Source organism: Aliidiomarina sanyensis (assembly GCF_003987175.1).
GTDB lineage: Bacteria > Pseudomonadota > Gammaproteobacteria > Enterobacterales > Alteromonadaceae > Aliidiomarina > Aliidiomarina sanyensis.
Genome location: NZ_PIPM01000015.1, coordinates 1 through 46,401, shown reverse-complemented (window position 1 = coordinate 46,401; position 46,401 = coordinate 1). Strand labels below are relative to the sequence as shown.

44 protein-coding genes are annotated in these 46,401 nt (G+C 48.8%); 8 read left to right on the top strand and 36 right to left on the bottom strand.

Annotated features, from left to right (window positions below; all coding sequences use genetic code 11):
• Window positions 1-338 precede the first annotated feature (338 nt).
• The 10 genes from CWE11_RS10680 to CWE11_RS10630 all read right to left on the bottom strand — a co-directional run bounded on the left by CWE11_RS10680 (window position 339) and on the right by CWE11_RS10630 (window position 12,653).
• Window positions 339-1,184 carry a hypothetical protein gene (locus CWE11_RS10680; RefSeq protein ID WP_126777616.1) on the bottom strand — a complete coding sequence of 282 codons (846 nt, stop codon included), beginning with the start codon at window positions 1,182-1,184 and terminating at the stop codon, window positions 339-341.
• The gene (locus CWE11_RS10675; RefSeq protein WP_126777615.1) at window positions 1,177-1,911 is read right to left on the bottom strand and encodes a M48 family metallopeptidase; all 735 of its coding nucleotides are present in this window, start codon (window positions 1,909-1,911) and stop codon (window positions 1,177-1,179) included. Before CWE11_RS10675 ends, CWE11_RS10680 begins: the two co-directional genes overlap by 8 nt.
• Window positions 1,911-5,192, bottom strand: a complete 3,282-nt coding sequence (locus CWE11_RS10670; protein ID WP_126777614.1) for a type I restriction endonuclease subunit R — start codon at window positions 5,190-5,192, stop codon at window positions 1,911-1,913. The genes CWE11_RS10675 and CWE11_RS10670 overlap by 1 nt, the downstream gene beginning before the upstream one ends.
• 72 nt (window positions 5,193-5,264) lie before the next feature.
• Window positions 5,265-6,212 (bottom strand): Abi family protein, encoded by a 948-nt coding sequence (locus tag CWE11_RS10665; RefSeq protein ID WP_126777613.1) that lies wholly within the window; start codon window positions 6,210-6,212, stop codon window positions 5,265-5,267.
• A 285-nt stretch (window positions 6,213-6,497) separates the two neighbouring features.
• Entirely contained in the window at window positions 6,498-7,199 is a 702-nt protein-coding gene (locus CWE11_RS10660; protein ID WP_241971782.1) for a UPF0149 family protein, read from the bottom strand.
• A 352-nt stretch (window positions 7,200-7,551) separates the two neighbouring features.
• The gene (locus tag CWE11_RS10650; protein WP_126777610.1) at window positions 7,552-8,919 is read right to left on the bottom strand and encodes a KAP family P-loop NTPase fold protein; all 1,368 of its coding nucleotides are present in this window, start codon (window positions 8,917-8,919) and stop codon (window positions 7,552-7,554) included.
• Window positions 8,916-10,172 (bottom strand): restriction endonuclease subunit S, encoded by a 1,257-nt coding sequence (locus tag CWE11_RS10645; protein WP_126777609.1) that lies wholly within the window; start codon window positions 10,170-10,172, stop codon window positions 8,916-8,918. Before CWE11_RS10645 ends, CWE11_RS10650 begins: the two co-directional genes overlap by 4 nt.
• Window positions 10,162-11,700, bottom strand: a complete 1,539-nt coding sequence (locus CWE11_RS10640; RefSeq protein WP_126777608.1) for a type I restriction-modification system subunit M — start codon at window positions 11,698-11,700, stop codon at window positions 10,162-10,164. Before CWE11_RS10640 ends, CWE11_RS10645 begins: the two co-directional genes overlap by 11 nt.
• A 1-nt stretch (window position 11,701) precedes the next feature.
• The gene (locus CWE11_RS10635; protein ID WP_126777607.1) at window positions 11,702-12,331 is read right to left on the bottom strand and encodes a restriction endonuclease subunit S; all 630 of its coding nucleotides are present in this window, start codon (window positions 12,329-12,331) and stop codon (window positions 11,702-11,704) included.
• A 37-nt stretch (window positions 12,332-12,368) separates the two neighbouring features.
• Entirely contained in the window at window positions 12,369-12,653 is a 285-nt protein-coding gene (locus CWE11_RS10630; protein WP_126777606.1) for a DUF3884 family protein, read from the bottom strand.
• Window positions 12,654-12,993: 340 nt separating this feature from the next.
• Between CWE11_RS10630 and CWE11_RS10625 the strand changes: the two genes are divergently transcribed.
• Window positions 12,994-13,695, top strand: a complete 702-nt coding sequence (locus CWE11_RS10625; protein ID WP_126777605.1) for an NYN domain-containing protein — start codon at window positions 12,994-12,996, stop codon at window positions 13,693-13,695.
• A 69-nt stretch (window positions 13,696-13,764) separates the two neighbouring features.
• On the opposite strand, the gene glmS is transcribed toward CWE11_RS10625, so the two are convergent.
• Window positions 13,765-15,594: a glutamine--fructose-6-phosphate transaminase (isomerizing) gene (gene glmS, locus CWE11_RS10620; RefSeq protein ID WP_126777604.1), complete on the bottom strand. Its 1,830-nt coding sequence runs from the start codon at window positions 15,592-15,594 to the stop codon at window positions 13,765-13,767.
• Window positions 15,595-15,596: 2 nt separating this feature from the next.
• The gene (gene glmU / locus CWE11_RS10615) at window positions 15,597-16,976 is read right to left on the bottom strand and encodes a bifunctional UDP-N-acetylglucosamine diphosphorylase/glucosamine-1-phosphate N-acetyltransferase GlmU (RefSeq protein WP_126777603.1); all 1,380 of its coding nucleotides are present in this window, start codon (window positions 16,974-16,976) and stop codon (window positions 15,597-15,599) included.
• Between the two features lie 228 nt (window positions 16,977-17,204).
• On the opposite strand from glmU, the gene CWE11_RS10610 reads away from it, so the two are divergent.
• Window positions 17,205-17,486 carry a hypothetical protein gene (locus CWE11_RS10610; RefSeq protein ID WP_126777602.1) on the top strand — a complete coding sequence of 94 codons (282 nt, stop codon included), beginning with the start codon at window positions 17,205-17,207 and terminating at the stop codon, window positions 17,484-17,486.
• A 53-nt stretch (window positions 17,487-17,539) separates the two neighbouring features.
• On the opposite strand, the gene CWE11_RS10605 is transcribed toward CWE11_RS10610, so the two are convergent.
• The 14 genes from CWE11_RS10605 to CWE11_RS10540 all read right to left on the bottom strand — a co-directional run bounded on the left by CWE11_RS10605 (window position 17,540) and on the right by CWE11_RS10540 (window position 30,220).
• Entirely contained in the window at window positions 17,540-17,968 is a 429-nt protein-coding gene (locus CWE11_RS10605; RefSeq protein ID WP_126777601.1) for a F0F1 ATP synthase subunit epsilon, read from the bottom strand.
• Window positions 17,969-17,986: 18 nt separating this feature from the next.
• A complete protein-coding gene (gene atpD / locus CWE11_RS10600; RefSeq protein WP_126777600.1) occupies window positions 17,987-19,372 on the bottom strand; it encodes a F0F1 ATP synthase subunit beta in 1,386 nt (461 codons plus the stop codon).
• A gap of 51 nt (window positions 19,373-19,423) precedes the next feature.
• Window positions 19,424-20,284: a F0F1 ATP synthase subunit gamma gene (atpG, locus tag CWE11_RS10595; protein WP_126777599.1), complete on the bottom strand. Its 861-nt coding sequence runs from the start codon at window positions 20,282-20,284 to the stop codon at window positions 19,424-19,426.
• 54 nt (window positions 20,285-20,338) lie between these two features.
• Window positions 20,339-21,880 carry a F0F1 ATP synthase subunit alpha gene (atpA, locus tag CWE11_RS10590; protein WP_126777598.1) on the bottom strand — a complete coding sequence of 514 codons (1,542 nt, stop codon included), beginning with the start codon at window positions 21,878-21,880 and terminating at the stop codon, window positions 20,339-20,341.
• A 14-nt stretch (window positions 21,881-21,894) separates the two neighbouring features.
• On the bottom strand, window positions 21,895-22,428 hold the full coding sequence (gene atpH, locus CWE11_RS10585; RefSeq protein ID WP_126777597.1) for a F0F1 ATP synthase subunit delta: 534 nt from the start codon (window positions 22,426-22,428) through the stop codon (window positions 21,895-21,897).
• 16 nt (window positions 22,429-22,444) lie between these two features.
• Window positions 22,445-22,915: a F0F1 ATP synthase subunit B gene (atpF, locus tag CWE11_RS10580; RefSeq protein WP_126777596.1), complete on the bottom strand. Its 471-nt coding sequence runs from the start codon at window positions 22,913-22,915 to the stop codon at window positions 22,445-22,447.
• Window positions 22,916-22,952: 37 nt separating this feature from the next.
• A complete protein-coding gene (gene atpE, locus CWE11_RS10575) occupies window positions 22,953-23,195 on the bottom strand; it encodes a F0F1 ATP synthase subunit C (protein WP_126777595.1) in 243 nt (80 codons plus the stop codon).
• A 68-nt stretch (window positions 23,196-23,263) separates the two neighbouring features.
• Window positions 23,264-24,112, bottom strand: coding sequence for a F0F1 ATP synthase subunit A (atpB, locus tag CWE11_RS10570; protein ID WP_126777594.1), 849 nt, complete (start codon window positions 24,110-24,112; stop codon window positions 23,264-23,266).
• A 12-nt stretch (window positions 24,113-24,124) separates the two neighbouring features.
• Complete coding sequence (locus tag CWE11_RS10565) at window positions 24,125-24,526, bottom strand: ATP synthase subunit I (protein WP_126777593.1); 402 nt, start codon at window positions 24,524-24,526, stop codon at window positions 24,125-24,127.
• Between the two features lie 213 nt (window positions 24,527-24,739).
• Window positions 24,740-25,627, bottom strand: coding sequence for a ParB/RepB/Spo0J family partition protein (locus CWE11_RS10560; protein ID WP_126777592.1), 888 nt, complete (start codon window positions 25,625-25,627; stop codon window positions 24,740-24,742).
• Window positions 25,628-25,638: 11 nt separating this feature from the next.
• On the bottom strand, window positions 25,639-26,421 hold the full coding sequence (locus CWE11_RS10555) for a ParA family protein (RefSeq protein ID WP_126777591.1): 783 nt from the start codon (window positions 26,419-26,421) through the stop codon (window positions 25,639-25,641).
• Window positions 26,422-26,480: 59 nt separating this feature from the next.
• Window positions 26,481-27,122: a 16S rRNA (guanine(527)-N(7))-methyltransferase RsmG gene (rsmG, locus tag CWE11_RS10550; RefSeq protein WP_126777618.1), complete on the bottom strand. Its 642-nt coding sequence runs from the start codon at window positions 27,120-27,122 to the stop codon at window positions 26,481-26,483.
• A 148-nt stretch (window positions 27,123-27,270) separates the two neighbouring features.
• Complete coding sequence (gene mnmG, locus CWE11_RS10545) at window positions 27,271-29,172, bottom strand: tRNA uridine-5-carboxymethylaminomethyl(34) synthesis enzyme MnmG (protein WP_126777590.1); 1,902 nt, start codon at window positions 29,170-29,172, stop codon at window positions 27,271-27,273.
• Window positions 29,173-29,773: 601 nt separating this feature from the next.
• Window positions 29,774-30,220 carry a flavodoxin domain-containing protein gene (locus CWE11_RS10540; RefSeq protein ID WP_157981346.1) on the bottom strand — a complete coding sequence of 149 codons (447 nt, stop codon included), beginning with the start codon at window positions 30,218-30,220 and terminating at the stop codon, window positions 29,774-29,776.
• Between the two features lie 554 nt (window positions 30,221-30,774).
• Between CWE11_RS10540 and CWE11_RS10535 the strand changes: the two genes are divergently transcribed.
• The gene (locus CWE11_RS10535) at window positions 30,775-31,641 is read left to right on the top strand and encodes a universal stress protein (RefSeq protein WP_126777588.1); all 867 of its coding nucleotides are present in this window, start codon (window positions 30,775-30,777) and stop codon (window positions 31,639-31,641) included.
• A 66-nt stretch (window positions 31,642-31,707) separates the two neighbouring features.
• Complete coding sequence (locus tag CWE11_RS10530) at window positions 31,708-32,130, top strand: hypothetical protein (protein WP_126777587.1); 423 nt, start codon at window positions 31,708-31,710, stop codon at window positions 32,128-32,130.
• Window positions 32,131-32,146: 16 nt separating this feature from the next.
• Here the strand turns inward: CWE11_RS10530 and CWE11_RS12105 are convergent, their stop codons facing one another.
• The 10 genes from CWE11_RS12105 to rpmH all read right to left on the bottom strand — a co-directional run bounded on the left by CWE11_RS12105 (window position 32,147) and on the right by rpmH (window position 39,714).
• The gene (locus tag CWE11_RS12105; protein WP_126777586.1) at window positions 32,147-32,413 is read right to left on the bottom strand and encodes a hypothetical protein; all 267 of its coding nucleotides are present in this window, start codon (window positions 32,411-32,413) and stop codon (window positions 32,147-32,149) included.
• Window positions 32,403-32,867 carry a hypothetical protein gene (locus tag CWE11_RS10520; protein WP_126777585.1) on the bottom strand — a complete coding sequence of 155 codons (465 nt, stop codon included), beginning with the start codon at window positions 32,865-32,867 and terminating at the stop codon, window positions 32,403-32,405. The genes CWE11_RS12105 and CWE11_RS10520 overlap by 11 nt, the downstream gene beginning before the upstream one ends.
• A gap of 18 nt (window positions 32,868-32,885) precedes the next feature.
• On the bottom strand, window positions 32,886-34,046 hold the full coding sequence (locus CWE11_RS10515; RefSeq protein WP_126777584.1) for a dicarboxylate/amino acid:cation symporter: 1,161 nt from the start codon (window positions 34,044-34,046) through the stop codon (window positions 32,886-32,888).
• Window positions 34,047-34,097: 51 nt separating this feature from the next.
• The gene (locus CWE11_RS10510) at window positions 34,098-34,973 is read right to left on the bottom strand and encodes a patatin-like phospholipase family protein (RefSeq protein WP_126777583.1); all 876 of its coding nucleotides are present in this window, start codon (window positions 34,971-34,973) and stop codon (window positions 34,098-34,100) included.
• Window positions 34,974-35,072: 99 nt separating this feature from the next.
• Window positions 35,073-36,449: a tRNA uridine-5-carboxymethylaminomethyl(34) synthesis GTPase MnmE gene (gene mnmE, locus CWE11_RS10505; protein WP_126777582.1), complete on the bottom strand. Its 1,377-nt coding sequence runs from the start codon at window positions 36,447-36,449 to the stop codon at window positions 35,073-35,075.
• A 3-nt stretch (window positions 36,450-36,452) separates the two neighbouring features.
• Window positions 36,453-37,175: a substrate-binding periplasmic protein gene (locus tag CWE11_RS10500; RefSeq protein WP_206750187.1), complete on the bottom strand. Its 723-nt coding sequence runs from the start codon at window positions 37,173-37,175 to the stop codon at window positions 36,453-36,455.
• 77 nt (window positions 37,176-37,252) lie between these two features.
• Window positions 37,253-38,923: a membrane protein insertase YidC gene (yidC, locus tag CWE11_RS10495; RefSeq protein WP_126777580.1), complete on the bottom strand. Its 1,671-nt coding sequence runs from the start codon at window positions 38,921-38,923 to the stop codon at window positions 37,253-37,255.
• 2 nt (window positions 38,924-38,925) lie between these two features.
• On the bottom strand, window positions 38,926-39,216 hold the full coding sequence (gene yidD, locus CWE11_RS10490) for a membrane protein insertion efficiency factor YidD (RefSeq protein WP_126777579.1): 291 nt from the start codon (window positions 39,214-39,216) through the stop codon (window positions 38,926-38,928).
• Window positions 39,168-39,542: a ribonuclease P protein component gene (gene rnpA / locus CWE11_RS10485; protein ID WP_126777578.1), complete on the bottom strand. Its 375-nt coding sequence runs from the start codon at window positions 39,540-39,542 to the stop codon at window positions 39,168-39,170. The genes yidD and rnpA overlap by 49 nt, the downstream gene beginning before the upstream one ends.
• A 37-nt stretch (window positions 39,543-39,579) precedes the next feature.
• Window positions 39,580-39,714 carry a 50S ribosomal protein L34 gene (rpmH, locus tag CWE11_RS10480; protein ID WP_126777617.1) on the bottom strand — a complete coding sequence of 45 codons (135 nt, stop codon included), beginning with the start codon at window positions 39,712-39,714 and terminating at the stop codon, window positions 39,580-39,582.
• A gap of 383 nt (window positions 39,715-40,097) precedes the next feature.
• Between rpmH and dnaA the strand changes: the two genes are divergently transcribed.
• From dnaA to gyrB, 4 genes are read left to right on the top strand one after another with little or no spacing between them, the layout of a single operon-like run.
• Complete coding sequence (dnaA, locus tag CWE11_RS10475) at window positions 40,098-41,501, top strand: chromosomal replication initiator protein DnaA (protein ID WP_126777577.1); 1,404 nt, start codon at window positions 40,098-40,100, stop codon at window positions 41,499-41,501.
• Window positions 41,502-41,557: 56 nt separating this feature from the next.
• The gene (gene dnaN, locus CWE11_RS10470; protein ID WP_126777576.1) at window positions 41,558-42,658 is read left to right on the top strand and encodes a DNA polymerase III subunit beta; all 1,101 of its coding nucleotides are present in this window, start codon (window positions 41,558-41,560) and stop codon (window positions 42,656-42,658) included.
• A 23-nt stretch (window positions 42,659-42,681) separates the two neighbouring features.
• A complete protein-coding gene (gene recF, locus CWE11_RS10465) occupies window positions 42,682-43,776 on the top strand; it encodes a DNA replication/repair protein RecF (protein WP_126777575.1) in 1,095 nt (364 codons plus the stop codon).
• A 13-nt stretch (window positions 43,777-43,789) separates the two neighbouring features.
• Window positions 43,790-46,207, top strand: a complete 2,418-nt coding sequence (gene gyrB / locus CWE11_RS10460) for a DNA topoisomerase (ATP-hydrolyzing) subunit B (protein ID WP_126777574.1) — start codon at window positions 43,790-43,792, stop codon at window positions 46,205-46,207.
• Window positions 46,208-46,401 lie beyond the last annotated feature (194 nt).

The following is a 46,401-nucleotide window of genomic DNA, read 5'->3' as shown; positions in this document are numbered from 1 at the left end:
CAGGCTTCAAAAAAGTGGACGATGCCCATACGCAACTGGAAACCGGCAATGGCGCAGTTCGAGATTATGTATCAGGATCGGATTTAACAGTGCAATCAGCCATTTACACAAAATCTTTTACAGTCTCGGCATAGGCGTAACGATGAAAACCGTGAGAATTTTCTTAGTGAGCGTTGCTGTAACTGTGGCGTAGTAATAAAGTTTCATACTCGTCGGGCTGTAAGTTACTGATTTTTCGTTATCGAGATTTAGCACTAAAAAAATAAAGTATCATACTAGATGGTAGTTCTTGGTCTGGACAGGCCGAAAACTGAGTAATAAAGTATCATACTCATGCTTCATTTTATCATTGGCTCCATCTTCTCAATCAGTGACGCTGATGCGTCACAAACTTTGATCACCGATTTGCTGATTCTGCTGCGAATTATCTCGCCTCTTACAGCGAATGCAGGGCCTGCTAAATATTGTTTCGACAATCTAGCATCCTCTAGCTCTTCTAAGTACAAATCGGGAATACCGCCTTCCTCTAGGTAGCGAATAATCAAATATCGAAGCTTTGATATTTTAACCGCATAGTAATGCAGATCTATTCGTAAGGTTTCCTCCATTAAACCCGTTGTATCAAAGTAGTCATTCCAATCTCTGCGAACGAGAATAACTCTGTCAAATGAATTCCCCGGCGCCCAATCTCTCAGCCCACCATGAAAGAAATCCCAGTATGTCATTGTTGTGGTGATCGTCTTCTCTTTACCTTTGCCTTTGCCTTCAAAAAACATGGGCTGCTCAATCGAAAAGCTTTTGTTCTTGAGTTCTAATTCCGCGAGTACGGCTGATATTGCGGCTCGGTACTCACTGAGTGTAAATGCTTTTGTATTAGCTCTCAGCGCCTCGCTACTAGCTTGCCATTGGATAATGGTCGACCATACCAATATCGACAGGGTGCCTAGTGCCAAAAGTACACCCAACGTACCGCTTATGTAGCCACCAAAATGCGCCATATCAATAGGCTCTCTAGCCCAGACCCATTCGTTACGCACTGCGAAAGCAATGTAAGCTGCGATCGACAGGACAATGGCAATAATCGAAATTACAGCAATAGCTTTTGCACCCAAGATTAGCGAATCGATAGTCTTTTGTTGGTTATCGGGTTGGGCTAAGTTTTCGTCTCTTTGTTCATTACTCATTGAAAACCCTCCCAGCCATACGATCCAACCGCTGCTTCACCGCTTCCCACTTCGGCATTACTTGCCCCATGAGCCGGTAAAATCGTTCGCTATGGTTGTGCTCTGCGATATGGCAAAGCTCGTGCAAAATCACATAATCAATGCATTCTCTAGGAGCTTTCACGAGCAGTGGGTTTAAGGTGATGCGTCCTTTTGGCGAACAGCTTCCCCACTGAGTTTGCATGGTCTGCACTCGAATTGGCGGGCGTTGTTCAACCCAAAGGGCTTGTTCTAAAACTGCGCTAAGCCGCTTTTGAAAGAGCTCTTTAGCGCGTGCTTTGTAGAATTCCTCTAGCGCCAACTTCACGCGTTCGGGTTCGTTTTCGCGAACACTTACCTGTATTTGACCGCGTAACAATTTGGCGGAGCGGGGCAGGTGAGGGTTAACTTCAACTTTAAGCACATACTGCTTGCCTAAATAATAGTGGCTCTCACCGCTTACATAGCTACGAGGGGTAATATGCTCAAGTTGCTGCCGAAAGTCCCGCAGCTGCTCATAAACCCACCGTCCGCGCTTACGAACCGCTTTTAGTACCTCTTGATCGCTTGATTCTGCGGGTGCTAACACCTCAACGGTGCAATCTGGCTTTACTTTAATCACAACCTTCTGAGCGGAGCTTTTACTGGCTCGACGACTAAAGGGAATCCATTCATCGCCGTAATGAAACCCCTGTATGGCGACATTCATTAGCTGTCCAACCGGCCAACACGCACTATCTGCACAATAGACTCGACAATGCGTTTGGCTTGGTCAATGCCGCCACCCAAGCCCTTACACTCCGAAAAGATAATCGGCAGTAACTTCTTGCGCACATCGGCTTCGATATTTTGTGGGTTAATGGAGTTTTCAGAAACAGCTTGACCCACCACCTCATCTACCTGAAAAGCAAGTTTTGTCCATTTTTCTTGGGTAGTTTCGTCCATTAGCGCAAAGGCATCCGGAAGGTTTTGCTTAAACACACCGTAGTAGCCCTGTGCATGCTTGTTGGTAGCGAACACCTCGGGCATATCGTCAAGCTTGCGCGCCTGCACCTGCTCTTCAAACTCGTGGAACAGCATGTACTGCTTTAAGGGGTGATCAAACAGCTTCTCGGCTTCCTCAATGGCTTGGCGCAGCAACTTAGAAAATGCTTCTTGCGCATAAGGGTCATCACGCAGCTCTTGCTCAATCATTTTCGTAACGCGGGTTTTAATAATGTCGGTTTCGTTGCGGGTTTTCTCTTCGCTCCACTCATCCGGCTTTTGCTGTTGCCCCATCTTGCCCACTTCATACACACCTTCAGAATCTCGTACACCAACACCCACCACATGCTTGTCCAGCAGCTTTTTCACATCCGCCGCATAATGGTCATAGCTCACGCGCTCACCAGCGTCTTGCTGCACCACTTGGCGCAGGCTAGAAAGCTGCTTCACGGTTTCTTTGTATAACGCACGGTCTTTGTCGGTAAAGCTCTTGTCGTCAAAGAAGGTTTTCGATTGCAGCGCTACTTTCAAGCAACTGGCAAAATCGCTGAGTGCCTCGTAAAAATCTTCGCGGGTTTTCATGTTTACATCGACAAATTCACTACTTCTCTCTTCCATGCGAGGTAAGAGCACATGCTTTAGCGCTTCAATGTCTGACTTATTTTTTACGCCATCGAAAATGCTCCACAAGCGCTTATAAAGCTGCGGCAAACGTTTATACTCTGTACTCATCTGCTGGTACAAACCATCAATGTCATTGATGTCGTAACCTCCTTGAGTGCGCGAGGCGAGATCTTGATAGTCTTGAATGGTGGTATCGAGCTCAGCAAGAATGCCGCGATAATCAATTAACAAACCGAACTTCTTATCTGGGTGTAAACGGTTCACTCGCGCTATGGCCTGAATCAGGTTGTGGCCTTTCAACGGCTTGTCGATATAGAGCACCGCATTTCGAGGCTCATCAAAGCCTGTTAATAGCTTATCAACCACAATCAGAAGTTTTAATTTCGGATCATTGGCAAAGCGCTCTATTAAGTGTTTGGTATAGGTTTGCTCGTCGCTGCTGCCAACGGTTTCTTTCCACCACTTGGTAATTTCAGGGGCGCTTTCTTCATCTACCGCAGTATTCCCTTCACGCGTATCCGGCGAGCTCATCACCACGGCCGATTCAAACAAACCCAGCTCGTCCAAGAAGCATTTGTACTTAATCGCCGCAGCTCTCGAGTCGCAACACAGTTGGCCTTTTAATGTGTCGCCAATGTTCTTATCGAAATGGTGTGCAATGTCGTAAGCAATTAGACGAATGCGATCATCGGCACCATACACTTGCCCACGTTTCGCAAATTTCTTTTTCAAGTCAGTTTTCTGCTCGTCGCTCAAGCCTTCGGTAATGCGGTCAAACCATGCGTCAATCGCGCGCTCATTCACATCTAAATCTGGCACACGCTCTTCATATAAAAGTGGCGTTACGGTCTTATCCTCCACCGCTCGTTGCATGGTGTAAGCATGCACAATAGGGCCAAATTTATTTGTCGTTTTATCGTCTTTCAGCAGCGGCGTACCGGTAAATGCCACAAACGCAGCCTTGGGTAATGCCTGTTCCATGCGAATACTGTTTTCGCCACCTTGGCTGCGATGCCCTTCATCAATCAGTACAATAATATCGGCACTGGGGTTGAAGCATTCTTTGAGCTTGGTCGCAGAGTTAAACTTTTGAATAAGGGTAAACACAATTCGCTCGTGGCCCTTGCCAATTTGCTCCGCTAAACGCTTACCCGAGGTGGCCATCGCTGCCTCCCGATCTTTTTTGCTGGCAAGCTCACCACCTGAAGCAAAAGTTTTCGACAGTTGGCTCTCTAAATCCACCCGATCCGTCACGACCACCACACGGCACTGTTTCAGAGCTTCATGCAAAATCAAAGTTTTCGATAAAAACACCATGGTGAAGGATTTGCCTGAGCCAGTGGTATGCCAAATTACACCTCCTTCACGACCGCCATTGCGTTTACGCATTTGAATGCGCTCAATTAAACGTTTAATGCCAAATACTTGTTGATAGCGCCCAACAATTTTTCCGACCTTTTTATCGAAAATAGTGAAATAGCGAATCATGTCGAACAGACGTTGGCGTGAGAGCAAGCTAATTAACAGGCGATCTTGCCCCGATAGCATCAACTCGCCACCTGCCACTAAGTTTTTATACCAGGCTAGATCACCAGGAAGTCGATGAGCGAACAAACGATGGGTATCTGCCTCGCTTTGGGTTTTATTTTTCAGCGCGAGCATTTCCGTGTCGGCAATGTCTTCTTCACGCCACGCTGCCCAAAACTTCTCCGGGGTTTCAACCGTGCCATAACGACCATCGCTGCCATTAATGGAAAGCAGCAGCTGAGAGTAAGCAAATAAATGGGGGATTTCATCGGGCCGTTGGTTACGCAAGCTTTGCGAAATACCTTCTAACACCGTAGGGCCTTTTTGCGCATTACCATCTGGCCGCTTAGCTTCAATCACTACCAGCGGAAGCCCATTTACGAAACACACAATATCAGGCCGCCGCGAATCAAGCCCATTCGCGCGAGTTACGGAATACTCTTCAGTAAAATGAAATTGATTGTTCGCTAGGCTGTGCCAATCAATCAGCTGAATGGTAGGGCTTACCTTTTTACCATCGACAAATTCGGTAACCGACATGCCATACATCAAGTGGTTATAAATCTGCTCATTGGCATGGCGCAGCCCTTCGTTTAGCGCCGGCGAGCATATATGAGAAATAATGTTGTCGATAGAGTTATTCGACAGCGAGTGCGCAACACCCGCATGCACAAAAGTGCGCTTGGCGAGAGTTTCGCGCAGTACATCTCGCAACACCACTTGGTCTTGCTTGCCACCACGCAGGGCCAACGCCTCACTTGGCGCCAAAAACGCCCACCCCAAATTCGCCAATAACGCCATGGCTGGAATTTTGGCAGCATATTCTTCCTGAAACTTCGGGGTGTAGCGTTCCATTACCAGTACTCCGGTTTTTTTATTGGTTTTTTCACTGTCGGTATCATGTCGCTTTGTTCTGTCTACATTAAACTACTTGAACCAAAATTCGTCCTCAAGCCAATCGTTTGGTATACCGTAAAAACCTTCCGCGTTATCAATCTCATCGACAATATCAAATAGTTGGTCAAGCCATACGGTATTGCCCGAGAATTGCTTTAACAAATACCACGTTACGCCAAAATAATTAAATAAACAGGGCTCTTTTTGTCTTGGGAGATCCTTATCTCCGGCGGGTTGCAATGGTAAATGTCGCATCGCTAATCGCCCATGATGCGCGCACAAATTCCGTAAATAAGTTAACGAGTGCAACCATGATTCAAGAGTCGGTGGCGACAAATCGAGTTGTCTTGAAATCGATTTTCTAGTCTTACTTTCTTGAAAGTGTTGAAACAGTAGCGACCAAGACCCTAAAGAAAGCACTTCAGCAATCATCCAGCCCGGCGGAAACTCAGGAGAATCATAGTTCGTATAGTAATGATTTATAAACTGATCGCGAAGCCGCTGTCTTTCACTACCTAGTTCCGCTGATTGGGAAGTCGCCAATTTAATCTTGTTTAGAAAGCTACTATGCTTAAATTTGTCACTTTCAACAAAAAGCGTTTGGTCTAAAAACCAATGTGCCTTCTGTGTCCTAATGCACAGTGTATGATTTATTAGATTTCGAATACCAATTTCTATTTCAGCCAAAGCAGCGAGGAGTACTTGGCGTAAGCGAAGATCGTGATCGTAGAGGGCGATAATTTGCTGAAAGTTAGCACTAGATGCATAAACGCCCGTACGTTGACCTCGGCTGTTATATTCCTCGAACGGCAGCCCATACCCCACAAACCGATAATAGCCTATTCTTTTTAACTGCTCAGCGGCATATTCGGAGTCGCCGACCGTTAATCCCTTTCGCCTTAATTTTCCAATCAGGTCAGGATAATCGAAGGGAATTTTTTGGAATTCGCGCAAAGGCGGAGAGGGAAGATTAGCCATAAAAAAACCCGCACTGGTACGCTTGAGTCAGAGGCGCTGCGGGTGTTGTTACCCGACAATATAGCCCCGACAGGTTAATTTTGCAAACTTCACTGCAATACTGAGGCATATGTCCATCAGCACATGCGATAATTTTCATGCAAGTTCCTTATGCCAGAAATGAAAAAACCGCCGAGAGGCGGTTTTTTCGCCCCAAATCGAAGCCAATTGTATGACAGCTATAAGGGGTGAGTCGTGCGATAAGTATAGAAAGAACCCCTTCCCATGTCAATGTTCAAATTTCCATCAATGCAAACAACATTGCTTATATTTTTTGCCGCTGCCACAAGGGCATAGCTCATTTCTGCCTATTTTAGGCAAACTGACAACAGGGCTCTGCACCGTCGATTTCGTCATAGCACTAGGGTGAAGGTGCTGACGTTGATTTAACCAGTAGGCATGTATCATTTCGGCGCCTAACTCTAGCAACGAAACATGGGATTGGTGCTCTTTTAAGCTTAGCGCTTCAATCTTGTCGAAATGCTCTTCTTTTCCATGCAGGGCAATAAGTGCAAGGGCTTGCTCAGGCTCTTTCGACATTTCTGGCCAGTTGCCTAAATCGACACCACGCATATATCCAAAACACCACTCCTCAACAATGAATACCTGCTGCTTTGATTGTGTTCTCGCTTTAAACAGTGCCGAGAATTCACCCGTATTTTTCGTCATCAACATGTCAACAATGCAGTTCATGTGGCGGATAACTAATGAAATAAAGCGCTTAAACTCGTCTTCGCTTTCCCAGTTCGGGCTATGCGCCTCACCGCCCCAAATAGCCGGCATCCATACACTCGGCGGAATCATATCCGGGCCCGATACCACCGCCGTTAAAAAGCCATCCAGCTCGGAAGCATCAAGTACGGCTTCATCGTGGCCATATTTGTCGAGCATCGCTTCAATAAACTCAAACTCTTCGTCCGACAAATACCCTTGCGGTTGTTCGTTCATATTACTCACTTTTGTTTCCTTTGATTGGTTCTCTTTGCGCCAATACATCGCGCTCGTTACAAGTTAAGAATTCGTCTAATTTAGTGACGCAGTCTCACAGAAACACTCGTTTGTTGCGCAAAGCTAGACCCGTAATCCTCACAAGTTGAACGTTCATCCAGTTCAACGTCTTCGTAAACCGATCGTATATGCTGCGTAATCGCTTGCGGTGTTACTTGGAAGAGTTCAGCGATAGTGGCTTGAGGAAGCCAAAGAGTATCGCCTTCAAATCGGCATTGAGTTTGAACGCGACCGTCTCCTACTGAAAACAGAATAAAGTTGTCGGTATTCGCACCCTTATGCAAATCGTCCGTCATGCTCTAGCTCCAAGGCTGAAAGTCATAATGGCATCGCGAAGCACTTCCAACAGTTGTCCCTCATACAAGCCTCTAATACCAAACCAATCGCGTTTAGCTCTCGTGACGTCGGATACTTTATTTTCGCTCTGTTCATCTGCTGAGGTTGTACCTTCTATATCCTGCAGTATAAGACCTGTGATGGTACAAATCGTATCTGAATCTGCCTTTCTGACTTCGGTAACTTCGATGAAGCTCTCGCCCAATGCCTTGACTATCGACTCTTCACTTAGCTTTCGCGCTCGAATTGACCCGGCTAACTCAATATGAAAGCAATACACAAATACTCCAAAGATCCGGATTAATGCAAAACCAAAAGGGTCTCGATCGTTCAATCCACCAGTGAGTTGATGATAGATTTCTAAATGGCGTACAAAGGTTTCGACTTCACGCAATGAACAGCTTTTGCGAGATACTAGCTCTTTCGCAAACTCTGTTACCTTATTTTGCTCTGTTGCAAGCCGAGTGCCTTCCAATGTTTTACTCTTAGCAAGTGCTGCGACTAAATACTCAACAGATGCTCGGCGCTCCCTCTGGTACGAGTCACCTGTGCGTCTGTAGTTTTCCGGCAACACACAGCGGAACTTAATAAACTTATCAAGATATCGCTCGGCTTCTACGCCTGCGCCGTAAGCGTGGTTGATGGCAGCCTTCAATTGCTTCATGTTCGTCACAAGCACGAATTGAATACCCGACACATCGAAGGTATGTTTAATCAACTCCAGCATTTCTACGGCAAAATCAGGTCGGCAACGATCGAGCTCATCAATAAAAATTACGATTGGATGATCTTTAGCGACTGCTTCGAGCGTTTTCTGTAATGCTTTGATGTTCGTCTCGGCCTCCTCATGATCTTTAAGCATCGAGTGAACAGCGGAATCGATAACTTCATCAGCGGCTTTATCGAGCTCTCTCGCGACCTCAGCTTGAAGCGTTTCGGAATCCGTACGCAATAGATGACTCACAAAAGCTTTGCCGGCTACTTTGACGCCTAAGCGCAGAACTGGTAACGCTTTGTCTCTCAGGCTTTGTTTTTCTGCTTTATCCACCAGTGATAAGACAGCACTTAAAATGGTCATCAGTGGGTTGTCGGCATGGTCTGCCTTGAATGCATCCACATAGACGGCGCGATAGTCTGTCTGGTTTTCCAGCTTATGTTTAAGCTTGGTACAAAATTCAGTTTTCCCAGTACCCCAATCTCCATCAATTACTAGGGGAGAAATTTCGATTTCAGACGTCAACAGGTTAATGAGTTGGTCCGCGATAGGCTCACGCTGAAACTCATCGCGGGTTGCAAAAGTCATCGCTTCAACAAGTTCTGTCATGCCGCCACCTCATCAACTTTCACGCGGCGCTTGCCTGTTAGGAGTTGTTGCATCAGGGCTTTTTTCTCTTGTTTTAAGGCATCGAGCTTTTGTTGTAAGGCAGAGATTTCCTGCTCGGCGCTGGAAAGCACTGTGGCGATTTTTTGTTGCTCCTCTATTGAAGCTGGCACCCAGATTTTCTCCTTCAGGAAAAGTTTGAAATTGAATGTCATCTTCTCAATATGAACACCGTAGCTACATAGAAATGCTATGTGATACATCAACTTCTGTTTGGCAAACCACGCAAAGAAGTGAATATCTAACTTGCACTCATCTTTGGGAATGAGACTGATGTACGAATCAGAGACATGAAAACCATCAAATTCATTAGAAACCAAACCAGCGGCACCATGAACGATTTGCATTTTTGAAATAAGAAAGTCGCCAGAATGAGCTACATTCATCTTCTTAGTCAGAATATCTGATCCCTTGAGAACTTCCCTTAATACAACGCCTTCTGAGCGCCGCTTCACGCTGAGTAGCTTGTATTCCGCATCATCATCCCAATCGACAGGGCGTTTCACCTCTTTCAAAACTCTTCCAATCTCTACCACCTTCCACTCACCACTAAATCTATCCCCATTCTTATTCAACAATCGCTTTTTGCCGGTGAGCAATTGTTGCATCAAGGCTTTTTTTTGCTGCTGGCTGTTGGCAAGCAGTTGCTCAGTAGTGGTAATGGCCTTATCCCAAGTGGAAAGGATTTGGGCGATTTTTTTTTGTTCTGGAAGTGGTGGCACTAACAAAGATAAATTTAAAACATCTGATTTTGTGATGTTCTTCATGCTCCCGCTAGTACCTGTACCGAGGTTTGACAACCTATATCTGGTGTGAGCTGAACCAAACCAGTATGCTAACCATCTCACCTCAACAACTTTGTTTTTGGTTTTTATTTGCCAAAGCCTGTCCGGTAGATAAGTATTATTAAGAGCAGTCTCCACATAAGCATTCGCCCCGACTAATGCTGGAGTATTCATTCGACTAATAATGATGGAATTTGCTATCACTGGCTCTCGAAGCCTCGCAATCTCTGACTGCTCGATTACTGACTTGGTTTCATCACTTTTAAAATAACCATGTGAAACACAACTTGTTTTAAGTATTTTATGTGTAGCATTTTCATTACCATCGTCTTCAGAGTTCACAGAAACGCCTGAATCTAGGCTCCTGACTAACCCTTTGACATACTCTTCCGTCCACCCCTCAGGCACCATAACCCAACTCCTCCAGATACTTCGCCATCTGGTCTTCTAGTTCATCAAGTTCGGCCTTTAACTTCATACGCTCAGCGCGAACTTCCATGAGGTCAATTTCTTCCTCTTCCTCAAAGGTATCCACATAGCGTGGAATGTTGAGGTTGTAATCGTTCTCTTGAATCTCTTCTAGGCTGGCTAGGTAAGCGTATTTGTCGACAGTTGCGCGCGCACGGTAGGTATCAACGATTTTCTGAATATTCTCCTCGCTAAGCTGGTTCTGGTTTTTACCCGATTTGAACTCGCGCGAGGCATCGATAAATAACACTTTTTCGTTATCTTTGTTTTTCTTGAAGAGCAAAATAGCAGCAGGAATACCCGTGCCGTAAAACAGTTTTTCCGGTAAACCAATCACTGCATCGAGTAGGTTCTCATCAATGAGCTGCTTACGAATTTTACCTTCTGAAGAACCGCGGAAAAGTACGCCATGGGGCACCACTACACCCATACGCCCGCCGTGTTTCGATGACGAGCCCGGTTTTAGGGTTTCGATCATGTGCAGAATGAAGGCGTAATCACCTTTAGTTTTGGGCGGAATGCCGCGACGAAAGCGCCCAAACTTATCGTTTTCGGCGTCACCATGGCCCCATTTGTCTAAGCTAAAGGGTGGGTTCGCGGTAACGATATCAAACAGCATAAGGTCGCCATTTTTATCGAGCAGCTTGGGGTTACGAATCGTATCGCCCCATTCAATTTTGTGGTTATCTTCCCCATGCAGGAACATGTTCATTTTGGCCAGCGACCAGGTCGAACCAATGGCTTCTTGCCCATACAAGGCGTACTGCTTGCTGCCGTGGTTAGAAACGACCTTGCGGCCACACTTCATCAAGAGTGAACCAGAACCACAAGCAGGATCACAAATGCTGTCGCCCGGTTGCGGGTCGAGTAATTCGGCGATTAAATCTGACACCTCGGGCGGAGTATAAAACTCACCGGCTTTTTGTCCGCCGCTGGCGGCAAAGTTTTTAATCAGGTATTCGTAAGCGTTCCCGATCACATCCAGCGTGCCAACGCGGCTAGGTTTAAGGTTTAGCTCAGGTTTAGCGAAATCTTCAAGTAAGTGGCGCAGTATGTCGTTCTTTTGCTTTTCTTCGCCCAGCTTATCGGTGTTAAAGCTGATATCTTGGAACACGCTTTTGCCAGCGTCTTTGAGTTTGGTGCCGTTAGCTTCTTCAATAGCATGCAACGCTTGGTCAATGCGCTCACCGTTACCTGGCTCATAGCGGCGCTCGTACAAAGCATAAAAGCTCGCTTCGCGTGGTAATACGAAGCGCTCATTTTTCATTAGTTCTTCTATTAACTCAGGCACATCGCCATGTTCAGCTTGGTACTGGTCGTAATGGTCTTGCCACACGTCTGAGATGTACTTTAAGAACAATGTGGTGAGAATGAAGTCTTTATAGGTATCTGCGCTCACGGTGCCGCGGAAAGTATCGCAGGCATTCCAAAGGGCTTTGTTGATTGAATCTTGATTGATTTTGTTGTTCATATTAATTCGTCTCCTTGAGTAATTGCTGCAGCACACCGGTTATCATTGCTTCGCGGTTCGCGAGTAGGGCGTGCGTAAGCTGCTGTTCCCTTTTCCACATGGTGTCCAACGTTAGAATTTGGTTTTGCTTTTTTAGTGTTGGCAACGGAATGTGTACCTGTTTCACCGCCGATGTTTTCAATAGCATGATATTGGTGCCTTGGCTTTCACCAACCAACAAGCGCTGTGTACTTGCTTCATTCAATATCCAACAAAGGAAATCGGCTGACACCTTATTCTTATGGCTTTCTTTCACAGTAATCACCAAAAACTGACTACTCACCACCACGGGTAAACCGTTTTGGCTGGGTGCGATTTTAAAAGCCTTAAGAAAACTGCCTTTCGAGGGCAATATAATGCTATCAGCTTCAACAAATGCTTTAGGCTTACCTTGCCAGTTTATTTGCGGTAGGTCACTAGGTGTAATAGCTACGGACTGCGTTTCATCCCAGACTTTACGGGTATCTTTGAGTTGAACAATATGCGCGTTCCCATTTTTCACTTCATCTACACGTTCGCGAAAAGTAAAGCCCATACGAACGTCTGCGATGCTTCCGAGTGGCACCGTATTCGAAATTAATTTGTTTGTCATTAGTCCTCCTTGGATGCGCCTTCCTTGGCGCCTGATTTTATGCTGCGTTACTAAGCGTGCTTTTCAACCAGCTATTTAAAGTGCCATCTTGATCAAGATTATCCCAAGCGGCCTCTCCAGTTAGGCGGGTGACAAGCAGCCCATCATCGTGATCCATCACTGCTGCAAGTGCGTTGCGTATTTGAGCGGCTGTCATGTTTGATTCAATTATCCAGCAGGAATTGAGCACATGAGCCCAGTTCCCTAGTGACTGAATTTTCTCGTGAAGTCGCTCGTAATCACGCTGATTTCTTAGGTCATAATTTATCTGATATACTTTCATCGTGTATTTACCTCTTAACTTTTGAAGGGTTAGTGGTTGATGACAGCATTGGCAGGTTGCCCCCTGCCAATGCGCCTTCCTTTTATCGAAATCACTGCCGATTAATTACAGTAAACCCGATACCGCAAAAGTAAACTGAGAAGTCCTTCTTGTCAAACTTTATTTTACAGTACCTCCCCTACTGGGAAATAGCTGCGTTATAAGGTAGTAGTTTGCGACGAACGACTTTGCGCTTCTTTGGCTCTGTGAGTTACTATTTAGTTACATCTCGCTCTCGGCGACTCCTCCCAACATCTGGGAAGTGACGACCCGGGAGCGTTTTAGTTTAAGGAAACTACTAATGGCTAAAAGGACAGTAGCAATATTCGTTGATGCCGGTTTCTTCTCTAGGAAATTCACTAAACTGGCAGATCCATCTATGTCGGAAGCGCCTGATAGATTAGCTAAAGCTATGTGGCACTACTGGATTAAGCATGTCGACAGAAAAAATGGTGAAGAGCTATACAGAATTTACTACTACGATTGCCCTCCCCTTAGTCATAAAGCCCATCACCCAATAACCAATCAGCTCATCGATTTCTCTAAAAGCGATATTACCCGGTATAACAGCGCGTTACATGAAGCCTTACTAAGGCAACCATACGTAGCTAGTCGAATGGGGAAGCTAAGTACTACTGGCAATGAGTGGGGATTTATCCGAAAGGATAAAATTCATAACTTCAATAAGCTAATACGCGGTGAAATAAACACCAGCCAGATCGATCCTAACAATGTATCAATCAGGCCTATTCAAAAAGGCGTTGATATGAAGCTAGGGATAGATATTGCCAGCGTAGTTCTGAAAAAACTTGCCGATAAAATAGTCCTCATCTCCGGCGACAGCGATTTTGTGCCTGCCGCCAAATTAGCGAGGATTGAAGGAGCTCACTTCATACTTGACTCCATGGGACTCAAGGTAAATGGCGATCTTGCCGAGCACATCGACGGATTAAAGACCTTTGCTCATAGAGTTTCGCCTCTAGGCACTCAAGAATCCGATTGATACTAGAAGTCTGAATAAGGCCGTAACATTTGCCGTATTCCCAAAACAAGGGCCTTGCGGCCCTTGTTTTTACTCCACGGTCACACTCTTCGCGAGGTTTCGCGGTTGATCCACATCGGTACCTTTGATGATGGCAACATAATAGCTCAGAAGCTGGAGGGGGAGGGTGTAGACGATCGGCGCCACAAGCTCATCCACATGGTCGAGGTTGATGACCCGCATCGTTTCGTCGCTCGCGAACTCAGCGTCGCGATCAGCGAAGACATACATGATGCCGCCCCGCGCGCGCACTTCTTCGACGTTTGATTTCAGCTTCTCAAGCAATTCGTTATTTGGTGCGACCACAATCACCGGCATCTCGGCGTCAATTAATGCCAGAGGACCATGTTTAAGCTCGCCTGCGGCATAAGCTTCCGCGTGAATGTAGCTGATTTCCTTCAACTTAAGCGCGCCTTCCATTGCAATCGGATATTGTTCACCCCGACCGAGGAACAAGCTGTGCTCTTTATCTGCAAACTCTTCCGCCAGTGCTTCAATCTCTTGGGTGATTTTGAGGGCGGCTTCTAAATGATTTGGCAACGTTGAGAGGGCATGGGCGATCCGCGCTTCGACATCACGATCAACACCGTTGTAGCGGCCTAAAGCTGCGACCAACATCAACAAACCGGCAAGCTGCGTGGTGAAGGCTTTTGTCGACGCCACCCCAATCTCTGCCCCGGCACGGGTCAAGAAAGACAGATCGGACTCACGGACCATGGACGAGGTTGCGACGTTACAAATGGTCAATGTCGAGCGATAGCCTAAGGTTTTCGCCAAGCGCAAAGCCGCTAGGGTGTCCGCGGTCTCACCGGACTGAGAAATAGTAACCAACAAACTGCCAGGGAACACGTGCGATTTGCGATAACGAAACTCAGAAGCAATCTCGACGTTACATGAAACCCCTGCATATTGCTCTAGCCAGTAACGGGCAACCATGCCCGCGTGATAGCTTGTTCCACAGGCTACGATCTGCACATGCTTCACGTCTTTGAAAATCGCTTCGGCTTCCTCACCAAACGCGTTGACTAATACTTTGTCGCCATTGACGCGGCCTTCGAGGGTGTTGCGCACCGCAAACGGCTGCTCATGAATTTCTTTGAGCATATAGTGGCGGTATTCACCTTTTCCACCCGCATCATATTGCAGATCAGACGTCACGACTTCGCGCGTGACTTCCTGCCCATCCACGTCAAAAATAGTGACGGCGTCACGCGTGACAGATGCGACATCCCCTTCTTCGAGGTACATAAATTCGCGAGTGACGGGCAGTAACGCGAGCTGATCGGAGGCAATGAAATTCTCACCAATCCCGAGGCCAATCACGAGCGGACTTCCTGAGCGGGCGACCACCAGCTCTCCTGGATAGCGCTTGTCCATGATCACGGTTCCATATGCACCTTCGAGTTGTTTCACCGTCGCTTTGAGCGCGTCCAGCAAACTCACCCCTTTCTCAAGCTCATGGTGCATCAAATGCGAGATCACTTCGGTGTCGGTTTGTGACAGGAACTCGTAACCAAGACCCTGGAGTTTTCTCCGCAGTGTCTCGTGGTTCTCGATAATTCCGTTATGCACGACCGCTAAAGTGCCATTGGAGAAATGCGGGTGGGCATTCGCCTCAGTCACACCACCATGGGTAGCCCAGCGTGTGTGCGCGATACCACTCTTGCCATTGATGCCGGTTTCATCGAGTGCATCCGCAAGTGCTTGCACTTTTCCCACGCGACGAATTTGTTGCAGGCCCTGTTCACTGGCCAGCGCCATACCCGCCGAATCGTATCCACGATACTCAAGGCGACGCAGGCCTTCCAAAAGAATACCCGCAACTCGACGCTCTGCCGTTGCTCCTACAATCCCGCACATCGTTACTTCTCTCCCTTTTTCGTTGGGCGCTTATAGCCCTCAATATTCCGTTGTTTTGCGCGTCCGACCGCCAAAGCTGCGTTGGGGACATCGGTGGTGATCACTGACCCAGCACCGGTAATCGCTTGCTCACCGACTTTGACCGGCGCCACAAGCGAGCTGTTTGAACCAATGAAGGCTCCCGCGCCAATCTCGGTTTGATGCTTGTTTACGCCATCGTAATTGCAGGTGATGGTTCCTGCGCCAATATTCGCATGAGCACCGATGGTGGCATCCCCTAGATAGGTCAGATGCCCCGCTTTTGCTCCCTGGCCTAAGTAAGACTTTTTCACTTCAACAAAGTTGCCTACCGCCGCTTCTTTCGCGAGTTCGGTTCCTAGTCGTAAGCGGGCAAATGGACCCACTTGCGCATGTTCGCCGATTTTAGATCCTTCAAGCACCGAGTTCGCTTTAATTCGCGCGCCAGTTGCGATGCTGCTATTGCGAATGAGGCAATTCGGCTCGATCACCACCCCGTCTCCGAGGGTCACATTCCCCTCAAGCACAACATTCACATCAATTACGACATCTTCGCCGACGCGCACTAAACCACGGACATCGACCCGCGCGGGGTCTAGTAGGGTTGCACCTGCCATCATTAAGGCATCGGCTTGACGGCGTTGATAGGCCCGCTCAAGCGCTGCTAATTGAATTCGATTGTTTGCCCCTTCCACTTCAGGAATGTCGCGCGGTGCAGCACTTTGAATCTGCACTCCTTCCTTCGCTGCCATGGCGACGATGTCAGTCAGATAGAATTCCCCTTGGGCATTATGGTTATTCAATTGCCCAAGCCAACGTTTCAACGCGGCACCCTGCACCGCCATCATGCCAGTATTGACCTCGTTAATGGCCAACTGATCAGGATTTGCATCTTTATGCTCGACAATTCCGGTGATCTCACCGCTTGATGTACGCTCAATTCGGCCATAACCGGTAGGGTCAGGAAGGGTTACCGTCAAAAGAGCCAACGCACTGTTACCTTTCGCATCGAGCAAACCCTTCAATGTCTCTGGGCGGGTGAGTGGAACATCCCCATAAAGAATAAGCACCGTATCGTCATCGGCGATATATGGTACGACTTGTTGCACCGCATGTCCGGTGCCCAATTGCTCTGCTTGCTCCACCCAATTCACGTTGTAATCTGCAAGCGCGCGCTGCAATGCGTTTCCACCATGACCAAACACCAGCTGCAGCTTCTCAGCCCCAAGCCCCAACGCCGTATCGAGGACGTGCGCGACCATCGGTTTGTTGGCGACAGGATGCAGAACCTTCGGCAGGTTCGAGCGCATGCGTGTTCCTTTGCCCGCGGCAAGAACAACAACATTTAAGGCAGATTCGGACATGGCAATTCCTTGCAAACTTGAACGGGTGAAGACATCAATGTGCCGAGTATTTTATCAGTGTTTGGTGCCTGCTGAAACGGTTGTGGCGCGCTTCTGCAAGCCTGTGGATGTGAAGAAAACGCAAAACTCTGTATAGAAAGGGTTAAGTCGGTGCCAGAAAGGCTAAATATTGTTAATACTTAAGGGAGTCACAGCGATGTGGAATACCCACCGACCAAGGAGTACGTGATGAGAATGATGAAACAACGGCCAGTGCAGACACTGCTCTCGATTGGGGCGGGGCTTGTTCTTTGGAGCCTGCTCGCAACCGCACAAGCCGAAGAAGTAAAGCCATTTCAATTGGGATTCGTCGGTTATGGCGTATCGGTTGATGATGGCAACCGAGAAAACGAGTTCAGCGGCCCCGGAATTTCGTTTCAAGCCGCGGTCTCTGACTCGGGGCGCTTGGGTTTTCGTTGGGATTACGGTTTTAGGCAGACCAACGCAGTGCGTTGGTTACAGAGAATCTGAAATAAAAAACCCGGCGTGAGCCGGGTTTTTTGATGATTGCCTTTGCGAACCTGTTATTTGCCTTTGCGTTTTTTCAGCTGCTGCAATACGCGCAACTGTGCAACCGCTCGGGCAAGTTCTGCTGCCGCTTCTGCATACGACATATCCGGTGCAGAGTGCTGGATCGCGTCGCGAGCTTCTTGGATTGATTTCTCAATCGCCGCTTCGTCGAGATCCCCGCCCCGCACTGCCGTATCCGACAAAATGGTAACGACGTCCGGTTGGACTTCCATAATGCCACCAGCGACATAGAACAGCTCTTCTTCGCCGGCCGCTGTGACCAAACGAATCATGCCAGGCTGCAAAGCGGTCAGCAACGGAGTGTGCTTAGGCAAGATGCCCATTTCACCCTCGATGGCTGTCACCTGAATTGAACGTACGTCGCCTGAGAACAAGCGTTCTTCAGCGCTTACCACATCCAGATGTACAGTAGATACCGCCATTACAAACCTCCCGGTCGATTACATTTTGTTGGCTTTTTCGATCGCTTCGTCGATCGTACCAACCATGTAGAACGCCTGCTCAGGCAGGTTGTCGTACTCACCGTCCAGGATTCCCTTGAAACCAGCAATGGTGTCTTTCAAAGAGACGTATTTACCAGGTGCACCGGTAAATACTTCTGCAACGAAGAACGGCTGGGACAAGAAACGCTGAATCTTACGAGCACGAGCAACGGTGCGCTTGTCTTCTTCTGACAGCTCGTCCATACCCAAGATCGCGATGATATCTTTCAGCTCTTTATAGCGCTGAAGTACCGACTGCACGCCACGGGCAACATCATAGTGCTCATGACCAATCACTAACGGGTCGAGCTGACGAGAGGTTGAGTCCAACGGGTCAACCGCAGGGTAGATACCCAGAGCCGCGATATCACGCGACAATACAACCGTTGCATCCAAGTGAGCAAAGGTGGTTGCTGGTGACGGGTCCGTCAAGTCATCCGCAGGAACATAAACCGCTTGGATTGACGTGATTGAACCTGTTTTAGTTGACGTGATCCGCTCCTGTAGAACACCCATCTCTTCAGCCAACGTGGGCTGATAACCTACCGCAGATGGCATACGACCCAGAAGTGCAGATACCTCAGTACCGGCCAGAGTATAACGATAGATGTTATCGACGAAGAATAGTACGTCGCGACCTTCGTCACGGAACTTCTCCGCGATGGTCAATCCGGTCAATGCTACGCGCAAACGGTTCCCCGGAGGCTCGTTCATCTGACCGTACACGAGCGCTACTTTGTCGAGTACGTTTGATTCTTTCATTTCATGATAGAAGTCATTACCTTCACGGGTCCGCTCACCAACACCGGCGAATACAGAGTATCCACTGTGCTCGATCGCGATGTTCCGGATGAGCTCCATCATGTTTACGGTTTTACCAACACCTGCACCACCGAAGAGACCAACCTTACCACCCTTCGCGAACGGGCAAATGAGGTCGATAACCTTGATACCAGTCTCGAGAAGTTCAATCGAGCTTGATTGATCTTCGTAAGAAGGGGCTTCACGGTGAATAGACATCCGCTCTTCTTCGCCGATGTCACCGGCTTCGTCAATAGGGTCACCAAGAACGTTCATAATCCGTCCTAGCGTTGCCTTACCGACTGGAACCAGAATTGGCTCACCTGTATTTTCTACACTCACGCCACGGCGCAAACCGTCCGTCGTTCCGAGTGCAATTGTACGCACAACACCACCGCCTAACTGCTGCTGAACTTCCAGGGTTAACCCTTTCAGATCACCGCTAGCGATGCGCAGTGCGTCGTAGATCTTTGGTACGCTGGTTTGTGGAAATTCGATATCCACAACCGCGCCAATGATTTGGACGACCTTACCTTGACTCATGACTTATCCTCTAACTCTGCAAATCTCAATAACCTTTGCCGGGTTGCAGGTCTAAACTGCGCCAGCGCCCGAGACAATTTCCGAAATTTCTTGGGTAATCGCTGCCTGACGTGCTTTGTTGTAAACCAACTGCAACTCGTCAATCAGTTGTCCTGCGTTATCGGTCGCTGCTTTCATTGCGACCATACGCGCTGCCTGTTCACTCGCCAGATTCTCAACAGAACCTTGATACACCTGACTCTCTACGAAACGACGGAGCAGTGTGTCGAGAAGCGACTTTGCATCCGGCTCGTACAGGTAATCCCAAGCATGATCACGCTTGGCGGCTTCAGACTTCGGCAAAGGCAACAGCTGGTTAATGATTGGTGTCTGCGTCATGGTGTTTACAAACTTGTTGTACACCAAATACAAACGGTCAATCTCACCGCTGTCGAATGCGTTCAGCATGACTGATACCGTTCCGATCAGATCGTTCAGGGCAGGTTTGTCACCCAAACCAGACGTTTGCGACAGGATATTATTGCTCACTCGCTTCAAGAAACCTGATGCTTTGGTTCCGATTGCCGAGAAGCATACGTCAACACCTTTCTCTTTCCACTCCTGTACATCACGAATTACCTTACGGAATTCGTTACTGTTCAGGCCGCCGCACAAGCCGCGGTCGGTTGAGATGACGATATATCCAACGCGTTTTACCTCGCGCTCAACCATCCAAGGATGTTGATACTCGAGGTCACCCTGAGCAATATGGCCGATCACGTCACGAATGGCGTCCGCATAAGGACGACTGCTCGCCATCTGATCCTGCGCTTTACGCATTTTCGAGGCTGCAACCATTTCCATTGCGCTGGTGATCTTCTGAGTATTATTAATACTCCCGATCTGAGTTTTAATCTCTTTTCCAACGGCCATAATAATCTCCTGCGTTACAACGACTGCAGGCCGTAGTCTCCTACGGCCCGGTCCTTAGAAACTTTGGGTTTCTTTAAACTTGGTGATACCTGCTTTAATTTCAGCTTCGATATCGCCGTTGTAATCGCCTGTTTCATTAATTTTCGCCATGAGCTCAGCGTGCTCGCTCTTGAAGTACTCAAGAAGCGCAGATTCGAAGGCTTGAATCTTGCTGATTTCAACACCTTTCAAGAACCCTTTCTCTGCTGCGAAGATAGACACTGCCATGTCCGCAACGCTCATTGGCGCGTACTGATGCTGCTTCATTAGCTCGGTAACGCGTTGACCGTGCTCAAGCTGTGAGCGAGTCGCTTCGTCGAGGTCAGATGCGAACTGAGCAAATGCTGCCAATTCACGATACTGAGCCAAGGCCAAACGAATACCACCACCCAACTTCTTGATGATTTTGGTCTGTGCTGCACCACCTACCCGTGAAACCGAGATACCCGCGTTCACTGCAGGACGAATACCTGCGTTGAATAGGTCGGTCTCAAGGAAGATCTGACCATCGGTGATTGAAATCACGTTGGTCGGTACGAAGGCCGATACGTCACCGGCTTGAGTTTCGATGATTGGCAACGCAGTCAATGAACCGGTTTTGCCTTTCACTTCACCCTTGGTGTATTTCTCTACGTAATCTGCGTTGACGCGTGCTGCACGCTCAAGCAAACGTGAGTGTAGATAGAAAACATCACCTGGGAATGCTTCACGACCTGGCGGACGGCGCAGCAACAATGAAATTTGACGATAGGCAACAGCCTGCTTCGACAAATCATCGTATACGATCAACGCGTCTTCACCCCGGTCACGGAAGTACTCGCCCATGGTACAGCCAGAGTAGGCCGCCAAATATTGCAGTGCTGCAGACTCAGAAGCAGAAGCCGCGACCACGATCGTGTGGTCCAGCGCGCCGTGTTCTTCGAGCTTGCGTACGACGTTCGCGATGGTCGATGCTTTCTGACCGATTGCGACGTACACACACTTAATACCCGTGCCTTTTTGGTTGATGATTGCGTCAACTGCCATCGCCGTTTTACCGGTCTGACGGTCACCGATAATCAACTCACGCTGACCACGGCCGATTGGAATCATCGCATCGATCGATTTGTAACCTGTTTGCACAGGCTGGTCGACAGATTGACGCTCGATAACGCCCGGTGCAATTTTCTCAACCGGCTCGTAACCTTCTGCTTCAATCGCGCCTTTTCCATCGATCGGCATTCCCAGCGTGTTTACAACACGGCCGAGAAGGGCACGTCCGACTGGAACCTCAAGAATACGGCCCGTCGATTTTACTTTAATACCTTCTTGCAGATCCCCATAAGGACCCATTACAACCGCACCTACAGAGTCACGCTCTAGGTTCAGTGCGATGGCAAAGCGATTGCCAGGAAGCTCGATCATCTCACCTTGCATACAGTCGGCCAATCCGGTGACCCGGATGATACCGTCGGTAACTGCAGTGATAGTACCTTCATTACGAGCTTCACTGACGACTTCGAACTTCTCAATTCGTTGCTTGATCAGTTCTGCAATTTCATTTGAATTCAGTTGCATGCTCTCGTCCCCGATTATGATTGCAGTGTTGATGCGAGCCGCGATAGCTGGCTGCGCAATGTGCTGTCGATGACCAAGTCACCCGCTTGAATCAATAAACCGCCAACAATGGACGGTTCGACACTGCAATTGAGCTTAACTTTGCGTTCGAGACGTTTTTCCAACGCCGCGCTTAACTTTGCCTGTTGGGCGTCATCTAAAGTGACTGCGGAGGTAACCTCGACAGTGACTTCTTTTTCATAGGCCTGACGCAGTTCAGTGTACATTTCGAGTACTTCAGGCAGAGCGGCTAAGCGTTTGTTGGAGGCCATTACCTTGATCAGGTTCTGGCCATGTTCGTCGAGCTGTTCTGCACAGATCCCGACGAAGACGTCACCTTGACGAGTCAGGCTTGTTGCGCTGGCTAAGAACGTTTTCACGTCTTGGTTTTGCGCAACTTCCGCCGCAAATGACAGCATTTCGTGCCATTTTTGCAACGCACCTTGCTCGACAGCAAAATCAAAAGCTGCTTTAGCATAGGGGCGAGCGACCGTACTTAGTTCGGACATGGCTCAACCCCCGTGATTACAATTCAGCGACAAGTTTTTCAACAATGTCGCTTTGCTTCTGTGCATCCACCTCGCGTTCGATGATCTTCTCCGCGCCAGCGATTGCTAAAATAGCAACTTGCTTGCGGAGTTCTTCACGAACTCGAGTACGCTCAGCTTCCACTTCGGCATAACCGGAAGCGATAATCTTCTCACGCTCTACATGACCGCGCTGAGTCTCTTCTTCAACCAATTTTGCAGCCCGTTTTTTGGCTTGGTCGATTAGTGCGGCAGCTTTCACTTTCGCAGCTTTGAGTTCCTCATCGGCCTGTGCGCGCGCCTTATCCAAATCTTGCGTAGCACGCTCGGAAGCGGCAAGACCGTCAGCGATTTTCTTCTGACGTTCTTCGATCGCGTTGATCAGTGGTGGCCACACAAATTTCATGGTGAACAGCACGAATACCGCGAACGCGATTGTTTGGCCTATAAGGGTAGCGTTGATATCCACAACAACCCTCCTCTACGTTGGTGATCGACGAGTGCTATTAACCGATGAACGGGTTTGCAAACAGGAGCAACAACGCGATAGCAACACCGATCATTGCGATAGCATCGATAAGACCGGCCAAGATGAACATTTTGGTTTGCAGCTGTGGAGCCATTTCTGGCTGACGCGCAGTAGCTTCGAGGAATTTACCACCCATCAGTGCGAACGCGATTGCCGTTGCAAGTGCAGCAACGCTCATGATGATAGCGACAGCGAACAAAGTTGCGACTTGAATTTCCATTGGGTTTTCTCCAATTTTTAAGGTTTAAGTTAATGTAAAAAATTAATGTTGCTAAAGGTAAAACTTCTTTAGTGTTTTTCTGCTGCCATGCTCAAGTACACGAGCGTGAGCATCATGAACAAGAACGCTTGCAGCACAATCACCAAGATATGGAACACTGCCCATGCAAAGTGCAATGGCAACTGCCACAGACCCACAAGTGCAATCAGAATAAAGACAACTTCACCGGCATAGAGGTTACCGAACAAACGCAGACCCAGTGAGATAGGCTTAGACACCAAGGTCACCAACTCAAGGATGAGGTTGAACGGGACAAACAACCAGTGGTTAAACGGGGTGAACGACAGCTCTTTAATGAACCCGCCCACGCCTTTGAAGTACACGGAGTATCCGATGATCAGTAAGAACACACCCAATGCCAGACCCAAGGTAATATTGATATCTGTGGTCGGAGCAATGGTCAGGTAGCTCCATGGGTGCGCCATCACGCGCTCAAGATAGGAGTAACCGGTGGTGTCGTAGTGGGCAATGGCATCTGGATTGAGCATCAAGCCCACAACCCCAAACAGGGTTGGCATCCAATCAACGGGAACAAGTTTCATGAGGTTCATTAAGAAAATCCACATGAAAACCGTTAATGCGATCGGTGCGATTAATTTGTTCCGCACATGGAACATCTCTTTCACCGAGCCGTTCACGAACTCGACAATCATTTCAACGAAACATTGAAATTTGCCTGGCACGCCGGTGGTCGCCTTACGACCTGCGTACATGAAAGAAAGGACGAACACCACACCCAAGATGAGCGCGACGCCGAATGCACCTGCATTAAAGGTCCAAAAACCAGAGCCCACCGTCATGTCTGACAAGTGGTGGTTAATGTAGCTTTGGGTGCTGATATTACTTTGTGCAGCCATATTACAACCCAATCAATTTAATTTAGATTTCAGAAAAACGGGCGCCATCCATTGCAGGTGGAGCAAGACAAGCAGGGTGACGAGCAAAGGAATCCAAGGGCCCGTCAGGGTAACAAAGGCTACAATCAACAAGATGATCGTTGAGAGCCACTTCACTGCTTCTGCAACAAAAAAATAGCGTACGACATTTGGTACCATGCGTCCTGAGCTCAAACGAAATGCCAGTAACGCGAATAGCGCATTAGGAACAACAGCAATTCCCGCACCTGCGAGCGCTGTTCCTGCTCCTTGGATTGACATGGTCAACCCGAATAATACGATGAGTACGGCGGCAACCAGTATTTGGAGTGCAATAACACGCCACACGACGCGACGGCTTGCGTGAATTGTCGGGTGGGTTTTCCCCCTCGCCATCGCTATCTACCTTACGCGCTTAAAAAATTTGCTTCACGCGGACAATGCTTTGTCTGAGCCGCACCGAAAAACTGCGCAGATTATAAAGATTCCGCTCGAAATTGCAAACGAAGTCGGCGGAATTTCTGCACAGACGGCACACAATCTTTACGGGCCGTTATACTAGATGTTATGGGGACTCCGGCTGGAATTCTGTTTGCCGAAATCTAGGGTCTATTTGATGTGAGCGAGAATGCCATCTAGCTCATCGAGTGAGGCGTAATTGATCACCAGCTTACCTCTTCCTTTGCGGTTATGGCTAATGGCCACTTTTGCCCCGAGTCGCTCGCTCAGCTTTTGTTCGAGCTGTTGCACGTCAGGATCTGGCTTCTTCTCTTCTTTTTTGACCGGGTTTAAAGCGCGGGCGATTAATTGCTCCGCTTCACGCACCGTCATGCCTTTTGCCACGATAATACGCGCTAGTTCACTTTGCAGTTCGCCCTCAACACCAAGCAACACCTTGGCATGGCCGTGCTCAATGTCACCCCGCTCGAGGAGAATTTTTACATCGGCATTCAATTGAATCAGGCGGAGTAAGTTCGTGACTGTTGTGCGTGATTTTCCAACCGCCTCTGCCACGCTCTGATGGGTCATGTCGAACTCATCAATCAGACGTTGCAATGCGTTTGCCTCTTCTAACGCATTGAGATCTTCCCGTTGAATATTCTCGATCAATGCGATGGCGACAGCGGCCTCATCCGGCACGTCTTTTACCAAGCAAGGCACCGTATCAAGCTGGGCTAATTGCGCGGCGCGCCAGCGACGTTCGCCCGCAATAATTTCGTAATTGTCTTTACCATCGAGGGGGCGCACGACGATAGGCTGAATAATTCCTTGAGCTTTAACCGAGTTAGCGAGATCTTCGAGCGCTTCAGGCGACATATCTTTGCGGGGTTGATATTTCCCCGGACGCAAGAACTCGACAGGCAACTTGCGAAGTTCGCCTTTTTCACCGAGTTCGTTGAGATCCATGCGCTGGGCATCATGGCGTGCAGCCGCGTTGGCGCTGGTCGTCAATAAGGCATCTAAGCCTCGTCCTAATCCCCGTTTTTTCGCAGACATATCAGCCTTCCTTATGACGCATTGGCGGTGGTTTCAGCCCGGCGAATTACTTCGCCTGCAAGGGCCAAGTACGCTTTTGAACCGGTTGACGTTTTATCGTAGTACATCGCGGGCGATCCAAAACTGGGAGCTTCGGCCAGTCGAACATTCCGCGGGATCACGGTCCGATATACCTTTTCACCAAAGTGATTTTTTAATTGCTCCGAGACATCATTCGCCAACCGATTGCGTGGATCATACATGGTTCGCAACAGCCCCTCGATATAGAGCCCCGGATTCACAAAGGACGCGAGCTGCTCTATCGTATCCATAAGCGCTGTCAGCCCCTCGAGTGCATAATATTCACATTGCATCGGGACCATCACGGAATCCGCAGCTGCCATGGCATTCACGGTTAACAAGTTCAATGAAGGCGGACAATCAATAAAGATAAAATCATAATGGTCCCGAATTGGGTCCAAGGCGCGGCGTAAGCGTGTTTCCCGCGCAAACACTTCCATCAATTTAATTTCTGCAGCGGTTACATCACCATTGGCTGCGATCAGGTGATAATTTCCAGATGTCTCTGTTTGAATCACGATGGATGCCGGTTTCTCGTCCACCAAAAGATCATATACGGTGTGCGGAACCTCGTACTTATCGACGCCACTACCCATGGTGGCATTGCCTTGTGGGTCGAGATCAATCAGCAGTACTTTGCGCCGTGTAGCTGCCATTGAAGCAGCAAGATTCACGGCCGTTGTCGTTTTTCCTACGCCACCTTTTTGGTTAGCGATTGCGATGACTTTCCCCACGAAGCGTCCTCGGTAGTTATTTTTATATCAAAGCCGATGTCGAGTGCCCCAACGCTCAGTTATGAAGGGGCTCGTTCCTGACGAATATCAATTACATGCCGGGCTGCGTCGAGCATTGGAACCTGCAACGGATGAATCGCTTCAATCCGGTAGGGAGCAGCCACAGTTGCTAGCTCATCTTCAGTTGGTGCACCTTTGAGCGCTAAAAACCGTCCCTCAGTTGAAGGGAGATGATGACACCAGGCCAACATATCTGCAAGTGATGCGAACGCTCGACTGATCACCGAGTCGAATCCGACCGGCGTATGCTCTGTAGCCTGATAATCTTGAACACGGGCGAGCACCGGCGTGACATTCTTCAAGCCTAAAGTATGGACCACTTGGCGGATAAATGTGATACGTTTCGTTAAACTATCGAGCAAAACAAAATGTTTCTCTGGATAGCATATCGCCAAGGGCAAGCCTGGAAGTCCCGGACCGGTTCCAACATCAATAATATGCTCCCCATGCAAATAGGGGCCAACGACAATACTGTCGAGGATATGCCGGACCAACATCCCTTCGGGATCCCGCACAGATGTTAAATTATATGCATGGTTCCATTTGTACAGCAAAGCCAACAGGCCGATTAATTGGTCTTGCTGAGCCTCTGTGACCGTTAAGGACGTTTCGGCTAAGAGGGATGCAAGCTGACGCCGCATAAGCGCTTCTGGAAATGGCTTGACTCGCGCCATGATAGGGCCCTTTCAATGACGAATTCTTGGTGTTATCAGTTTGCGCTGACGCGCATGCTGTTTTGAGCAAACGGCCTCATTTTGGAGGCCATTTTCACATTCTATGCACTGCCGTTTAGGCGCTCTTGCGAAGCAGCCCTTGTTTTTTCAGGTGGACCAGAAGCATGGAAATCGCCGCTGGTGTGATTCCGCTGATTCGAGCTGCTTGTCCGATCGTCTCTGGCTTATGTTCCGAAAGTTTCGCGATCACTTCATTGGAGAGGCCAGAAATACTCTTGTAGTTAAAATCCAACGGCAACTTAGTATTCTCATGCCGGATTTGCTTCGCAATTTCATCTTCTTGACGCTTAATATAGCCCGCGTATTTGACTTGAATCTCGACTTGCTCCGCTGCTTTTGGATCTGCAAGGGCTGGGCCAATACTTTCGATGTTCATCAGGGCGTTATAGGTCACTTCAGGGCGACGTAACAACTCCTCAAGACTTGCTTCCTTGCTGATTGGCGTTTTTAAAATCGGGTTGATTGCTTCAACCGCCGGGTGGTCTTTATGCACCCAGGTGTTACGCAGCCGCTGTTGTTCTTGAGCAACCGCTTCCATTTTTTCGTTAAAGCGGGCCCAACGAGCATCGTCGATTAACCCAAGCGCACGACCTTGCTCAGTTAACCGCATGTCCGCATTATCTTCCCGCAACAATAAGCGATATTCGGCACGTGAAGTAAACATGCGGTAGGGTTCTTTGGTTCCCAAAGTCGCTAAATCATCGATCAGTACGCCGGTGTAAGCCTGATCGCGACGTGGAGTCCAAGCCTCTTTTCCATCGACGGCAAGTGCCGCATTCAAGCCCGCAATTAAGCCCTGCGCCGCCGCCTCTTCATAACCCGTGGTGCCATTAATTTGCCCAGCAAAATAGAGCCCTTGAACATGCTTCGTCTCAAGCGATTGCTTCAGATCCCGCGGATCAAAGAAATCATATTCAATTGCATAACCAGGCCGGGTGATGTGTGCATTTTCAAAGCCACGAATGGAGTGGACCAGTGCGACTTGAACATCGAATGGCAAACTCGTGCTGATGCCGTTTGGGTACAATTCCCGGGTATTTAAACCTTCAGGCTCAACAAAGATTTGATGCGAGGTTTTGTCTGCAAAACGCACCACTTTATCTTCAATCGAAGGGCAGTAGCGCGGACCAATACCCTCAATAACACCCGAGTACATCGGTGAACGATCGAGTCCACCTTTAATAATTTCATGTGTGTTCTCATTGGTGTGGGTGATAAAACAGCTGATCTGTTCTGGATGGTCCGCGGTACTTCCCACAAATGAGAACACAGGCCGAGGAGAATCACCTGGCTGTTCTTGCATCACGGAAAAATCAACGGTGTTGGCATCGATTCGAGGCGGTGTTCCCGTCTTCAATCGATCGACACGCAGGGGTAACTCACGTAAACGACGTGCGAGCGCGATCGATGGAGGATCACCTGCACGTCCACCACTGTAGTTTGATAAACCAATGTGAATTTGACCGCCCAGGAAAGTACCGGTCGTTAATACCACGGCAGGCGCATAAAATTTCAAACCCATTTGGGTAATCACACCCTCAACACGCGGCCCAATACCGGTTTCGGTGACCATCAAGTCATCGGCAGCTTGCTGAAAAATTTTCAGATTAGGCTGCGATTCAAGTGCATTTCGAATGAACGTTTTATACAGCGAACGATCGGCTTGAGCCCGTGTGGCGCGAACAGCTGGACCTTTTGAAGCGTTCAAAGTACGAAATTGAATTCCCGCATGATCAGCCGCACGGCCCATGATGCCACCTAAGGCATCAATTTCTTTCACCAAATGACCTTTGCCAATTCCGCCGATAGCTGGATTACATGACATTTGTCCAAGGGTATCGATGTTATGGGTCAGCAGGAGGGTTTGTTTTCCCATGCGTGCAGCAGCAAGCGCTGCCTCTGTACCTGCATGCCCGCCGCCGATGACAATTACATCGAACCGTAATTCACTTGCCATGATGTTCATAACCTCGAACGCTTAACGTCACTTGCTTGATCGTATTGAGATCGAAATCCGATAACGGAGTCGTCAGAAACGATCACTTAATGGATCTGGTAGCCGGATATTGTAGCACTTTTAAATGTCTGCAACATCCATTTGATCGCGAGTTTACATGGTCCCTGGTGAAACCATGCTGAGGCGCAAAGCATGGCTCGGGTCCGGTAGTAATTAGATCTATATTTATTTAAAAGATCTTTATTATTTCTATTATTAGCGCGCCCTCGATCTGTGGAAATGTCATTATTCAATATGAAAAACATAGACTTAGATTTGATCGATCCGTGTGCATAAACAGCGATCTTATCCTTGGTTAACCAGTGGGATAACTTGGCACTTATACACACTGAAAGTTATCCCCAGATCTATACCCGGATCAGATCACAGCAAAGATCGCTGTTTATCCCCAGCTTTTGAAAATCGTGGGTAATGATCCGGATATTTTGTGGATAAGATCTCAATAACGTGACCGAATCTCGGTATGTTGGCAGGTTGGGCTGGGGATGAATTTATCCCCAGATTTTGCGGGAAAGAAGCCGAGACGAGCGATATGCACGTTCTACAGAGCGCGTTGATCGCTCCATTGATCCAACCAAGCGATCGCAACACCTTCAGGATCAATTTCTGTGAGCATGTCTATCATCAGTGGTTCACAGAGTTTTCTAGCACCAAGCCGAGTGAATAGGTTTTGGGCATCGTGGCCGGCTTGGTTAAAGGTGTCATAGCTCGAATCGCCAATCCCAATTAATGCATACTGGACGGTTGACAGGTCGGTGTTCTGTTCATCCAGTGTTTGCATAAAAGGAAAAATTGAATCCGCATACTCTCCAGCACCGTGGGTAGCAATGCACGCAATCCATTTGGCATTCTGAGTGGCAACCTCGGTGATATCGGGTTGGTCATGCAGGGTAGTGGTATGGCCTTCCTCGTTGAGCTGTCGTGCGACTTCTTCAGCAAGATATTCTGTATTTCCCGAGGTTGTTCCTACCAAAATGTGAAAGTGCATGGCAATTCCTTGTATAGAGTTTATCCAATGGTATATCTGTTGGGCGTTCTTGCGTCGCTTGAAGCCGACACGTATCATGGCCGCCTTTTTTATACGTAATCTTATTCTTCTTCCTAAAACTGGGCTAAATCGAGCGGTTTAACTTGTGATTTTACGCCCTTTTGCGGTTGATTCTCAAAAATTCAATATTTCTGATTGATAACGTGTTCTTTGGGCAGCTTTTTTTTGCAGAATCCCGAATAGATAGCGGCCTGTAACGAGTTTGTCTTACGTTTAAAAAAACGTCGATTTATTAAATTTACACGAAAAAAGGTCATTTTCGACGACCTTAAGGTAAAGAAATGGGTAAGAACTGGAAAGTTGAGGGGTTTGGGAATATTCGAGCCGATATTTTAGCTGCGTTGGCGCGTTAGAGAAGGTCGTCCTAAAATTTAGACGAGAGGGCACCGAGGTGGAGGTGCTTGGTATGAATCAAGCGACAGCCAATGTGGTGCACCAATTAGGTAACCACGATAAGCAAACCACGCAACATTCTTAAGCGAGGAGCAACTTTGATGTCTTTGTATACCGTTGCCTGCATTGATGGATCTGCTTTATCAGACTCGGTGGCCGATTACGCTGCCTGGTCTGCGACGCGAATGTCGACACGACTTATTTTCCTTAATGCCGTCGACGATATTCAAAAGGCGGATGAAGCGGATTTCAGTGGTCAAATTGGCATGGACGAGCGACAGCGACTTCTCGCCGAATTTACTGATCTTGAAGAAAAACGTGCAAAGCTTGCGCGTCAGCAAGGGCATTTATTTTTAGAAGCAGCAGCAAAACATATTAAGCCATTCGGTCTCGAACCTGAGTTACGCCAGCGCCTTGGCGATCTCCTAGAAACCCTAGATGACATTCAGCACGATACGCGTTTGCTGGTTATTGGACGACAAGGCAAGCGCGCCACCAAAACACCGTCTCAAATCGGTCGGTATATTGGGCATCAAGTGGAACGCGTTATTCGTTCCATGCAGCGGCCTGTCTGGGTGATTCCCGGGGCGTTCCAAGTACCGGAACGAATTATGATTGCATACGACCACAGCGTAACCGCCAAGAAATCGGTGGAGATGGTAGCAGGCAGCCCATTGTTTAAAGGATTGCCCGTGCATGTGGTGATGGTTGGGTCTGAATCCTCAGAACATCAAGCACAATTGTCATCTGCAGTTACTATTTTAGAAGAACATGGTTTTGAGGATGTTACGTCAGCACTTCTCAGTGGAGATGTAGAAGATACGCTGAATCAATATGCGGCAGAGCATCAGATCAGTGTCATGGTTATGGGGGCCTATGGCCATTCCCGAATTCGCGAGTTTTTACTGGGAAGTCACACCAACGCCATGATTCTCAGCGCGCAAATTCCGCTGTTATTGCTGCGTTAAGCGATACCGAGTCATGAGAGGACTGCTTGCGATTTAGACGGAAGTCAGTCGTACCAAGGAGCATTAATGCCAGAACAACTTCAATGGCTGATTGACCTTATTCAACCCCATCTCCCTTGGTTGATTAGCCTCAGTGTCCTGATGGCGCTCGCATCTATGATCCTAATTCCATTGCTGATTGTCCGCATGCCGGCTGACTATTTTGCGCACCGTCGACGCCACCGTCATTGGACGGTGACTCGGATATTGGTGTACGTGTTTCGAAATATCATTGCGTTGCTATTGTTTTTAGCCGGTGCGGTGATGTTGATTTTACCGGGGCAGGGATTGCTGACCATTCTTATCGCCGTGGTGGTTTCAGATGTGCCGGGAAAATATCAACTTGAGAAATGGGTATTACGCCAAAAAGGAGTACTCAAGGCGATGAACTGGATTCGTAAGCGATACGAGCAGGTTCCGATCGTCCCACCGCAGAAAAGCGAACAATAGTGAGTGCTTACTATTGTTATAAGTTGCTATCTTCCTCGATATAACTCACGAGAACTACATGTCCCTGATGGTTCATGGCACTGACTGACCATCGTCCAGTTATCGGGTTTTGGATCACTCGCCCAATGAGCGCTAACTCGCTCCCATCACTGAAGGTTACCTGCACAGCGCATGCATGATTCACAGATTTCTTGAAATCGGGGATGGATACCTGGGTGGGACGCGGAACCTCGGTTGGTCGACGTCGTTTATGCCAACTTAATTGGCGTATTTCAAATGGCATGGTTCGAGGCTCGGACGGGTTGGTATTTGCTCCGGATGACGCGGGTGAGGACCAGTGCTGGGAGTAAATGCGTGAGCCACAGGGAGAATATTAACCAATGATCGGTAAAGGTACGATCCCATAATTGACCATAAAAATTGATGGTATACAGCACGCCGGCAATCAATGAGAGGGATGTCATAAAATGATAGGAAAGCGTGCCTTTCTCACGGACATAAAATGCAGCAATGAGCCCGACAACTAACGCCTGCACGCCGCCCACGAGGAAACTAAATGGTAAACCAAAAAGAATGCCGATGATCATGAAGGACAATACATCCATGATGGAGACACTCATGAGCAATGAGAGGCCGAGCAAAACGTTCAACGTGATGGCGCCCAGGGGTGGACCCAAGGCTACAAATAAAAGCACCACAGCCACCGGAAACTTTGGATGGTCTGTGGTGCGATTCATGAACGGCTGCTCATTCAGTTAGGAGGTAGACGTTTCGGTTTTTGCTTGATCGTCTACCAGAACGGCAATTGCGCCATCGCCGGTGACATTACAGGCAGTTCCGAAGCTATCCTGCGCCATATAAAGAGCAATCATCAAGGCAATAGCGGTTTCACCAAACCCAAGCATTGAACCCAAGAGTCCAACCGCTGCCATGACGGCTCCACCAGGCACGCCCGGAGCAGCCAACATCACAATGGCAAGCATCATGATAAAGGGCAGCATGGTAAGGAAAGAGGGCACGACAAGAGCGTTATGCAACACCATGACTGCAACAGTTGTGGCCACGATGGTAATTGTGGAACCGGCCAAATGAGTCGTGGCGCAAAGCGGCACTGTGAAGTTAGCGACGTCCTCATTCACTTTATTGCTCTTTACACTTTTCAGCGTGACTGGGATGGTGGCGGCGCTCGACATGGTGCCAAGTGCAGTAAAGTAGGCTGGGAGCATGTTCTTAATTAACGAGATAGGTGACTTGCCGGATTTAAGGCCCGCAAGGATGAACATCCCGACTATGTAAATCCAATGCAACACAACTGCGAGCAGGAGGATGACCGCGAACGTTTTCAGGGTATCAAACACCGTGCCCGCTGCGGCCATCTCGGCAAACACCCCGGCAATATAAATGGGTAAGAAGGGAATAATTACTTTTTCAAGCAGGACTTTAATCACATCACGACCTTGGTCACTGAGGTTCTTCAGTGCTTCTGCTCGCGTTGCGGCAATTCCCAGTCCAAAGATAAATGCGAGGGCCAATGCCGTCATGACGTTAAAGACCGGTGGAATCTCAAGTTGGATAAAGGGCTCTAAGATAGTACCCGTCATGCCTGCGACATCAGCGCTCTCCGGAGCCAACATCGGAACCACAGCACTTGCAGCGAAAAATGCGACAATACCCGCGATAATCGTCGATAAGTAGGCAATTCCTAGGGTTTTACCCAGTAGCCGACCCGAGTTTTGCGGTAAGCTCGCGATGCCGCTGGTAATAAAGAAGAAAATCAGCAGCGGAATGGTAAAAAAGAGCAATTGTCCGAAAAGTACTTTAAAGGTAAGGAGCAGTTGGGTTACTGCGTGTGGGGCATAGAGGCCTATAAAGGTACCGAGCAGAATACCCGCAAGCAATTTAATAATTAGAGCCATGGATGGTTTCTCGTTGTTTTAATCGTCATTGTGGGGGCATCATAACACGCCTCAGGCGCGCGCAGCATCCGACCTGATCAAAGCTTGAGCTATATAGCGATTGCCCGCGTTGACACCCTGATTGTACCCCATATTGAGGGAATCTAAGTCCGTGGTAAAGCGTGAAACCGGGAAATTACTTGGTGGTGCGATAATCCGCAAGCGACAATCATCTGGTGGTGCAGCGATAAACTCCAGTGCGGCATTGTATTGATCGGCTCGACGCACGACAGCATCAAATAGTGCGGGATGTTCAGAAAAGAGCGGTTTCATCAGAGTTGGAAAGCGTGACGGAGTTTTCTTAAAGCCTAATGGCTGTGAAAGCACAACGGTAATGTCTCGTGCTCCTTGTTGATAGGCACGAATGACCGGTATGGAGTCTGCAAGTCCACCGTCCGTCATCGGCTCATCGTCAACGGGTGGGAAATCTCGAAAGACCAGCGGCATCGCGCAAGAGGCCGGAAACAGGGTATTGATGTTTTCCTCATTGACTAAGAAATAGCAGGGCTTGCCGGTACGAATTGAACAGGTGACAACGGTAAGAGGAATGTTTCGTTCGTGAAATTTCGTCAAGTTGAGGGGAAGCTCATCAAGGGAGCAGTGCCATAACCAAGTTACATCGCAAAAGTGACCGCCTTTCAGGTACCGACGCATATTCATAAATTCATCGCGTCGCGCATGGTCGGTGATGATTTGATAGCTGCGGCGATGATTTCCGGCTAAATACCCGATTAGATTCGTACTGCCTGCGGAAACTCCGATCGCAGACTGAAAGGGGTAGAAATCTCGCTCAATAAACGCATCGAGGACGCCCGCTGCAAATATGCCGCGCATGGCACCGCCTTCAACCACTAGGGCATGATGTTCTGTATTGGTATGAAAGGTCATTGCGCTCCCCCCGTCGTCATGCTTTTACTAAGCATAGTCAAGGATAGAGGGAGCGATATGCGGATTGATTTGTTTCCGCTGATATTTTTACAAAGGGAGCTATTTGCCAATACAAAATGAGCTAAAAATTTTGCCCAAGAGGTCATCCGACGTGAATTCGCCGGTAATTTCATTCAGATGGTGCTGTGCGAGGCGTAATTCTTCCGCGAGCAAATCACCGGCAAGATAGGTCTCAAACTGCTCTTGGCCGGCAAACAGATGTGCTTTTGCACGTTCGAGTGCTTCAAGATGACGACGGCGGGCCATAAAGCCACCTTCCATCTTGTCATTAAAGTCCATGCAGGCTTTGAGGTGACCACGCAGCATCTCAACACCAGCGCCGGTGGATGCACTCATGGCAATCACTGGAACGCCATGGTCCTCATGAAAGCTGGCGCTTTCACGGGTGAGATCGATTTTATTTCGGATCACGGTAAATGGGAGGTGCTTCGGAAGTCGCGCAAAAAACTCCGGCCAAATATCGTCTGGATGGACAGCATCGGTCTCGGTACTGTCGACCATAAATAATACGCGATCTGCTTGTTCAATCTCGGCCCATGCGCGCGCGATGCCGATCTGTTCTACTTTATCCGGACTGTCCCGGAGGCCGGCGGTATCGATAATGTGTAATGGCATCCCATCAATTTGGATATGCTCACGTAGGACATCGCGTGTAGTGCCCGCGATGTCAGTCACAATTGCTGATTCTCGGCCCGCGAGCGCGTTGAGGAGCGATGACTTCCCAGCGTTTGGGCGTCCCGCAATGACAACCCGCATGCCTTCTCGGAGCAGGCTGCCCTGCTTGGCCTGAGCCTCGACCCGCTCGAGCCGTTCAATAATATCGCGCAAGTCTGTTGCGATTTTTCCGTCACTCAGAAAATCCACTTCCTCATCTGGAAAATCGATAGCGGCTTCCACATACATGCGAAGATGCACGACGGCATCCACGAGGAGGTCGATTTTGTGGGAAAACTCACCCTGAAGACTTTGTAATGCCATGCGAGCGGCTTGTTCTGAGGTGGTATCTATCAGATCGGCGATAGCTTCAGCCTGCGCGAGATCAAGCTTGTCATTTAGAAAAGCGCGCTCACTAAACTCACCGGGGCGAGCAAGACGTGCCTTTTCGGTTTTCAGAATAGCGCGAATTAGCATATCAACAACGACGGGACCACCATGACCTTGTAGCTCAAGAACGTCCTCCCCCGTGAAGGAGTTTGGTCCTTGAAAAAACAACGCAATTCCTTGATCGAGGAGTTGCCCTTCGCTGTCCCGGAACGGTGTGTAATCCGCATAACGTGGTTTAGGACAATGACCAAGGAGCGCTTTTGCAATGTTACGCGCCTCAGGTCCGCTTACTCGAACAATCCCAACGCCACCCTTGCCGGGAGGCGTTGCTTGGGCAACGATGGTATCGTTCTCGTGGACAAATTCACTCATACATTAAGGGGTCGTTTTTGGCCGGGCAGAGAGGGAATGAGGCTCACCATTTACAACTTCATAAAGTGCATGGGTTAACTGCTCGGTAAGATGTTGATGATGACGATGGATGTAGTGATAAAGGGGGAGCTCTTCCAACCCTGGATGAAGCCGCTGAATCCCAGTAACGTCTGTTCGACTGAGAACAAACTCAGCCATATTTCCGGGAAGAATGGCAACATCACTTCGGCCGCTTTCAAGGCGTTGAAATACTTGTTCCACGGTGCCTATTTCGTTGAAGGGATGATGCTGGACTAAACGCCGGGTAATCACGGACATGCCACGAACAGTATCAATTCGAAGACCTTCGAGGTCATCCCAGTCTTGAATGTTGAGATCATCACGGGCAGTGAAAACACTGATTTGGTCGGTCTCGAGCGGAACATCAATCCGGATCATATTGGGAAGAAGCGCTTGAACTTCGTCCGTTCGCGCAAGTTCGGCATCGACAAAGCGCCCACGATTGGCCTCATACTCGCTGCGCTCGTAGGGTAGTAATAATAGCTTCGCATCGTAGCCAATCATGCGATACGCTTGTTGGACACGTAAAAAAGTAGGATGTGAATCATCAATGTCACTGATGGTGCCAATGACGATGGTCCCTAACCATTCGTTCTGCGCCGATGTGGGCGTGATACCTCCCAGCAGCAGCGCGAGTACGAGCATAAATCCTTTTATACACTTCACGCTTTACCTCGATTTATAAAAAAGCCCGGCACTAAAGCACATTTTTAGGCCGGGCTAGTGAACTGTCAATCACCCAACTAGGCTTTTTTCTTCGCCTGTTCTTTCTTGTCGATCTGACGGTAGATATATGTCATCTGCGCGATCGAAATCAGGTTACTTACTAACCAGTATAGTACGAGACCTGCAGGGAAGAACAAGAAGAATACCGTAAATACGACAGGCATGTATTGCAAGATCTTCGCTTGCATGGGATCCGTCACCGGAGTCGGCTGCAAACGCTGCATTAAATACATACTTGCGCCCATCAAAAGCGGCAAGATGAAGTAGGGGTCACGACTTGAAAGATCAGTAATCCACAGCATGAAATCTGCATGGCGGATCTCCGGGCTTTCTAACAATACCCAATACAAGGCCAAGAAGATTGGCAACTGAAGGAGCATTGGGAGACAGCCACCGAGTGGATTGACCTTCTCTTCCTGATACATCTTCATCATGGCTTGGGACATTTTATGGCGATCATCACCAAATCGTTCCCGCATCTCTTTCATACGAGGTGCAATTTTGCGCATCTTCGCCATTGAGACGTACTGAGCCTTCGTGAGCGGATAAAGCACCGATTTCACGACAACGGTGACCAAGATGATGGCCAGACCCCAGTTATGAACAAATGAGTGCAAGAACGCGAGGAGCCAGTAGATAGGCTGCGCCAGCCACCACAGGAAGCCGTAATCAACGGTTAGATTGAGGTGCTGCGCAAGCTCGCGCAAGCGTGCCTGGTCTTTCGGGCCAGTATAGAGGACACTGGTCAGCTCAAGTGTGCTGCCCGGGGCCACAGTCATTTGTGGGCCTATGAAGCCAATCATCGCTTCGTTTTGGGCATTGCTGTTACTGTACAAACGATTCGTTACATTCTGATCTGGAACCCAAGCCGTCACAAAGTAATGTTCGAGCATGGCAACCCAGCCTGCGGGAGTCGTTTGATTCAGGTTGCGATCACGGATGTCGCCGAAGCTGTATTTTCGATAACGGTTGCTGTCACTTGAGTAAGCGGCACCCCGGTAGGTTGGCATGAACATGCTTCCCCGGCCGCCGTTTAACATGGTTTGCTTCAGCTGACCATAAAATGCAACAGTTCGCGCATTTTCGCCGTTATTCTCGATCCGATAGCCGACTTTCACTGCATAATCACCACGATTGAAGGTGAACGTCTTCACGATCACGCTGCCATCTTCATCGGTGTAGTAAAGTGGAACGGTGAGGGTTTCGCCCTGCAGTGCAAACTCACGCTGGTCGACGCTGAAGAGTGGTCGCTCTGAGCGATTGTCGAGCCCGTCAGGGCCAATCAAGCCGCTTTGCGCAACGTGTACTTCACCTGGGCGATTAAATAAGATGGTGTAGCGAGCATCTTCGCCGAGGGTTTCCGCGTGATTCAGCAGCTCGGCACGGATGATATCGCCTCCGCGTAAACTAATCTCAATGCGCTGAGTGTCGGTAACAACGGTGATTGTATCGCCAGCAATAACGGAGCTCTCATCGACCGCAGGGACACTGGCGTCTCGGGTTCCCTCTGCGACGGGGACATCGAGGTCACCTCCGGGAACGCTTGGATCCCGATCTTCTACTTGCTGCGGCGCGGAGGTCGGGTCGATGCCCGGGGTGCGCGTCGCGTCTTTGATTAACCACTGCTGGTACATGAAAAATGACAAGACCAAAAGGGCAATAACCAGAATTGTACGTTGCGAATCCATAGTTACTTCGTCTCTCGTTGGGTTTTTTTGGGTTCCGCTTCGGCCGACACGTCGGGAACCGGATCAAAACCACCGGGATGACCCGGATGACATTTACTTATGCGTCGAATGGCGAGCAAACTTCCCTTAATAGGCCCGTGCTTTTGTAAAGCAACGCGAGCATATTCAGAACAAGTTGGCAAAAAGCGGCAGCGGGGTCCAAGCAATGGGCTGATAAACCATTGATAGAACCGAATGCATGCGGTTAGGATTGCGACGAGTATTGCGCGCAACGCTTGCTTAATTTTCGCCATAAATAATTCAATAAATCGCTGAGAGCTTGATTGTCCAAATCATTCACCCCCGGCTTAGCGATGACGATAATATCAAAGCCGAGCAATTTATGCTGCTGTAAACGGAAAGTTTCACGAATGATTCTTTTCACTCGATTCCGATCCACTGCTTTTTTGGCGACTTTTTTACTCACAGTCGTGCCTAAGCGTGGATGATTCCGTTCATTTGGCTTGGCGAGCATGGTGAGCTGTGTGCTAACAGCTTTAACAGGAGGGGAGTTAAATACGTTTTGGAATTCTGCGGGAGTTAACAAACGTAACTCCCGAGAATAGGAATACTGATTCACTCAGCGACCTGAGCTATCGCGCATCGTTGACTGGCAATTAAGCAGTCAGGCGCTTGCGGCCTTTAGCACGACGGCGGGCCAGTACTTGACGGCCATTTTTAGTTGCCATGCGCGCACGGAAGCCATGGGTACGCTTGCGTTTCAGTACGCTTGGTTGAAATGTTCTTTTCATTGCTGTGATTCCGTAGCTGATCTGTCGTTCAAAATGAGCGCGGATTCTACCCACAAAAACGATCGCTGTCAAACCTGATTTCAAAAAAACGCCTGTGGATAAGTCAGTTTTTCTCAGGGCAAAATACTGGCGTCAGCCCTTTTAATTCCGTAGAATGGAGAGTCCGGTTTCGGGTTGAAAAATAGGTGATCGCAAAGCGGATCGCCGATCAGGATCGGGGCGCAGTTGGGTCGGCTCTCAAAGACGTTTCTTAAGCGCCTCGTTGGCACCTAAATTGTGTCACGGATTATAAAAAACACACCCGGATACACATGATAAGAACAGGAGTTCACCGGTGACGGTCAACGGCAACAACTTTCAATTCAGACACATTGAGGTGCGCTGTGAGTAATTCACTGTGGCAGGAGTGTGCGGCACGCTTGCAGAATGAGTTACCTGCTCAGCACTTTAGTACCTGGATCCGCCCACTTCAGGCAGACTTTGAAAACAACACGTTGTTTTTGTATGCGCCGAATACCTATGTCATGGATTGGGTCAAGGATAAGTATCTGAAGCAAATTATGACGTTCCTTCGCGCAGAAGCGGGCGAAAAATCGCCGAACGTTGAATTGCGCGTTGGAGGTGCACGGAAGCCGCTCGCGGTACCCGCATCGCAGCTCAATGGTGAAAGCCACGCCGCAGGAGAAGGACAACGTGCTCCCCGGAGCGGATCTCAACAGTCAAGCACTGAAACTTTACGCCAAGGCGAACGTCCGGTCTCGTTGCAACACAGTAATCTACAGCCCAATCATACGTTCGATAACTTCGTCGAAGGTAAATCAAACCAGCTCGCCCGGGCGGCAGCACTTCAGGTCGCAGAAAATCCAGGAAAAGCGTACAACCCGCTGTTTATCTATGGCGGAACCGGCTTGGGTAAAACTCACCTGTTACATTCTATTGGCAATGGCATCTTAAAGAATAAGCCGGATGCAAAGGTTTACTATCTTCGAGCAGAACGGTTCGTGCAAGATATGGTGTATGCCATGAAGCACAACAAGATTGATAACTTCAAAGAAAGCTACCGCAGCGTCGATGCGCTTTTAATAGATGATGTTCAGTTCTTTGCGAAAAAAGAGCACTTTCAAGATGAGTTTTTCCATACATTCAACTGGCTTCTTGAGGGAAATCAACAGGTTATCTTAACAAGCGATGTGTACCCGAAAGAAATTGAAGGGGTAGATGAACGGTTGAAGTCACGTTTTGGTTGGGGCTTAACCGTGGCAATTGAACCCCCGGAATTACCCACTCGCGTTGCCATTCTTGAGCGTAAAGCCGAGGAGCGGAAGATTAAACTTCCCCATGAAGTCGCGTTTTTTATTGCCAAACGGTTACGTTCGAATGTTCGGGAGCTTGAGGGTGCATTGAATCGGGTCATTGCAAATGTCACCTTGACGGGACGTGAGATCACGATCGAGTTTGTCAAAGAAGCCCTGCGGGATCTGATCGCAGCGCAAGAGCGCTTGGTGACCATTGATAATATTCAGCGTACAGTAGCAGAATATTACAACATCAAGGTGTCTGACTTGATGTCGAAACGCCGCAGCCGCTCCATTGCGCGCCCACGGCAAGTCGCGATGGCGCTTGCGAAAGAATTAACGAACCATAGTTTGCCTGAGATAGGCGATGCGTTTGGCGGGCGAGACCACACCACGGTGTTGCACGCGTGCCGTAAAGTGAAAGAGCTGATCGAGTCTGATCACGAGATACAAGAAGATTATCGGAATTTAAATCGAACTTTGTCGGTTTGAAGCAGGACCATCGACACGTCACAGTGAACGAATAATAAGAAAGGGGAGTTAGCCGCATGAAATTCACAATCAGCCGAGATGCATTGCTCAAACCGCTTCAAGTTGTCAGTGGTGCAGTGGAACGACGGAATACCTTGCCGATTTTGAGTAATGTGTTAATTCAAGTTACCGATCACCAATTGCGGATGACCGGCACCGACTTGGAAGTCGAACTTGTTTCAGAAGTGGCGCTAGAGGATTCGAATCCAGGAGACGTAACAGTTCCAGCGAAGAAGCTCTTGGATATCGTGCGCAGTCTGCCGGAGGGTGCGGACGTAAAGCTTGAGGCCAGTGATGACAAAGTCGTGGTTCGTTCGGGCCGCAGTCGTTTCACATTAAGTAGTCTCCCTGCTTCGGATTTCCCAAATATCGATGAATGGGAAAGTGAGATTCAAATTGAGATGAATCAGGGCGAATTGAAGGCGCTGATGGATAAAACTCATTTCTCGATGGCGAATCAAGACGTCCGGTACTATCTGAACGGCATGCTGTTCGAAGTGAATGATGATGTTTTACGAACAGTGGCGACCGATGGTCATCGTCTAGCGCTCTCTGCTGTTGGCCTCGAGCAAAGTGCATTGCCGCACAAGCAAGTGATCGTGCCCCGAAAAGGCGTCACGGAGTTGCTTCGGTTGTTAGCGGATGACGATAGCGCAGTTTCGGTTTCTCTTGGGCAGAATCATATTCGTGTCAGCACCGGAAATATGATTTTCACGAGTAAGTTACTTGACGGGCGCTTCCCGGATTACCGTCGTGTATTGCCAACCGGCGGCGACCGGATTGTGGTCGCAGATCGTGACCTGTTGAAGCAGAGCTGTGTACGGGCCTCTATCCTTTCCAATGAGAAGTTTCGCGGCGTACGTATTGCGCTCTCAACGAACGAAGTTGTGCTGACTGCGAATAATCCAGAGCAGGAACAGGCGGAAGAGAAGCTTGAGGTTACCTATGACGGCCCGTCGTTTGAGATAGGATTCAATATCACTTACTTGCTTGATGTTTTGAACGCGATAGAAGGTGAGCAGGTGAAAATAACGCTCAGTGACCCAAACAGCAGCGCAATCGTTGAAGATAACGCAGATGATGGTGCGTTATACGTTGTCATGCCGATGCGCCTTTAATGAAAAAGCGCGTTTGACCGTTTATGCATATTCATCAATTAGTGATTGAGCACTTTCGGAATATTAAACGCGCAGAATTAGCTCCTTGCTCCTCGATTAACTTGATTTGCGGTGAAAACGGAAGCGGGAAAACGAGTGTTCTGGAAGCTGTATATAGCCTAGGCTTTGGGCGCTCGTTCAGGACACACCAGGTTCGGCAGGTGGTGCAGGACACGCAAGATAGTTATACCTTGTTTGCACGAATTCAGCCGAGCCAAGGGGATGACGAAGCCCAGTATCGTGTCGGCTTTCGTCGGCAACGGAATGGTGAAACCGAAATTCGCTTAAACGGGCAGAATGAACAGCGTTTTAGCGCATTGGCTCGATTAATGCCGGTTCAACTGATTACCCCTGAAGGGGTCGACTTGGTCACCGATGGACCAAAGCTGCGGCGGCAATATATGGATTGGGGATTGTTCCATGTGGAACAATCCCATTATGCCGACTGGGTGACTTTTTCTCGGCTTTTGAAGCAGCGCAATAGTTTGCTCAAACAACGGGACTTTGATGCTCAAGGTGGCGCCTTCTGGGACAAGCAATTGGCGGAGGCGGGTGAACGTGTGACGAAAGCGCGTGGGGAGTATCTACAAGGATTGAACGCGCGACTAAATCGCTTTTGCCACCAATTTCTGCCTCAATACAATTTTGAATTCCGGCTCATGCCGGGTTGGCAAGAGCAGCAAACCCTCGCAGAGGCATTGCAAGAGAAGCTTGAACTCGATAAACGGCAAGGTTACACCAGCGTCGGGCCAAATAAGGCAGAGTGGCAGATTCGAGCAGATGGTGTGGATGCCAGGGAGCGCTTGTCGCGAGGGCAGCTGAAATTACTCGTAGCCGCTTTGCGTCTTGTGCAAGGGGCTGATTACCAAGAGAGACGTGGACAGCCTTGCGTCATCTTGGTGGACGATCTCCCTGCGGAGCTCGACCAAGAGAACCAACAACGACTGTGCCAAGCATTAGTCGAGAGTGGAAGTCAGGTTTTTGTGACAGCGATCGATAAAGAAAAAATAGAACATCACTTCACAACGACCGAAACCCGATTGTTCCACGTGGAACACGGAACAATCAACGTTGAATAAACAGGAATCATGTATGTCTGCTAGTAACTACGATCAATCGAGTATTAAAGTCCTCAAAGGCCTTGATGCGGTGCGCAAACGGCCGGGGATGTATATCGGTGATACCGACGACGGAACAGGATTGCACCACATGGTGTTTGAAGTCGTGGATAACTCTATCGATGAAGCACTGGCGGGACATTGTAATGAGATTTATGTCACCGTTCACTCGGACGGCTCGGTTTCAGTCCGTGACGATGGGCGTGGTATCCCCGTTGAAGTGCACGCAGAGGAGGGTGTTTCCGCTGCGCAGGTTATTATGACGGTGTTGCACGCGGGCGGTAAGTTCGATGATAACTCCTATAAAGTGTCCGGCGGATTACACGGCGTTGGTGTTTCGGTTGTGAATGCGCTGTCAAAAAAACTTGCATTAACAATTCAGCGGGACGGTAAAGTTTGGAAGCAGACTTACACCCACGGTAACCCAGATTCAGATATTCAAGCAGTTGGCGATACCACGAAAACGGGTACTGAAATCCGTTTCTGGCCAAGTACGGATACCTTTACCGATGTCGAATTTCATTACGATATTTTGGCAAAGCGCGTTCGTGAGTTGAGCTTCTTAAACTCCGGGGTATCGATTCACCTCATAGATGAACGCACGGACCGGAAAGACCATTTTAAATATGATGGCGGTATCGCTGCTTTCGTAAGTTACTTGAATGATAAGAAAACCCCAATTCATCCGAAAGTATTCCAGTTCTCAATGGAACGTGAAGATGGTATTTCGGTAGAGGTTGGTCTGCAATGGAACGATTCGTTCCAAGAGCACATCTACTGTTTCACGAATACGATTCCTCAGCGCGATGGCGGTACGCACATGGCAGGTTTCCGGGCGGCGTTGACGCGGACCTTGAATTCCTACATGGAGCAAGAGGGCTATGCCAAAAAGGCAAAGACGAACGCAACCGGGGACGATGCCCGCGAAGGGTTGACGGCAGTTATCTCGGTAAAAGTTCCTGATCCGAAGTTCTCATCTCAGACTAAGGACAAGTTAGTATCGTCCGAGGTGAAGGGGGCGGTTGAGCAGGCGATGAACGAGCATTTGTCGAATTTCCTCCTTGAGAATCCGACTGACGCGAAAGTTATTGTTCAGAAGATTATTGATGCGGCACGCGCCCGTGAAGCAGCGCGTAAAGCGCGGGAAATGACGCGCCGGAAAGGTGCTTTAGACCTTGCTGGGTTGCCTGGGAAATTAGCAGACTGCCAAGAGAAAGATCCAGCACTCTCTGAACTCTATATTGTGGAGGGTGACTCTGCGGGTGGCTCGGCAAAACAGGGCCGCAACCGCAAGAACCAAGCTATTCTTCCACTCAAAGGAAAGATTCTGAACGTTGAGAAAGCACGCTTCGATAAGATGCTCTCGTCGCAAGAAGTGGCCACACTCATTACCGCGCTTGGTTGTGGGATTGGTCGTGACGAATACAATCCAGACAAAACCCGTTACCATCGCATTATTATCATGACGGATGCGGACGTGGATGGATCTCACATCCGAACGCTGCTACTGACGTTTTTCTACCGGCAGGTCCCGGAGTTGATTGAGCGTGGATACATCTATATCGCGCAGCCTCCGTTGTACAAAGTGAAGAAGGGTAAGCAAGAGACCTATATTAAAGATGATCCGGGCTTGATTCAGTACCTAACCAGTCTCGCACTTGATCGCGCATCGCTGCACGTCAATGCGGATGCTCCGGGAATTACCGGCGTCGCATTAGAGAAAATGGTTCGTGATTATCAATTCGCGATGGACACCATCAATCGATTAAGTCGTCGTCTTCCCAAACATGTTCTCAGCCGACTTGTGTATGCTGAGCGTTTGACAGCGGAAAACTTGAAGGATGAGCAGTTTGTCCAGAAGTGGGCCGAGACTTTTACCAATGACTTGATGGGAACTGAGCGAGATTCAGCGACCTATGAAGTGAAGGTCGTGCATGAGGAAGGCCGAGGCGTCTATCTTCCGACGATTCGCCTGCGTCGCCATGGGGTTTACACCGACTTTCCATTAACCTACGAGTTCTTGGTTAGCCGTGACTACGACCGCTTGGCTTCCGTGGGCTCTGAGATTAATGGCCTGATGGAAGAAGGTGGATATGTTCAACGGGGCGAGAAAGTTCAGCCCGTTGAGGACTTCGTGCAAGCGATAGAGTGGTTGATCAGTGAATCAAAACGCGGGCTTTACATACAGCGTTACAAAGGTCTGGGCGAAATGAATCCAGATCAGTTATGGGAAACCACAATGGATCCAGACACACGCCGTATGCTTCAGGTTACGATTGAAGATGCCATTGCGTCGGATCAGTTGTTCACGACACTTATGGGTGACCAAGTGGAGCCACGCCGTGCATTTATCGAGAGCAACGCGCTTAAAGTAGCAAATCTCGACGTGTAGACAAAAAGGTTCCACGTGGAACCTCTGAGCTTTAACGGCAAAAGCGGGCCTACGGGCCTGTTTTTTTGTTGTGCGCCGGGCACGGCGCGTTGCGCCCTGACGGGTGCTATTCCTGTACAGGTGGTACTGACAGGATGACTTGGAGGTGAGAGTCCTCTGTGAGCCCGGTAAGGGGAATCACTAGCTGAACCGCA

What these genes read in the sequence shown, in the direction of transcription:
- CWE11_RS10680 (WP_126777616.1), bottom strand. Translation starts at nt 1,184, where the DNA reads ATGAGTAATGAACAAAGAGACGAAAACTTAGCCCAACCCGATAACCAA.
- CWE11_RS10675 (WP_126777615.1), bottom strand. Translation starts at nt 1,911, where the DNA reads ATGAATGTCGCCATACAGGGGTTTCATTACGGCGATGAATGGATTCCC.
- CWE11_RS10670 (WP_126777614.1), bottom strand. Translation starts at nt 5,192, where the DNA reads ATGGAACGCTACACCCCGAAGTTTCAGGAAGAATATGCTGCCAAAATT.
- CWE11_RS10665 (WP_126777613.1), bottom strand. Translation starts at nt 6,212, where the DNA reads ATGGCTAATCTTCCCTCTCCGCCTTTGCGCGAATTCCAAAAAATTCCC.
- CWE11_RS10660 (WP_241971782.1), bottom strand. Translation starts at nt 7,199, where the DNA reads ATGAACGAACAACCGCAAGGGTATTTGTCGGACGAAGAGTTTGAGTTT.
- CWE11_RS10650 (WP_126777610.1), bottom strand. Translation starts at nt 8,919, where the DNA reads ATGACAGAACTTGTTGAAGCGATGACTTTTGCAACCCGCGATGAGTTT.
- CWE11_RS10645 (WP_126777609.1), bottom strand. Translation starts at nt 10,172, where the DNA reads ATGGTGCCTGAGGGGTGGACGGAAGAGTATGTCAAAGGGTTAGTCAGG.
- CWE11_RS10640 (WP_126777608.1), bottom strand. Translation starts at nt 11,700, where the DNA reads ATGAACAACAAAATCAATCAAGATTCAATCAACAAAGCCCTTTGGAAT.
- CWE11_RS10635 (WP_126777607.1), bottom strand. Translation starts at nt 12,331, where the DNA reads ATGACAAACAAATTAATTTCGAATACGGTGCCACTCGGAAGCATCGCA.
- CWE11_RS10630 (WP_126777606.1), bottom strand. Translation starts at nt 12,653, where the DNA reads ATGAAAGTATATCAGATAAATTATGACCTAAGAAATCAGCGTGATTAC.
- CWE11_RS10625 (WP_126777605.1), top strand. Translation starts at nt 12,994, where the DNA reads ATGGCTAAAAGGACAGTAGCAATATTCGTTGATGCCGGTTTCTTCTCT.
- glmS (WP_126777604.1), bottom strand. Translation starts at nt 15,594, where the DNA reads ATGTGCGGGATTGTAGGAGCAACGGCAGAGCGTCGAGTTGCGGGTATT.
- glmU (WP_126777603.1), bottom strand. Translation starts at nt 16,976, where the DNA reads ATGTCCGAATCTGCCTTAAATGTTGTTGTTCTTGCCGCGGGCAAAGGA.
- CWE11_RS10610 (WP_126777602.1), top strand. Translation starts at nt 17,205, where the DNA reads ATGAGAATGATGAAACAACGGCCAGTGCAGACACTGCTCTCGATTGGG.
- CWE11_RS10605 (WP_126777601.1), bottom strand. Translation starts at nt 17,968, where the DNA reads ATGGCGGTATCTACTGTACATCTGGATGTGGTAAGCGCTGAAGAACGC.
- atpD (WP_126777600.1), bottom strand. Translation starts at nt 19,372, where the DNA reads ATGAGTCAAGGTAAGGTCGTCCAAATCATTGGCGCGGTTGTGGATATC.
- atpG (WP_126777599.1), bottom strand. Translation starts at nt 20,284, where the DNA reads ATGGCCGTTGGAAAAGAGATTAAAACTCAGATCGGGAGTATTAATAAT.
- atpA (WP_126777598.1), bottom strand. Translation starts at nt 21,880, where the DNA reads ATGCAACTGAATTCAAATGAAATTGCAGAACTGATCAAGCAACGAATT.
- atpH (WP_126777597.1), bottom strand. Translation starts at nt 22,428, where the DNA reads ATGTCCGAACTAAGTACGGTCGCTCGCCCCTATGCTAAAGCAGCTTTT.
- atpE (WP_126777595.1), bottom strand. Translation starts at nt 23,195, where the DNA reads ATGGAAATTCAAGTCGCAACTTTGTTCGCTGTCGCTATCATCATGAGC.
- atpB (WP_126777594.1), bottom strand. Translation starts at nt 24,112, where the DNA reads ATGGCTGCACAAAGTAATATCAGCACCCAAAGCTACATTAACCACCAC.
- CWE11_RS10565 (WP_126777593.1), bottom strand. Translation starts at nt 24,526, where the DNA reads ATGGCGAGGGGGAAAACCCACCCGACAATTCACGCAAGCCGTCGCGTC.
- CWE11_RS10560 (WP_126777592.1), bottom strand. Translation starts at nt 25,627, where the DNA reads ATGTCTGCGAAAAAACGGGGATTAGGACGAGGCTTAGATGCCTTATTG.
- rsmG (WP_126777618.1), bottom strand. Translation starts at nt 27,122, where the DNA reads ATGCGGCGTCAGCTTGCATCCCTCTTAGCCGAAACGTCCTTAACGGTC.
- mnmG (WP_126777590.1), bottom strand. Translation starts at nt 29,172, where the DNA reads ATGGCAAGTGAATTACGGTTCGATGTAATTGTCATCGGCGGCGGGCAT.
- CWE11_RS10540 (WP_157981346.1), bottom strand. Translation starts at nt 30,220, where the DNA reads ATGCACTTTCACATTTTGGTAGGAACAACCTCGGGAAATACAGAATAT.
- CWE11_RS10535 (WP_126777588.1), top strand. Translation starts at nt 30,775, where the DNA reads ATGTCTTTGTATACCGTTGCCTGCATTGATGGATCTGCTTTATCAGAC.
- CWE11_RS10530 (WP_126777587.1), top strand. Translation starts at nt 31,708, where the DNA reads ATGCCAGAACAACTTCAATGGCTGATTGACCTTATTCAACCCCATCTC.
- CWE11_RS12105 (WP_126777586.1), bottom strand. Translation starts at nt 32,413, where the DNA reads ATGCCATTTGAAATACGCCAATTAAGTTGGCATAAACGACGTCGACCA.
- CWE11_RS10520 (WP_126777585.1), bottom strand. Translation starts at nt 32,867, where the DNA reads ATGAATCGCACCACAGACCATCCAAAGTTTCCGGTGGCTGTGGTGCTT.
- CWE11_RS10515 (WP_126777584.1), bottom strand. Translation starts at nt 34,046, where the DNA reads ATGGCTCTAATTATTAAATTGCTTGCGGGTATTCTGCTCGGTACCTTT.
- CWE11_RS10510 (WP_126777583.1), bottom strand. Translation starts at nt 34,973, where the DNA reads ATGACCTTTCATACCAATACAGAACATCATGCCCTAGTGGTTGAAGGC.
- mnmE (WP_126777582.1), bottom strand. Translation starts at nt 36,449, where the DNA reads ATGAGTGAATTTGTCCACGAGAACGATACCATCGTTGCCCAAGCAACG.
- yidC (WP_126777580.1), bottom strand. Translation starts at nt 38,923, where the DNA reads ATGGATTCGCAACGTACAATTCTGGTTATTGCCCTTTTGGTCTTGTCA.
- yidD (WP_126777579.1), bottom strand. Translation starts at nt 39,216, where the DNA reads ATGGCGAAAATTAAGCAAGCGTTGCGCGCAATACTCGTCGCAATCCTA.
- rpmH (WP_126777617.1), bottom strand. Translation starts at nt 39,714, where the DNA reads ATGAAAAGAACATTTCAACCAAGCGTACTGAAACGCAAGCGTACCCAT.
- dnaN (WP_126777576.1), top strand. Translation starts at nt 41,558, where the DNA reads ATGAAATTCACAATCAGCCGAGATGCATTGCTCAAACCGCTTCAAGTT.
- recF (WP_126777575.1), top strand. Translation starts at nt 42,682, where the DNA reads ATGCATATTCATCAATTAGTGATTGAGCACTTTCGGAATATTAAACGC.
- gyrB (WP_126777574.1), top strand. Translation starts at nt 43,790, where the DNA reads ATGTCTGCTAGTAACTACGATCAATCGAGTATTAAAGTCCTCAAAGGC.